Genomic DNA, 57,671 nt, shown 5'->3' with positions numbered 1-57,671 from the left:
CAGGAAACGTTGATATCTGGCTCGATCGTAATACTGACGCTCGAATCGAAGGTGGAGACGAATTAGTTCTTAATGATCATGTTTTGGCGGTTGGGGTTTCACAACGTACTTCAAGCCGTGCAATCCAAGCCTTGGCTGAAGAACTATTTACTAATGAAGATAGTAACTTCGATACAATCGTGGCAGTTGAGATTCCGCATAACCACGCCATGATGCATTTGGATACTGTGTTCACGATGGTTAACTATGATCAATTTACAGTCTTCCCAGGAATCATGGATGATGATGGCAAGATGAATATTAACGTTTTGCACGCTGGTGACCAAGGTCAGGTGGTCATGGAACACCGGACTAACTTGAAGGATACTTTGAAGGAAGTCTTGAAGTTAGATGATTTGGACTTAATTGAGACCGGAGACGGTGATCCAATTATTGCCCCACGTGAACAATGGAATGATGGATCAAATAATTTGACCATTGCACCTGGTGAAGTTGTGACCTATGACCGAAATTATGTATCTATTAAGTTGATGCAAGAGCACGGAATTAAGGTTAACGAGATTAAGTCAAGTGAATTGGCTCGTGGTCGTGGTGGTGGTCGTTGCATGTCACAACCAATCTGGCGTGATAATCTTTAAAATACTTTATTAATATTAATAATCGAAGTAATGAATGAAAAATTAAAGGGGATTCCAAGTATGACAAATTATGATGTATTGCGCGGCATGAACGGACGTTCTTTCTTAAAGGAAATCGACTTTACTCCCGCCGAATTACAAGAATTGATTAACTTAAGTATTGATTTACGTGATGAGCTTGAAACTCAAAAATCAGGTGGAGCTACAGTCACAAAATATCTACATGATAAGAATGTTATCTTGTTGTTCTCAAAAACTTCAACACGAACACGTCTATCATTTGAATTCGGAGCTGATGAATTAGGAGCTAATACCGTTTATATCGATCCAAATTCAAGTCAATTTGGAAAGAAAGAATCAGTAGCTGATTCAGCTCGGGTCTTTGCAGGAATGGCTGATGGAATTGAGTATCGTGGATTTGCTCAATCAGACATGGAAGCGATGGCTGAGAATGCTGTAGACACAAAAGGTCGTCATAAGCCAGTTTGGAATGGTTTGACTGATGAATGGCATCCAACACAAATGATTGCTGACTTTATGACTGTGCAAGAAGAATTTGGTCATCTTGGTAACGACATTACTTTGACTTTCGTTGGTGACGGTCGCAATAACGTGGCTCATTCATTGCTTGTTGCGGGAACAATGTTGGGTGTAAACGTGCATATCGTCGCACCAAAGGAATTACAACCAGCAAGTGATGTTGTCGCAATTGCTGAAAAGTATGCTAAAGAAACTGGTGCTAAGCCAATGATCACTAGTGATGTTGACGAAGGCGTTAAGGGATCAAACGTATTGTATGCTGATGTTTGGGTATCAATGGGTGAAGATAACTGGGAAGAGCGCTTGAACTTGCTTGGTGATTATCAAATCAATGCTGATTTGATGGCTAAGACTGGTCATGAAGATACAATCTTGATGCACTGCTTACCAGCCTATCACGATATGAATACAAAGATGGCAAACGATGCTCACGAAAACTTCCCTGGAATGGTTGGAGAAGACGGAATTGAAGTAACTAATGAAGTCTTTGAAGGTTCACAAGGACGTCAATTCGAAGAAGCGGAAAACCGTAAGCACTCAATTAAGGCGATTATGGTTGCTACTTTGGGCGACATGTCAATGTATCCAGAATCTTAATAAAATAAGAATACGCAGGACTTGCGTTTGCATAAGGAAAGGCGATTCTTAATTGAAGGCTTTTCCTTTTTACTGTGAATTGGAGTAAGGAAAATGGATGATAAAGGTGGAGCAAAAAAAATTGGTCTAATTGCCCTCATTAGTGGTGTTGTGACTAGTTGTTTAGGTTCAGGAATATTTAACGTATCAACAACCCTAGCACAGGGTAGTACCATTGGCGTGACAATTATTGCTTGGATTTTCGTTATGATTGGAATCGGAGCATTGTCTTGGGTCTTTACGAGTTTATCTCGTACCCAACCTGAATTAAATGGTGTAACAGACTACGCTTATGCTGGTAGTGGTAAGTTAGCGGCAGCTAGTTCAGGGATATCATATTTCGTAAGTGGTTTTTCTGGGAATCTGGCGTTCTTAATTATGTTGGCCCAAGCGATTAGTATCTTTTCACGTTATGTACCATTCTTGGCGACATTTCAAGAAGGAAATAGTCCGGTCACATTAATTTTCATCTCGCTATTCTCTTGGCTCCTAACATGGGGCGTTATCAAATATGGGGCAGAAAAAGTTTCTAAATTTAATACGATTGTTACGATCTTTAAAGTTAGTGCTTTGTTTGTCTTCATTATTTTTGGAATTATCTTCTTCAAGTCTGGAATTTTTTCAGCTCACTTCTGGCAAAATGTGACTAACAATATGGGGCATTTAACATTTAGTAAAATTACCTTTGGTGGGTTCATGAATCAATTCGGTGCAGGATTACTTTCAATGATTTTCTTGTTTGTGGGAATTGAATCAGCTTCAATGCTGGGTGATCGTGCCGAAAAAAAGTCTGATATTGGAAAAGCAACTATGATTGGAACTGTCGTGTTGTTCTTCTTGTATTTCGTGATTTCAGTACTTCCATTTGGAATGTTGAGTCAAGCAAAGTTAGCGACGATCAGTCAACCAGGCTTAGTATATGTCACTGAAAATACGGTTGGTCCATTAGGATCGGCCTTCATGAGTATTGCTTTGATTATTACTTTGGTTGGAGCATTATTGAGCTGGTTCTTGTTGCCGGTTGAACCATTACAACGTTTATCAGAACAAAATATTTTCCCAAAGTGGATGGGAAAAACTAATGACGTTGGTGCACCGGTCGGAAGCTTAGTATTTACACAAGTTCTGTTACAAGCTTTGATTTTGACATTGATTTTCACCGACTCTGCTTATCAATTTGCTTTGAGTTTGTGTACGGTGGCGATCGTTATTAGTTACTTCTTTGTCGGAACTTATCAATTGAAGTTAGGTTTGCAACAACATGCAGCGAAGGTTTGGTTACCTGGTTTGATTGTTGTAGTCTTTGAAATCATTGCGGTTGCGGTTTCAGGATTGGAATACTTAGCATTATCAACTTTGGTTTTGGTTTTGGGATTTGGTTTCTATATTTATACGGTTGGATCAAATAAAATTAATAAAATTGAATGGTTGATGATGGTGATTGTAACCGTTGTTGCAATTGGAACAGTGATTGGATTGATGACCGGCGCGATTGCAATTTAAAATTATAAAATAAAGGTGGATAGAATAATGACAAAACGTGTAATCTTCGCACTTGGTGGTAACGCCATTTTAACTAAAGATGCATCAGCAAAAGCACAACAAGCGGCCTTAAAAGATACGGCGCAAAAATTGGCTGGGTACGTTAAAGCTAATCCAGATGCTCAATTGGTAGTGACTCATGGAAATGGCCCTCAAGTAGGGAATCTCTTATTGCAAGGTGCGTTAGGTGCGACAGAAAATAATCCAGCGATGCCATTAGATACAGTAGGTGCGATGACTCAAGGAGAAATTGGGTTCTGGATGGCTAATGCGTTAGATGAGCAATTAGAGGACAGCCAGGTCGTGACGGTTGTGACCAGGACAGTTGTTGATGGGAAAGATCAAGCTTTCCAAAATCCAACAAAGCCAATTGGAATGTTCTATCAAGAAGCAGAATTAGACGAACTTAAGGCTGCGCACCCTGATTGGGTCTTTAAAGAAGATGCAGGTCGTGGATTCCGCCGGGTGGTTCCATCTCCAAAACCGATCAATATTGTAGAATCAAGGTCAATTGAGAATTTGGCTAATTCTGGTGCTGTATTGATTGCTGGTGGTGGGGGCGGAATCCCTGTAGTGAAGACTGAACATGGTTACGATGGAGTCGAAGCCGTAATTGATAAAGACTTTACAGCTGCGAAGCTAGCAGAAGTTGTGGACGCGGATGAGTTAGTTATTTTGACAGCCGTTGACATGGCCTATATCAAATTTGGAACACCGGATGAGAAGCCATTACGCGAAATTTCAATCTCAGAAGCACGTAAGTATGTGGACGATGGAGAATTTGCAGAGGGTTCAATGAAGCCAAAGATTCTAGCTTTGATTTCGTTTGTTGAGCGGACTGGTAAGCGAGCCGTAATGACTAGTTTGGAAAATATTGCTGAATATGGTGAAAATGGTCGAGCTACTGTGATCGTGCCAGATTAATTGAAAAAGTAAAGTTTTGGCTAATACATTATGGATTAGTGAGTAGGCTCTGTTGGTTAAAAATTAATATGCATTCAAAAGAATCATCAATATTGATGATTCTTTTTTGCTCTGGAATGTAAAAATAAAGGCCGACTGAAGGACCTTAATCAAGCGGCTTAAAATACTCTATTTACGTGGGTATACACGCTTTTGAAAAAGAATGGATCATTTTGGAATTTAGTGGCGTTATTAGAGATATCCATGGAAATTCAAAGTAAACGCAGCAGTTGTTGGCAATATAGGAAAAGAGGACGATAAATGATTCCACAAAGTTTCAAAAAAATTAAAATGGTCGGCTTGACTCAAAAAGATGAAAGAATCATCCGCTATTGGGCAGTTCGTTCAAATGTGTCAGAACATCAGATTCGCGAACTAGCTAAAATTTTTTTAGAGCTTGGTTTAGAAGAATCAATCTCTGAAATTAAGACCATTGATACTGTGACGTTGAGCTTAATTTAAAATAAAGGAGCGAATAATGGTAAATCAAGAAAAAATAAAGCAAACAGATTTACAGCTTGAATTAGTGTATCAACTTGTTGATGGGCATGAATTTATATTAAAAGTGAATAATGTCATCGATAGTCTCACTAAAGAACAGGTAAAAAACATCATGGAACGTTTAATGCATTTTGAATGGATCACCGATTTAAAGGGGAAAACACGTTTCCCCGCAGGAATGAAGCCTAAATCAGCACGTTATACACATCGTAATTATCAAATGATTTGGCAACAAAGTGATAAAAATAATAGTTGGATGAATTAAGCCAAAAGGGTCGGGTTTTACCCGACCTTTTTGAATGTGAAATTTGAAAGTGTTTTTTTGGAAAAATAATCGGTTAACTCATGAATAAAAAGGGCATACCAATTATGGAAGGTCAAGGATGAGCTAGATGATAATCCAATAGGGAATTGGCTAGCTCTAATGAAACTTCAAGTGCAATGGTCATTTATTTCCAAAGGACCATGTAGGTAAGGATACGACGTTTAAAGTTAAGGAGATTTTGATTTGATGATTTACTTAGTGCATCAAGCCGGAAATTTAAAGTGTTCCGACGGATATGAAGGCTATCAGCCGCTGCTTTGATTTTCCCATTATGTTGAATTAATTCATTTATGTTACTCATAATTAGCGGCGGTCTCCACCATATAAATCTAGGATAATTATCTAATTCATGATGGTATAAATTTTGGTTCAGTAGCGCTTATGTTGATTTTTAGTGCCGTCCGTTTAAATATTAACCAATTTTCGATTTTAAGGCTTAGAATCGGTTTATATATCAATAATTGCGTAAATCTATAAATATGATTGTTAGAATAAACTTACTTTTAAATAGTATAAATGCTTTATTACAGTTGATATGAGAATAAATTGCCCTTTTGAAATACAACATTATTTTGTTATGAAATAACTTACGGCGGAGCCGTCATATTTTACGAACGGACTTTCGAATTGAAACCAAAAAAAGTTAATTTAAGGAGTATATCATGGATGATACAAAATCAAATAACGGCATATCGCTGTTTGCACTGATTGTAATGGTTATTGTCAGAACAATTGAAGCCTTTTATTTGGAACTATCTCAATTTAGTTTAGGTAAGATAAAAAAAAGTAACTGAAGATAATTTATGACTATTTTTAAAGTTTATCAATTTAGAATCATCTGCTATAAATTAATCAGCTATTTTAACTAGATGCATGTTAATGTAAGTATAAATAAAATAATGTAATATTTAGTTTATTAAATTAATGAATAACTAACCCATCAAAAATGGGAGTAAGGGTGCAAGATGCGTATTTTTAAAAAAATAAATTGGGTTGAATATTGGACATCTCATATTTTTTCATTTGGACAAAAGGACGGTCTCCCATATACGGAAACTTTATATTTTAGAACTGATGGTCGGATTCATTTTGGTCAAAAAACTAGTTCAAATGAAACTTATTGGCGATTAACTTCCACGCAGTTGGAGATTTTAAATGAAAATATGGAAGTTACGACAACCTTTGAACTGGATAAAACATTACAAAAACAGTGGATTGGCACATTTAAATTAGATGAAAATATTCATCATGTTTTGAATGAGGTTTCAGAAATCCAAGCGATTGATACATTAATAAATGATGCAAGTTTGAATTTAAATAAAAAAATTGAACAAGCGCAATTACAACAATTCAATCAGCTCCATGCATGGTTAAAGCCCTCAAATACACAATTAGTTAAAATAGCATTTGTGGTTAATGCAGTAGAAACTTTAGATGCACTTATTCCGTTGATGCTTGCAATTAAAGAAAATGAACAATTTGAATTAAAAATATTAACATTTAATCGTTTTTTTCGAGGCGATGAGCAACTAAATTCAAAAACATTAGTTGAGCAAAAACTAAGTGAATATGATTTGACGCCGGTCTTAAATTCGAATACACCTACATTAGATTTGGAACGTTTAAGTAATTGGTCCCCAGATTATTTGGTTCGACAATCAGAATGGGATGCCGATTTCCCTGCTGCTTTTGCGGTGAAAAACTTGTGGTGGACTAAACTGATTCATATTGCTTATACCGTCTTGGAAGATTTTATTGAAAATCCAAACTCTAAATTACCATTTTATACACAAGAATATTATGAAAATATTTGGCGAACCTTTATTCCAGAACAACTAGATGATGAGGCGATCAACGTTTTAGATAAAACATTTATTCCACGTGAAACTTATCAAGCCGTGGGTTCTATTAAAGCGCTTCAAATAAAAAAAACAGAACCGGTATGGCCAAACAATAATAATGCTCTATCACGAGTAATATGGATGCCACACCATTCAGTTGAACCAGGTTGGTTTCAAATGGGGACATTTATTGATTATGCAGAGACTATCTATAATTGGGCGGTGGACCATCCGAATATATCAATTTTATTAAATCCCCATCCATCATTAGACATAGTTATTAAACAAAATGATTTATCGATGTCAATTGAAGCATATAATAGTTTTATAGACCGTTGGGAAAAACTACCGAATACTGAATATCTAGTAAAGCAAAATAGTTATCCGGCGGTAGCAGCATCTGATGTTATTTTGACCGATGGTATTAGTATTTTATATGAAGGTCAGATTTTAGAAAAACCCATTGTTTACTTGGAGCGCTCAGATCATGTTAAATTTACACCGGCTGGTGAAAAAATGATGCGAGGGGTTCATCGTGAGAATAAGGTAGAAAAAGCACTACAAAAAGTTGAATATTTACTGCATCAAGCTGATGAATTAAGAGATCAACAAATTGAAAATGTAAAACCATGGGTCTCAGATGCACACCCAGAACAAAAAATTATCAATGCAATATTAACCGATTTTAATAATGGAAATTAAAGAGCAGGTCGTGTTTACTAAAATAAACATGGCCCGCTTTTAATTTAAAGCTGTTATTAAAAACGAAAAAATAGATTTTAAATCGACATTAATAGTATTTAGTTTAACGGATCTTTTTAATATAATTTCTATGAAAATCATTAAGGTCCTTTTATATTGTGGAATTCAGACGGATTATTAGATAGAATAGAGTTTGGTAGATTAAAAATAGTATATAAGTGAAAGTAAGGATTAATTAAATGGATAAATTAGCAGTGTTAATTCCAGCCTATAATGAAGAACAAACAATTGAAAAAGTAGTTAAGGACGTCTTAGAAGTTACGCAACAAATTCCAGAAACTAAAATTTATGTATATGACAATAATTCTAAGGATAAGACTGTAGAATTAGCTATTAAAGCAGGTGCCGTGGTCCGACATGAATTTGCACAAGGTAAGGGTGCGGTGATTAGGCGCATGTTTCGTGAGGTAGAAGCCGAAGCATACATCATGATTGATGCAGATGATACATATCCAGTTGAAGCAATTCCAGAAATGTATGCCAAAATTGTTGATCGTGGTGTTGACATGGTTGTGGGTGATCGGTTGTCGTCGACATATTTTGAAGAGAATAAACGTCCGTTCCACAATGTTGGGAATAGTTTGGTACGTTGGTTGATTAATTTCTTATTTAAGACGGATATCCGTGATATTTTGACAGGTTACCGTGGATTTAGTTTCCGGTTTGTTAAAACTTTCCCAGTACTTTCACGTGGATTTGAAATAGAAACTGAAATGTCAATTCATGCAACTGAGAAAAAAATGCTGGTTGAAAACCAAATTGTGACTTATCGTGACCGTCCAGAAGGTTCTGAATCAAAGTTAAGTACGGTTGGTGATGGTTTAAAGGTCTTAAAGACGGTTATCAATTTATATCGTGGATATCATCCATTTGCTTTTTATGCGATTTTTTCAGTTCTTTCATGGCTTATTTCATTTACACTGTTCATTACAAGAGTATGGGTACCATATGCTGAAACAAAATTAGTGGATAACATGCCAAGCTTAATTGTCTCAATGATTTTGTTGGTATTAGGAGTGATTGCGTTCTTCTCAGGTTCAATTTTGAATGCGATTCAAACTAATGATAAGCGGTCATTTGAATTATCATTAATTTCAGCTGATGAACGATTCCGGGATACGAGTAAGTAATTAAAATGGATTTAAAATTAAATAGTAGATTAATTTTGAAGACGGTAATTTTAAGCATTTTATTTTTATTAGCTGGAATTATCGCAACTAGTCTTCCAATCACAAAAATTAACCAAATAAATAATAATAATATTAGTGATTTTTTTCAAATGCATTGGCTATTGATTCTAATTGTTATTCTAGTAGTAATATGTAGTAATTTCGAACAAAGTGGATATATAGAATTAGTCACTGGTATTTTTTTTGGTTTTTTAAAAGTGAGTGCAGTTTTTGCCCATTCATATACAAATTTAAAATTACCACAATTTTCAGAGTTTCAAATTTTAATAGTTACTTTGCTAATAGTGAGTTATGGTATTTTTTATTGGCGTATTATTTTATGTTTAAATGTGCTCATTGTGAAATTAAGGAGAATAATTAAACAAAATAATGCTAAATTGAATCTTAAGTGGTGGTATATTGTGTTCATACTGCTTTTGATGTGGTTACCAGTAATGCTTGTATTGGCACCTGGGACCACAACATTTGATGGTCAGAGACAAATGGATGAATTCTTTCATACAAGTGTTACTAGTTTGAATTTTAGGTATATGGCCACCAATCATCATCCTTGGTTTGCTACGCTTTGGGAAGGTTCATTACTTAAGTATGGAATGCAATTATTTGGCGGTGGAATTAATCAAGGATTATTGGTACATTCCTTAGTTTTGATAATTATCAGTTTGGCAGCATATACTTATTTGATTATGAGTATTAAAAAATATTTTGGACCGATCCAAGCAATTCTAACAACTATTTTTATTGGCATTTTCCCACATTTTATTAACTATGCTGTCCTCTTTGAGAAGACGGGTTGGTATCAGGCTTTTTTTATTGTTTTTTTTGTCAGTGTATTTCGTTTAAGTAAAGCGGATGATCAAAAAATTAATTTAATTCTATTGGTCTCTAGTGGGATTTTGACTAGTTTATTTCGTAGTAATGGATTTATGGTAGTATGTGCAACTATGTTGTTTGTACTACTTTTCCTAGGGCGTAGGCTTCGTAATACTTTTCTATGGGTTGGGATTATAATTCCAGTTTTAATTTGGAGTAATATCTTCATTCCTATGATGCATGTTATGCCATCTTCGCCAGCAGAAAAGATGAATGTGCAATTTCAGCAGGTTGCTCGAATCTATTCGCTACATAATTCGAATATTAGTAATTCTGATAAAATGTCAATTAACGCAGTATTACCAATAGATAATATTAAAGAATATTATCAAGATGACAATGGAGATAATTTGAAACAAATTTATCCAATTAGTAGTTTTTTAATTACGGATCACGATATTCTCAAAATGAGAGGGAATTGGGATTGGTATAATAAACAGAGTTATAAATACAACATTAAGGCCTTCAGTATCGTATGGAAAAAATTAATATTACAATATCCTGAAGATGCGATAATGGCTACTATTCGAAATAAGTCGATTGATTTGAGTCCGGGATTAGATCGCGGTAATGATATTTCCTTATTTACAGGTGGGTTGACCGATTATTTCGTATTGGCTAATAAGTGGACTCCACAGTATTACAAACTATTTGGTAATTCAAAATGGGTAAATACTCTTCAAAATTATTACAATGCTTGGGCTCAGAACCCGATACTATCTATTTTTGTTAATACTGGGCTGTATACATGGATTATCATAGCGCTTGTTTTCATGTGGTTTAGAAAAAAAGAATGGCAGAATATTCCGTTTATATTAGGGATAACTTTTTCTGCAATGATCAATTTTGCAGGAGCTAGGAATGGCGATTTTAGGTACTGTGTTCCTATTGTAGCTCTCTTACCTTTGATAATCTTGATTTATTCTGAAATGATGGAATATAAAATGAATAGAGAGACAGTGTAGACTATTAATAAAATTGAAAGACGGAAAGTATGGAGAAAATAAATAAGTATGTTTTGAGTAAATTGTTCATTGTAATCTTGGTAGCGTTAGGGACTAATCTTTTTTATACACGTGGAATTAACGTAGAACAGCTAAATGATTTTTCGGGTACTTCGATTATCCCTATTTTAGCGATGGTTATCTCTATTTTGTTACCAATTACCAATAATATTAGATTATTTATGAAACAATTCCTAATTGGATTGGTAATTACAGGAGTATTTTTTTATCTGGGTTATCATAATGTGGGACCGAATTACAGTGTTGTTGAAGCTCGATATATTTGGAATGGATTGGGAATTATTGGTTCATCCTTGTTCTTTGCACAGTTAATAAACGAGTGCAAAAATATAAGAATGATTAATTGGCAAACAGGCTTAGTTTTAGCTAGTGCTTTTGGCATGGGGGTATTAATTGATAAGCCGCAAGTTTATATGTTAGCCCCAATTGATTATATTTTTACTTTGAAATTAAACTTAATTGATGGGTTAATATGGCTTATATTTATGTATTTAATATTGGTAAAAATTAAGCCTCAGCCAATTAAGATTATCCAAAAGATCGTATTAGTTATTTTTACAATTTTAGTTACTAGTGTGTACGTAATTGGAATATCAATTGATGTTTCAGGAGATTTAATCTTTTTGCAAACGCATAAAAAATTTTACGTTATCGCAACAATTTTAATGTTGATTGTTTTATATACATTAATTGAAAGGTTACTAATTTTTTTAAGTCATAATAAATCAGTTGATCATGATTTTAAATTTAGTAAGCTCACTTATAAAAAAATACTAATTATTAATTTTCTTTTGTGGATCCCATATATTTTATCTTATTTTCCTGGTACGGTTGGCTTTGATGGAATGAATCAGTTAGCTGAATTCTTTATAATTCATGCACAAGATGGAACACAATACTATCCAACTAATCATCAACCATGGTTCACAACATTGGTAATGGGTGGGGTAGTTAAATTTGGTAAGCATATTTTTGGTACTTTTGCCGCAGGTATTGGAACTTATTCAGTATTGGTAATAGTTTTTGCAATGTTCACTAATCTAGCAATTGTTAAATTAGTCATATCAAAGAAGAATGATTTATGGGGCTGGGCAACATTTATATTTATTACAATTTTTCCGATTTTTCCGTATTGGTATATGACTTTTGATAAGACTGGATTATTTATATTAATTTTTGCATGGTTTATGATTAGTAGCGTACCTATGTTTGAGGATGATAAGTTAAATACTGTTCAAATCATTAAAATCATTTTCTGGGGTAGTTTGTTGGTATTGTTTAGGAATGATATGATTTATGTTGTTTTCATGTCATCTATTATTGGATTTATATTCAATAAAAATACTAGAAAACACTTATTTTGGATTCTATTAATGATTAGTTTTATTTATCTTGGATGGAATAAAGTGTTAATAAAATCTATGGATTTGGTTCCATCACCGCAAGCTGAAATGTTGTCAATTCCAATTCAGCAGGTCATACGATCATATCGCGAAACACCTGAGGTGTTTTCAAAGAATGAAATTAAAAAAGTTAATACGGCTATGTCAGCTTTAGATTTAAATTTAAATCAAATTTCAAAAGAATATAATTACGGATTAGCTGATAATACTAAATCACAGTTAACTGGTAGTGAGTGGGTTTGGCAATATAGTTTACCTAAAAATGATAGAAAACGGCAGGTGACTTTACAAACACAACTAAAGAAGGAAAACAAACATGTCAACCTTTTGATGTCTGTTTGGAAAAATAATTTAACACAAAGCCCGCTGAGTTATTTTACAGCTACATTTTCTAATGTATACCACTATATGTATATATTTGGTATTAATCATGGAAATGGTTATCGATTAACATGGAATGGTAACGTAGTTAATAGTAAACATTTTAAATCTAATTTGGTTCATAGTTATGATTATGAACTTATAAATGAAAAACAATCTGGTCTGACAAGTTTCGCAACGACTATGCGTAAAAATATGGGTGAATTAATTCATGCACCAATCATTGGCTTTTTCATGGTTGCTGGATCCTGGGGATTAATTATATTATTTATTTTACTAGATTCAGTTTTTTGGTGGAAAAAACAAAATGCGTTCATAGTAATTCTAGTAACACTCGTTTTTTTGGTTAATTTTGCTGGTCCTGTTGATGGGGGACTTCGTTATATTTTCCCTTTGATGTTAACGATGCCAATTATATTAAGTACTTTGAAACGAAATAACAAAAAATATATTTAACATTGCATACATTATGTTTATAAAAAAGCATAAGTAATTAAATTGTAATTTGGGTAATTAGCCGTCGACATTTAATCGTGGCTGATTACCCATTTTTTGTATTTTATATATAAACTATGTATTATTTGTTTTTAATTAAAATTTCTGTTATAAAAAAGAAAGTTAGGTCGTTAAACACTAACTTTCATGGGAAATATACATAATATTACTTTCTTTTAATTCTACGGGCGATATAAATTGGTCTCTTTTTCACTTCAAGATAAATATTTGCAATATAGCGGCCGATGATACCAAGACTTAATAATTGAATACCAGCTAACATTAGAATAATTACTACCATTGATGTCCAACCGTTAATTGCTGCTCCAGGATCAATAAAATGGCGAATGAATAGCACAATTGTAAAAATAATTGAAACACTAAACGATAAAATCCCAAGCACGAAAGAGATAATTAAGGGGAATTGTGAAAAACTAACAATACCTTCAAAGGAATATTTAATTAACTCCCAAAAAGACCAGGATGATTTTCCGGCAATGCGATTAACATCTTGAAATTCAATATACTTTTGTTTAAACCCAACCCAGGCAAAAATTCCTTTTGAGAAACGATTATATTCTTGCATTGATAAAATGACATCTACCATTTGACGAGTCATAATTCTATAATCACGGGCACCCTCCACAATATGGGTATCCGATATCTTATTAATAATTTTGTAGAATAAAATGGAGAAAAAACTACGGATAATCGGCTCGTTTTTGCGATTAACACGACGTGTACCAATTGTATCCCAGGAACCAGAAACAACACCCGCCAACATTTCAGGTAATAGTTCAGGCGGGTCCTGTAAATCAACGTCCATAATTGCGATATATTCTCCAGTGGCCTGCTCTAGGCCAGCAAACATCGCGGACTCTTTTCCAAAATTTCTAGATAATTCAATGAAATTGACAGCTTGCGATTTTGTTTGTAATTCTTCAAGGATTTGGATCGTGTGGTCACTTGATCCATCATCGATGAACCAGTATTCAAAATCATATTCACTTAAATTTGTATGAATCAACTCCAAGGCATCGAAGAAATACGGAATTGCTTCTTGTTCATTATAAACAGGAACAATAATGGATAATTTGGCCATTAATAATCCTTCTTTCACTTTTAAGGTTTTGTTTATTTTAGCATATTTAAATTTTCTTGGAAATCAGACTGATGGCTGATTATATCGTAAAACCATTAAAAATAAATAAATTACTTTCAAAACATTGATAGATGGCTTAAAATTTAGTTGAGTGAGCAATTTTTTAGTTAAATTGTTTGGCAGATATCATAAAATCATTAATCTTAAATAAAATAGAAGCTTACCCAATTAATATTTAAAAACACGAGGAATATATTTAATGACCGAGAATAAAAAACTAGCAATCGTTTTGCCAGCATATAATGAGGAGTTGGTAATTGAAAAAACAACACATATATTACTAGATATCATGGACCGGATGATTAATGATCACTTAATTAGCTCTAAAAGTGTAATTACATATGTTGATGATGGAAGTAAAGATCAAACGTGGTCATTCATGCAAGGGTTGCATGAACAAGATTCTCGTATTCAAGGGATTCATTTTAGCCGAAATTTTGGTCATCAAAATGCTTTAATTGCGGGATTAACGGAATATACCGATACTGATTTTGACTATGTTGTAACATTAGATGCAGATTTACAAGATGATCCACTGGCAATTATTGAGATGGTGAAACTTGCAAATTCTGGTAAAAATATTGTTTATGGAGTTCGAAATGATCGAACAACCGATTCCTGGTTCAAGCGATTTTCCGCGCAGAGTTTTTATAAAGTTATGAATATTTTGGGAGTTCAGACGATTCCTAATCATGCTGATTTTCGGCTAGTGGATCAAAAAGTTTTAGCAGCCTTTGGAGAATATAATGAACGGGATATGTTCCTTAGAGGCATTTTTCCATCAATTGGCTTTAACTCAGCGCAGGTGTTTTATGCAAGAAAAATTCGTGAAGCCGGTGAAACTAAATATCCTTTGAAGAAAATGATAACATTCGCCCTAGATGGGATTACCTCATTTTCAGTACGACCAATTATATTGGTTCGAAATTTGGGATTAATTATGGTGACAGTTAGTGGACTATTTTTATTGTACACACTCTGGTCATATTTTTGGGGTAATGCAGAAGATGGTTGGCCGATGCTAATGGTTTCAATTTGGGCAATTGGTGGTTTGCAACTATTGGCAATTGGAATTGTTGGTGAATATATTGGTAAGATTTTCATGGAAGTGAAGCATCGGCCACGATATATTATAGAAAAGTATTTAAAGTAGGTGGAATATGCTAAAAAAAATATTGGTTGGGTTTACTAGCTTATTAGTAATAGTTGGGATAGCTTCTGGGTCCTACTATTTAGGAAATAGTCGTAAAGAGGATGCTTCTAAGAAAGTAAGTAGCGCGCAAACGAGTGAAAAAAAAGATCGATCAAAAAAAAGTTCATATTCAGTAGGTTCAAAATTTAAACCATCTGGTGAAATGGGACAAGCGGTAGCAGATCAATCATCCTTAATGACATCAAAGACAGGTGTGCCAATTACGGAAGATAATATTAAAGATGCTCGTGAACAATTACAACAACAAGGAATTGATGATGGGGCATTTTCAGATTTGGATATAGCTAAGGTTATTGATAAAGCTAATAGCGATAGTCTTGATTTAAAATCAGCAGTCAAAGCGATTTATCCTCATTACTTTGATTAAATTGTTTAAATACGTGGAGAAGAGAAATGAAATTAACAAAATTCGTTGGTGTTGCTGGTATTACCTTAGGGATTGGGATTGTTTCTAATAATCAGCTAATTAGTGCCAACACAGTAAATGACTATATTTTAGGTCAAAAATTCCCAAAATTAAAACGACAAAACAATATTAATCAGTGGCTTAATAATCCTAACTGGGAAGGTGTTAACATGCATTACCGGAAAGGTAAGCCAGAGGGTGTGGTTGTACACGAAACCGCTAACGCCAGCGATAAATATAATAAAAATGCAATTTGGGATGAAATTAATTACATGTTAAATAATGCTGGCTCAGCTTTTGTTCATTCCTTTGTGGATGCTAATAATGCGGTTGAAATTGCTAATCCTAGTTACATGGCTTGGGGTTCGGGAGCCGAAGGGAATCGCCGATTTATTCAAACTGAATCCACGGAAGTTGGTAATAAGAAAGATTTTGCACGTGAAATTTGGAATATGGCAAATCTACAGGCGGATTATTTACATCAATTTGGACTCAAGCCTTCACTTGGTGGAACGGTATGGAGCCATGCCATGGTTTCAAGTAATCTAGGTGGGACAGATCATACAGATCCTAATGGATATTGGGCAAGTAGCGCGGGTCAGTTTTTTAATTCAACATATACTATGAATGATTATGAGTATTTATTGGAACGCGTGTATCAATCAAAAAATGCCAAATATAAGGTGGGTCAGAAGGTTCAAGTAGCAGCTTTTGCGACCAACGAAGCGAATGGTTATGATCTTAGAAATCATCAAAATTGGGTTGGAACGATTAAATCAGTTGAAAATTCGACGACATCTAATTCAAATCATGCTTATTATATTGATTATGGAGATGGTAATGTCAATATGCATGTTTTGGAACAGGATTTGAAGACTGCTCCGGCAGCTAAGTTTAAAGCCGGGCAAAAGGTTCAAGTTTCATATAATGCAGGTTCAGAAACTAACGGTTTCTCCTTGAAAGATAAACAAGGTTTAGTTGGAACAATTAAGTCGCTTAAAATTAAAAATCACAGTTATTCACACTACGAATATTGGATAACTTACAGTAATGGAACACGTAGTGAACACGTAGCTGAGCAAGACCTTTCGAGTCAAATTATAAACGCTAAGCCTAAGTATAACGTGGGACAGAAGATTCAAATTAGTAGTAATGCGACCAATGAAGCAAACGGATATGATTTAAGAAATCATCAAAATTGGATCGGAACGATTAAGTCTCGAGAAGCTAAAAAAGCCTCTGTATCTAATTTTGCGTATAGTGTTGATTACGGTGACGGTTCTCATAATGATCACGTCTTAGAACAAGATTTAAAGACTGCTCCGGCAGCTAAATTTAAGACGGGTCAAAAAGTTCAAATTACAATGAATGCTGGGTCGGAAACCAACGGCTTTTCCTTAGTAGATAAACAGGGATTAGTAGGAACGATTAAGTCGGTTAAAATTAAAAATCATAGCTATTCGCATTACGAATATTGGATAACATATAGTGACGGAACTCGTAGTGAACATGTGGCTGAGCAAGATCTTTCAAGCAAAATCATTAATTTGAAGGCTAAATATAGAGTTGGTCAGAGAGTTCAAGTCGGATTGAATGCCGAAAGTGAAACCAATGGTTTCTCATTATTTGATAAACGTGGCCTAGTCGGGACCGTTAAGTCTGTTAAAACTAAAAATCATAGCTATTCGCATTTTGAGTATTGGATTACGTATAGTGATGGAACACGTAGTGAACATGTGGCTGAACAAGACCTTTCAAATAATATTGTCCCTATTAATCCGAAATATAAAGTAGGTCAAAAAGTTAAAATTGCCAATAACGCTGTAAATGAAACCAATGGCTTTAATTTGATGAATCATCGTGGTCAAATCGGAACTGTGAAATCATCTAAAATGAAAAATTATAGCTATTCGCGCTATGAATACTGGATTGTATATAGTGATGGAACACGTAGTGAACATGTAGCTGAACAAGATTTAACAAACAATCTTTCTAAAAGCAGCCTAGCTATAACTGAAACCATTTCTAGTCAACAAACAACTAGTTCTAGTTCCTCTAATACTAATTCAGTGAAGAGCGAGAGCTCTAGTTTTATTTCGGAAATCAAACCTGATTTCAAAAAAAATTCAGAATCTGAAAATTCATTAAGCGATACATCAAAATCAAATAGCGATAATAATAAATAATTTATCTTATATAATCTAACAACAGAATTAAAAATTTAATAGCATAAATGGACGTAAGAATTTCGGTGTTAACCTAGAATTTATACGTCTTTTTTTTATACGCCTATTTTTGTTTTAAAAACAATATTTTAGTTCATAAAATATATTCCGTATATTATTTTATATATATATTATTTTTTAGTGGTACTAAAACAATATCGTTACGTTAGATATTTCTAATTATTTAACTCCAAACCTAAAAAAACCCCATGGGTCAGATTTAATCTAACTTATGGAGTTTAGTTACAAAATATTAAATTAACTAATTTGACTGAATCTATTCACCATTTGTAGCTATAATGTTAGATTTTTTTGTCACATCAGATGATAAGTTTGAATTGGTCGTTGTGGAAGCTATAGTTTCATCTTTAACTTTGGGTTTATCTGAAACACTAGAGCTCTCGCTCTTCACTGAATTAGTATTAGAGGAACTAGAACTAGTTGTTTGTTGACTAGAAATGGTTTCAGTTATAGCTAGGCTGCTTTTAGAAAGATTGTTTGTTAAATCTTGTTCAGCTACATGTTCACTACGTGTTCCATCACTATATACAATCCAGTATTCATAGCGCGAATAGCTATAATTTTTCATTTTAGATGATTTCACAGTTCCGATTTGACCACGATGATTCATCAAATTAAAGCCATTGGTTTCATTTACAGCGTTATTGGCAATTTTAACTTTTTGACCTACTTTATATTTCGGATTAATAGGGACAATATTATTTGAAAGGTCTTGTTCAGCCACATGTTCACTACGTGTTCCATCACTATACGTAATCCAATACTCAAAATGCGAATAGCTATGATTTTTAGTTTTAACAGACTTAACGGTCCCGACTAGGCCACGTTTATCAAATAATGAGAAACCATTGGTTTCACTTTCGGCATTCAATCCGACTTGAACTCTCTGACCAACTCTATATTTAGCCTTCAAATTAATGATTTTGCTTGAAAGATCTTGCTCAGCCACATGTTCACTACGAGTTCCGTCACTATATGTTATCCAATATTCGTAATGCGAATAGCTATGATTTTTAATTTTAACCGACTTAATCGTTCCTACTAATCCCTGTTTATCTACTAAGGAAAAGCCGTTGGTTTCCGACCCAGCATTCATTGTAATTTGAACTTTTTGACCCGTCTTAAATTTAGCTGCCGGAGCAGTCTTTAAATCTTGTTCTAAGACGTGATCATTATGAGAACCGTCACCGTAATCAACACTATACGCAAAATTAGATACAGAGGCTTTTTTAGCTTCTCGAGACTTAATCGTTCCGATCCAATTTTGATGATTTCTTAAATCATATCCGTTTGCTTCATTGGTCGCATTACTACTAATTTGAATCTTCTGTCCCACGTTATACTTAGGCTTAGCGTTTATAATTTGACTCGAAAGGTCTTGCTCAGCTACGTGTTCACTACGTGTTCCATTACTGTAAGTTATCCAATATTCGTAGTGTGAATAACTGTGATTTTTAATTTTAAGCGACTTAATTGTTCCAACTAAACCTTGTTTATCTTTCAAGGAGAAACCGTTAGTTTCTGAACCTGCATTATATGAAACTTGAACCTTTTGCCCGGCTTTAAACTTAGCTGCCGGAGCAGTCTTCAAATCCTGTTCCAAAACATGCATATTGACATTACCATCTCCATAATCAATATAATAAGCATGATTTGAATTAGATGTCGTCGAATTTTCAACTGATTTAATCGTTCCAACCCAATTTTGATGATTTCTAAGATCATAACCATTCGCTTCGTTGGTCGCATTACTATTAATTTGGACTTTTTGCCCGACTTTATATTTGGCGGGTGCAACATCGTCTACAAATTTATCAAATTTATTATATTGAATGAGGCTGATTAATTTTGAACCATAATTGGGATCAGTTGCGTATTTACCAGTCAAAGCGTTGGCTGCAGCTTGATATGATTTCGCATTTTCTTTCCAAGCACCTGAATAAAAAGCGTGATTCCATGAGGTTCCATTACGAATAACATTTCCGTTATCATTCATTGATTCGGTGGGGGAAGGATATTTTCTGAATTGGGCATCTACGTAATAGATATTACCGTTCTCATCATATTCCGCGGTACGCATTGTTACGGATTGACCATTATAGGTTCCCTTAATACCAAAATAGTTATTAGCTTGGGTGGAGAGAGTTGATTGCCCCCATGCTGATTCTAAGGCTGCTTGAGCCATCATGACTGAGCCCCAAGTGTTATAACTCTTTGAAGCCGATTTAACTCCAGGCGTTACTCGATTGATAAAGTTTTGGACATTGTCAGCCGAAACGGTTTGTTGTTGATTGATAGCACTAAAGGTTCCAAGTGTTGTCACTGTGACCCCTAATGATTGTAATAGAATCTTTCTCGTTGAATCTTCCATAGGATAACCTTTCTTAAAGAAATCTTAATATTATTAAATCATATCTATTTTTAAGAGTTGTTGTCAAGATAAATCACACCAAAATAGTAATAAATTTATCTGGAACAATTTAAAATTAAATTGATATTCTAAAACTTACCTTATTTATTTGGAAAGAAAATAGGATTGATAAATTGTAATCTTATTAAAAGTGGGTTGAATTGTTTTTAAATAATTATAAATGATTCAAATGGGTTGATTGTGAAAATTATGTGAACACCGCGATAAGTGCATAAAAAAAACCATTTCATTTTGAGAAATGGCTTTTATATAGTGGACAGCCAGGGGTTCGAACCCTGGACCTACGGATTAAGAGTCCGTTGCTCTACCAACTGAGCTAGCTGTCCATTCTGTTCATTGAGGTAACTCAACAACAGATATAATCATACCAAAAAATTAAAAACAATGCAAGAACTAATTTAAAAACAAATTATACCCAGTCGCCATTTTTAAAAATTGGAATTAGTGAACCATCCGCTTTGACGCCCAATACATTCATATCAGCCGAACCCATCATGAAGTCAACGTGGATGATTGAGAGATTTTCACCCTTTTGTTGACGTTGTTCATCTGACATTTGCGTCCCATTGTTAATGTTAAATGGATAAGCTGCGCCTAAAGCAAGATGGTTTGATGCATTTTCATCAATTAATGTATTGTAGAAAATGATTCCAGATTGTGAGATGGGGGAAGGGTTAGGAACTAATGATACCTCACCAAGCGAGCGAGCTCCTTCATCGGCACGAATTAATTTTTGCAACACATCTGAACCCGAGCTAGCTGTTGCTTTTGTGACTTGACCATCAGCAAAGGTTAATTCAATGTCATTAATTAATACGCCACCATAGGAGAGTGGTTTTGTCGCTTTAACGGTTCCTGTAATATTACGATAATCAGGCGCAGTAAATACTTCCTCAGTTGGTAGGTTAGCCGTAAAGTAGTTTCCTGATTTATCAAAGGAATCAGCCCCTTCCCATACATGATCTTGAGCCAAACCAACTAATAAATCTGTTTGATTCGAAGTGAAGTGAAGTGCTTTGAAATTTTCTTGGTTCAACCAAGCTGCCTTGTCTGACAATTTTTTAATATGGTGTTGCCACGCAATGATAGGGTCATTATCGAGAGTGATACGGTTAAAGTCAAAAATTTGCTGCCATAACTGATCTAACGCCATTGCAACTTCTAAGTCTGGGAAAATTTTGTGAGCCCAATTGGCGCTCGCAGCTGCTACAACTACCCATGATAAATCATTATTCATTGTGGCATCCATCACTGGCTTTTTAGCGTATGCTAATGCTTTTGAGTATTCAGCAACACTATCTTGGTTAAGATCGCCTAGTGCATCTGGATCTTCAGAAATAATGCTAATTCGTGATGTATGGTGATCAGCAATTTCTTTTGCTCGAATGGTAGTTGACGTTGGGATAATTGCTAGTTGTTCAACTGAACTATGTTTAATGAGTTCATGAGTCAGATATTGGTCATTCCATTCAATTTGAACTTTAGCCGCTCCACGTCGATAGGCAGCATCTAAGATGAAATGCGCTAGTTTTTGTTGATCAATTGCTGCATAAATGATTACTTCTTGCCCGGATTGAACGTTGATTCCAATCGAAGTGATGAGTTCAGCATATTTTTTAAGATATCGTTCTAAAGTTAATGTATCCATATTTGCTCCGATCTAATATGATTTTTAATAATAATTTAAGATAGAGTGAGTTTAAAATGACCTTCTGGCAAAAATATTATTGGCAATATTTTCAGCATCCTGCAAAATTTTGTCATGAACATCGGGTCGGGGGAGAAAGTTGTGAACCATGACCAACCTTCAGTTGGGACCCCCCACAAGCGTAAACCGTGGACGTCATGCTGTTCAGAGTCGACCAGATTCATTGTTACGCGGTTAATGACGGCTCCACCGACTTCAAAAAAAGTTCCGTTCGCTTCTTGATACTTTTTAGTGCTAATTAATTTATCTGCAACTAAATTTTGAATGAGTGGATTGGTGCTCGTGTTCATGTTAATACCATGCAAACGAGCCTCAACCAGTTGCTTAGCAGGGTATCGCTTGCCAAAAATATCATTCGCGATAAATTGCTGGTCCGTAGCTTCGATTTTGATTTGTGGTCCTGTAATCGTTAGGATTCCAGCCCGCATTAAAGCCTGCATCTGTTCAACTCTTAATACAGGTGGCCCCACGGAAATAATGTTATTAAAGGGGTTAAATTCACGTAAAAAATTGGGGTATTCTTGTTCATTTAAATAATTTGCTAGAACATAATGACGAATAACACTTCGGATGTCTCTTAAAATGTCGAAGGCACCCGCATACGGCGCATCAACATTACCCTGGCGGGCATCACTGATATCCCATTTTAAGTATGAGATAAAAGTCTCTTGATAGTTACTTGCGCTGGCTTTTGCAAATGGATTTAAAATCAGATCCCAATTCATAATTAAATCATCAGGTAGCCCCCATTGGCGGGCGGTTACATCAATTTCATCAGAATCACTTAGTGCATCTAAAAATGCTTTAGCATTAAATGGCCATGTTACAGCTAGATCACTAATCACATTGAGATAATGTTTAAAGCTAATCTCTTTTTTGATGAGGTTCATGAAGAAATCAAAAGTAACTTCACCTTGATGTGTTTCCGCAAAGTGATCTAAAGCTGCTGGAATGAAGAAGCGAGGGCGGTATCCATCTTTGCTAACTTTTTGGTTGGTTCCGCGAGCATGTAATGGAATTCCATGTCTTGATCCAGCAATTAGTTGAGGTTCCTGTCCTGATGGTTGATAGACTAACTCAGCATTTTGGTTTCGGCTAAATTTACCACCTCGACCTATGGTAAGTTTAGCAATGTAATCAAAGAAACTAAGCCCCAGACCCCTTAAAATCACAGGTTCGTTTGCTTTAATTTGTTGAAGATCTGCTTCAGCAGGATGTCCAGCCGGAACGTAGGTTAAAAGGTTTTGCTGCGCATAGGTGTTAAGATTTTCTTCTTCTGGTGAAAGTGATTGATCAACATGTCCCAGCGCCATCACTACTTCATCTGTATTAAAAATTAGATTATTTTGGAGGGTGATACTAAATTGCTTTGAAGCTAGTTGATGAATTTCAGTAGCTGTTTGTTGGGTTAATTTAATTTGAATGTTTTGCGGTAGATCAATTAATAATTGATCAAAGAACCACTTAGAGTAAACTCCAAATAGAGCCCGAGAACTAAAACGATTAGGATTTATTTTGGCAATTTCATCCAAAAAAGCGTTGGCATTCACAAAATCATTTTTTTGAATGTAGGCAATTCCATATTGTTTAGCCCATTGGTAAAAATTGGGTCCAGTGATGATTGGGGCGTATGTCTGGATGGAATCATCAGTAAAAAGGGTGAGCTGAGAAGTAACAGTATTCATGAGAAAGTTGGGATCTTGTTCAACGCGCCACACTCGGCCACCAATCCCCAGAGGATCAATGATGTGGATCTTGGTCAATTGGTTAGTTTGATTTGCATGAGCAATTAGCCGAGGAAGGAGGGCCAAATTACGCGGCCCGGCTCCGATTAAAGTAATATGCATAGTTATTATTCCTCGATTTCAGGATTAAATTGGTGTAGTTCGGCTGGTGAATAAATCCCAATGTCTTTAACAAAAATTGAGCCAGAGCGCTTGATACCTTCTCCTTGGAGCAAACCAGTTTTGGGATAGGCAAAAGTCACCGTAGCAGCGGCCCGAATTGCTGATCCCATGATTTCGCCAGTTGTCGCGTTCAATCCTGAAGGAACATCGATTGAAATGACTGGAATATTGGCAGCGTTAACACGTTTAATCATTTCACCTAACTTGACTGGGACAGGTTTTGACAGACCGATTCCAAACAAGGCATCTACAATCACAGTATATTGGCGGAAATCTTTGACTCGATTAACAGGGGTTAATCCATATTTTTTAGCAATCTTCAATTGGATGGTATTATTGTGAGCGGCTCGATTTTCGTCACCAACAAAAAGAAGATCTACTGATACGCCTTTTTGCATTAGTAGGCGTGCCATCGCGACTCCGTCACCACCATTATTACCTAAACCGGCAATGACTAAAACCTGTGATAAGTCAAATTGTCCAGCTCCGAGAACCTCAATTCCAGCCAGAGCGGCCCGTTCCATTAAAACGAGGGAAGGTACACCAATCTCATTAATAGTATATTGATCATATTGTTGCATTTCATGCGCTGTAACTGCATCTGTCATGTTGATCTCCTTTTAGATTTAAGATATTAAGTATCATTATACATTAGAATTTTGTTAAAATTAGTAATGATATGAGTTTAATCAAGGGATTTTGATTTAATAATGTTATATTTATTTATATTGAAAGAGGGTATGAGATGGATAATATTAATAAAATTCCAGAAACAATGGAAGAAGTTCAAACTCAAGTAATGATGATGCAGCAGACTGGGTTTCAAGTTGATGAAGAAGATGTGATTAAAGAATCCATTAAGAATGGTTTTCAATCGTTATTAGATGAAAGAATGTCAGGCCATTATTATACAGTGCATTGGAATCCAGATTATACTGGATTGGATGTCATTGGATTTGGGGAGGAACAGATTGGTTTGATTCAACCAGCGGAAAAGCAATTGAGTTGGGTTGCTCAATTTAAAGCTAATGCAGATGCCATGTGGTTTAATTTAGATGAGGCGGCAGGAAAATTAATTGGAAGATAAAAATAATAAATTTTATTTTGATAAATTAAATTTATATAAAGTTCGATGTTCCAAGTTAAATTTAAGGTGTATGCTATAATATGTTTTTCAATGGCTATTATATTTTGATTTTTATTAATTAAAGGAGAATTTTTTATGCGTAAATATATTGCAGAATTCGTTGGAACAATGATTCTGGTTGTTTTTGGTACAGGTAGTGTTATCTTTGGGGGAACTTCATTTGGACCAATGCCAATTGCCTTAGCATTTGGTTTTGCCGTAATCGTTGGTGCTTATGCCTTTGGAGCCATTTCAGGGGCGCACTTTAATCCTGCAATTTCTTTGGGGATGGCAATTAATAAGCGAATTACTTGGCGTGATTTTCTTGGTTACATTGTAGCGCAAATTCTAGGAGCTTTCGTTGGTTCAGGGATCGTCGTTTCATTGATGTCAGCTTTGAGTGCCACTAAGAGTCAAATGGTTATGACAGGTTTGGGTGCTACTAATTTCCAATCACCAATTACCATTTTTGGTGCAACTTGGATCGAATTTATTTTGACATTTATCTTTGTTTTGGCAATTATGGCTATCACTGCACCTAAGAATGAATTGGGACAACAATTTGCGCCTATCGCAATTGGATTGACTTTGACTGGTTTGATTGTATTGGGTGTTGGCTTGACCGGAGCAGGATTAAACCCAGCCCGTTCATTGGCACCTGCTGTGGTTTTGGCCTTCATGGGAAGCGCTTCAGCCTTGACTAACATGGCAGCTTATATCATTGGCCCATTGGCTGGTGGAGCATTGGCTGCTGTGGTTGCTAAGTACTTGTTAAAGACTGAAAACTAATTAAACGATAAAAAATTAAGATCCGAGATATTATTTATCTCGGATCCTTTTTTGTATAATGCAATGATTATAATTTCAGGATGCTAATGTGATGGATGTTTTAGTTTGATCTAATTATAATTAATTCTAGCTAATTATCGAAGTAATTCAATCGTGGAAGCATTAGTGTTTAATTTTGGTTCAATGGTAAAATAGATGTACTGAATGATTTTATTAAATTAAAATGAAGGACTGAAAATTAAAAGAACTAAGGAGCTGGAAAGATGAATTTAGTTGAGAATGATACCTATCAAGTAGTGCTTGGCTTATTTAAGACACATGGTGTGACCTTGCACGATATTGCAGAGTTAGTGCAGGCAGGTCAAATTGACTATATGCCAAATTTATCAATGGATGAAGCCTTGGATAGTGTGCAACATGTTTTACATAAGACGGAAGTCCAAGATGCAGTAATGACGGGGATTGCCTTGGATGACTTAGCTGAGGCTGATGCTTTACCAGAACCATTGGCCACCAGAATTAAAACTGATCACCAAACTTATGGAACAGATGAAAATATGGTGATGGCGATTTTAGGGGTCTATGGTACGATTTCATGGACTAATTTTGGCTTTTTGGATCGCACCAAACCCGGTGTGATTGGTAAATTGAATGATATTCAAAAAAAGGGTGGTCGGGTCAATACGTTTATTGATGATTTGGTAGCGGCAGTGGCTGCAGCAGCGGAGGCAAGAATAGCACATGAATAAAAAATATTTGGTAATTACAACAGGTGGTACGATTGCTTCAGCGGCCACAGAAAAAGGCTTGGCCCCCAACATGGCGGCTGATGAGTTAATTGCCTTTTTCCAACCCGGACCGGAGGTTGAATTGGCCGTTTTAGATTTAATGGCAAAGGATTCAACGAATATGCAGCCAGAAGATTGGTTATTAATAGCCCAGTCCATTCAAGAGCAAGCTGAAAAATATGATGGCTTTATTATTACACATGGGACGGATACAATGGCCTATACAGCATCTGCGCTATCTTATTTATTGTATGGTTTTAATAAGCCAGTGGTATTAACTGGTTCGCAAATTCCGTTAGGAATGCAATATACGGATGCTGAATCAAATTTGCAAGATGCGTTATTATTTATCAACGATACTAAGTTAAAAGGGGTCTTTATTGTCTTTAATGGGTTAGCAATGGTGGGAACTCGGGCGGTTAAGACTAAGACACAAAGCTATGATGCTTTTGAATCGATCAATTATCCTTATGTTGCTCGGATGATGCATGGCAAAGTTAATCAATTATACCAACCGGAACCAGAGACGTTGCCTTTACAAACTGGAACACTAGCTTTAGATACTAATATATTTATGTTAAAAGCATTTCCGGGGATGACGGTTGATATTTTTGATTACCTAAAAACCCATGCACATGGGGTGATTATTGAAAGTTTTGGGAATGGTGGCCTACCTTTTGAACGTCGTAATCTGTTACCAGGAATCCAAAGTTTGACGGACGCGGGGATTCCTGTGGTGATTACAACACAAATTTTAGAAGAGGGACAAGACATTTCATTATATGAGGTTGGTCAGCGTGTCGTGGAAGCTGGTGGAATCACTGCTGGTGATATGAATACCGAGGCAATTGTAGCCAAGTTGATGTGGGTTTTAGCCTATACCGATGATATTGATGAAATTACGAAATTACTACAAACATCTGTTGCACATGATATGGGCTTTGTATAATTTGTTTGGCTTAATGAGGCATGAAAACTGAAAAGTGGTTATTAATTGAAAGTAGGATAATACAAATGGCAGAACGTGGTAAATTAAAATTTGAGATTATTGAAAAATTTGGAATTCTTTCAACGAGTAAATCTGGTTGGAACTTAGAGTTGAATTTAGTGCAGTGGGGTGATAACCAACCTAAATTTGATCTCCGTTCTTGGAGTGTCGATCATACCAAAATGGGGAAAGGCGTTGGGTTGACACATGATGAATTAACCCAGTTACAGCAAATTTCGCAAAAGATTTTGGGTGCTGAGAATCAAAATATAACTACTCATTTTGCTCAACTACCAGAAGATGATGGTTTTGGACCCGATGCTGATTTTGAAAATGATCGCCCCAAAGTAACCAGGTTAAGTGACTAAGCTTGTTTTTTAAATTGGAAGTTAATGACAAATTTAAGGTTTACTTTGTAATATAATAAAAAAACAAATTAGGAGCACGATAATGGGGACTAAATCAGTAAAAATTTTAATTATCGAAGATGATAAAGCTTTAAGTGAAACGATTAAAACAACGGTGGAGACAATTGGTGAAACGACGCAAATTTATGACGGACAAGAAGGTCTATTTGAAATTTTAGCTGGAATTTATGATTTGGTGATTTTAGATGTCATGTTGCCTGAAATGGATGGATTTACCGTCTTAAAGCGGGCACGGGAAGAATTACCGAAGCTACCAATTTTGATGTTAACGGCTAAAGATAATTTAGAAGATAAAATGCATGGATTTAATTTAGGGGCTGATGAATATATTACTAAGCCTTTCTATAAAGAAGAACTGTTAATTCGAGCTAAAACATTATTAAGACACGTCGGCTTAATCGGGGATGAAGGCGCCTTGCAAGTTGGAAACGTAGAGATTAGTATCGATAAGCATCAAGTGATGGTAAATGACGAACTGGTAAATGTTCAAGGTCGAGAATTCGGATTGTTAGTATACTTAATCCAACATCAGGACCAGATTGTGACTAAAGATCAAATTTTTGATCGGCTATGGGGATTTGATTCTGAAACCTCTCTTACGGTTGTTGAAGTCTACATGTCGAATTTACGTAAAAATTTACGGGTAGCTGGGGCCAATTTACAGATCAAAACTTTACGGAATGTTGGCTACACATTAAATGTGATCAATGAGGACACTTTATGATCGACAAAATTACCAATAACGGCTTCTTTAATCGAATTCATCAAGTACGAAAAGCGATGTCAACGCAAATGAAGGTCACTATTTTAATGGCTGTTGGGTTTACGATTGTATTTGGTGCGGTCGGAACTTTTATTGATCGACAATTTAGAGAGGTTGTTTATAGTAATCCAATTATGCGTGTAAAACAGCCATTTGATACGAATCAAGCTAACTTACTAAATAATGGTGAGAATGTCGTTAGCAATACTTATTTGAAAAGTGAAAAATTGTTTATCCCAAAGGAAGATCGAGTTTATATTAAATATTTTAATCAAGGTTGGTACATGTTTTATAAACATGGAACGATGGTATCCTATCAAAATATAAGTATTGAACATGATATGGTTGAACGTTTTTCAAGTCGTCTCCTGCTAATAATGGGGACCTCTGAAGTATTGTTATTATTGATGGCCTTTATTTTAGCTCGTGCTAATATGATCCCAATTACGCGAGCTTTACGACAACAACGCAGATTTGTAGCTGATGCGGCGCATGAGTTTAAAACGCCGATGACAGTTATTCAAAATAAACTTGAAACAATGTTAGAACATCCGAATGATTCGGTTATGGATCAAGTCGAAAATGTTGCAAACTCTCTAACGGAAGTTCGACATTTGAACAAATTAACAGCTGATATGTTGAAGCTAGCACAGGCGGATGCTGAAGTTGTAATGTTTGATTTCCAACCGACAGATTTAGTGAAAATTAGTAAGGAAGTCAGTGAAATATTAGAAGTTCAATTTAATGAAAAACAACAAATATTAAATCTTGAGATGCCTGACGAACTAATTATTGAGGGAGATGCTCAACGGTTACGACAATTAATTTTAAATTTAGTTGATAATGCGCATAAATATACGGATTCAAAAACGGTTATTACCGTCCAACTAAGGAAATTACGCAATATTGCGCGTATTAAGATTATTGACAATGGCGAAGGAATTTCCACGGAAGATAAAAAACATCTATTTGATCGATTTTATCGAGTAGATAAATCGCGTTCTCGAGCCAGTGGTGGTCATGGATTAGGACTGTCAATTGTGCAATGGATTGTGGAGGGGCATGGTGGTAAAATTAGTGTCGAAGATACAGTTCCACATGGAACAACTTTTGATATTGTTTTACCATTAAGACATCGAAAACAACCGGATAAGTAAAAGCAATAGACAAATATTTTGATTATAGTATACTAGGGACACTTAAATTAGAAAATTTAAGTTAAAAATAAAAGATCATTAATCATTGGGACCTTTAGATATTACTTTAGTGCCCAAATAATCAATAATCAAAAAGGAAGGTTACATTTAATGAGTCGATTTTTACAAATAAGCTTATGGATATTACTAATTATTGGATTACTGAGTTTCGGAATGCCTGTTTTTCATATTGCATTCGGCGTAATTGGAGTCGTTTTTAGGATATTAGGCTTTTTAATTTTAATCGGTCTAGTAATTGTGTTCTTAATCTATTGGTTTCTGCGGCGTAAAATCAGACAAACGATGGGAAGTCAAGGTTCTCAAAATTATGCCTATTATGAATTCCATCAACAAAATAAAGCACAAGATATTTCGAATAATGATTTTGGTCATCCAGGAGTTAAGGATGTCACTCCGGATGATAAATAATAAATTTAAAGTCATCTCTATGAATGAGATGACTTTTATTGTATTAGACCAGTAAAGTAGAAGAGAGAGGGATGCAAGTGTACTACATAGTTGCGTTACTAGTAATTGGAGTTGTGGGAACAAATATTATAAAACAATTTTTCCCTAAAATTCCAGAAGCATTTATTTTAATCGTTGTGGGGATTTTACTGTCCTATACTAAAATATTTCAAGGATTCGAACTAGAACCTGAGTTTTTCATGGTTGCGATTATTGCACCGCTTATGTTTGTCGACGGTCAAAAACAGTCAATTAAAAAAATTCGGGAGCGGTTTAGTTTGATTTTTGTTTTATCAGTGGTATTGGCTACTGCGACCGTTTTGATTGTTGGAATTATGACAAATCTGATCGAAGCAAAATGGACTCTGCCATTAGCGATCGCTTTAGCAGCAATTGTTACACCGACAGATGCTGTGGCTGTGAAATCGATGACCAGTGGTAGCGAGATGCCTAAGGGCGTGGGTGAAGCTTTGGAATTGGAATCATTATTCAATGATGCTACTGGTTTGGTGATTTTAGACCTAGCGCTTTCGGTCTTGGGTAACCAAGACCTATCAGTCGTGGGGGGATTGGGCACTTCTTATTTGTGGCAATCGGTGGAATTTTAATTGGACTTATTGGTGGTTGGCTGATTATTTTGTTGCGGGTTAATTTAAATTTTTGGGTCAATCAGCCAGAAGTTTCTATTATTCCGATTAGCCTGTTGACCCCTTTTGTTATTTATTTATTAGCGGAACATTTAGGTACATCAGGAATTTTAGCAGTTGTAGCGACTGGAATTATGCATAACTGGGAAGCCAATCGACTCCGCTTATCATCAACTAGAGTCCAGGTGACCCAAAGTATTATCTGGACCACAATTTCAGAAATGTTAAACAGCGTGGTCTTCTTATTCTTGGGGATTGCTTTACCTGATGTTGCTCGGAAATTTTTCCAACTAGATCAAACGTCAATTCTACTATTATTAGGATTGAGTGGCATGATTTATTTTATGATGTTCTTGATTCGTTATATTTGGGCCCAGTGGGAACATGAAGGATCCGCGCAAATTTTATTTGGTGCTAACAATACCAAGCAACATACTTTCTACTCGAAAATTTTTGCAGTTAGTGGAATTCATGGGACGATGACTTTGGCGATGGCCTTCTCACTGCCCAAACAGATTGGGGGAGTAGCATTCCCCTACCGAGATGAATTGATCATTGTGGCTTCAATTGTCATCTTGTTCAGTATGTTCGTTAGTGCGGTGGTATTACCACTATTATTACCCGTTAAAAAAGAAGATTACACAGTAGATGAATTGAATCATTTTCGTGGTAAAATGGTTGATTTTGCAATTTTACAGATGCGAAGTCAAGTAGAAGATCATTCGGTTCGCGAAGCTCTAACGGCACAGTTACAATCACAAAAGGGTTGGGGCACGATGAAACGCGAAGAAATTACTCAACTTTATCAAAACAAAATGATTGATATGAAGGACTTTGTTAGCGAGTATATTCATAGTTCCGATGTGCGGGATCGGTATAGTCAACATACGATTGTAATATACGAAAAGATGGTTGACCGAATTCGGACCAAGGGCGAGACAGGGCTGAGACGTAGGTTGGGTAAAATTCAACGTAAGCGTTTGAAGCGAAATATTAAACATTTGATGCATGAGATTAAATGGCATGCTCAACAAAATTTAAATGAGCAGTCAGGTCTATCAAAACGGCTAAGTACAGAAAGACAACGCCAGTTCAAGCAAAAAAATGTTAATTATGAATCATTTAAGAATATTTCACGTCAGGAAATGATGGAGCAATGGCAAAAAATGCAAAATGAGCTTTTGGCGTTGAATGAGGAAGTCGCCAATCATACAGACAATCAAATTGATAATTTGATGAAGGAGCGACTGGCCACTGGACATGGGGATAATCAATCGATTGACATGGTCCGTAAAAGTATGGAAGAATTTTTCAATCGTATTCGTCGGGACTATAAGCAAGCAGTTGAAGTAGACAATAATTTATTCTTGCGAGCTTTTCAGTATGAGTTTACTTTTGTACAACAAGGTGTGGAAGCCCAAAAGATCCCGCAAGCATTGGCATCCGAGCTATATACCGAGATTAATGACGCACAAACATTGCAAATTCAACGTGCGAGTGAGTTGGAACAGCAAAATGAGCTGGTGGGAATTAGCATATAACTAACATTTAGTAAGAAAAACTTGACGTAAATGTTCTTTTCCGCCAAAATGGAAATAAGCAAAAAGTTACTTTTTAATGTGATTACACATAATGGAGGTGGTTTAATATGACTGTCGAAGCAATTAATGATCAAGATTTTGTGCAAAAAACTAGCCAAGGTGTAACTTTAGTTGATATGTGGGCAACTTGGTGTGGGCCTTGTAAAATGCAAAGTCCAGTGATCGAAGCTGTTTCAAAACAACATCCGGAGGTGTATTTTGCCAAAATGGATGTTGATGAAAACCCCAAGACATCTGAAGAACTTGGAATTCAAGCAATTCCAACCTTGTTAATTAAAAAAGATGGTGAAATTGTGGAGCGATTAGTTGGGTATCACCCAATTAAACAAGTGAACGAAGTTTTGGCTAAATATATTTAGTATTGAGCAATAAATAAAGACGCTCTGAATTTATTTTCAGAGCTTTTTTTGTGGCGAGGATCACTGGGGTTGTTGGGTAAATATGATAAAATATAAAATATAAACGGGGGTGTGGATATGATTTCATTTTGGCAAGCATTTAAAAATTATTGGCGTCGGGGAGTTGATTTCCGCGGTAAATCAACACGAGCGGAATATTGGTGGATGGTACTATGGGCTGTTCTTTTTTCGGTGATTTTATTAGGCGGATTAGCAATTTCCATGTTTTTGTGGACTTCTAATCATGGTATTGGTCAGATTGAGACGTTAATTTTCAAAAATATTATATATTTTCTGATTTTGACTATTGTTATCAGCGTTATATTGATTATCCCAACGACGGCCTTAACGGTACGACGTTTACGAGATACTGGGTTTAAAACGTGGTTGATTTGGGTTTTAATTTTATTGAATTATGTATTTAATCGGATGGAGCTACAATGGCATAATTGGTGGCAGATATTACTCAGTCTCTTATCATTATTAATTTCTTTGATTATGTTCTTGGGGTTAGTGATGAAATCAGATTCTTTGCGGTTGGGTAGAATTAAAGCTCAACCAGAGCAGGTGAAGGTTGAAACTTTATATCCAATTCAAGTTAAAACCGAAGAGTTGACGATGGACACCCAAGATAATTAATTTAGACCAAAAATAACAATAACCTAATTAAAACAGAGGCTTAAGTTGGACGAGTGGTTGATGCTTAAGCTCTCTTTTACTATTTATATTAGATAAGTATAAAAAAGTCTGACTCAAGCCAGAGGGCATAAGTCAGACTAATGAGCTAAGGTTTAACTCAAGTAAGATTGCTTGTTTAGGTCTTCAATAGATTCTAGACGGAATCCCTTGCGTGATAGTAATTTAATGATTTTAGATAAAATATCTTCATCAACTTGGCGAGGTAGAGTGAAGATGATGCGCTGAGTTAAGGCGTTTTGATCGGGATTCAAAGAAACAGCGCTTGAAATGGTGGAGTAACGTGAAACATACTTAGCAGCGCGTTCGAGACTGCCACGTTCACCATCAGTTAGGAGCGTTAATGTGTAGCGTCCTTGTTCAGTTTGCCAGGATGACGCTAGCATGTTCATCATGGCCGAATGGGTTAGGATCCCGATGAAATTATGATTTTCATCAATAACGGATATGAATGGTAAATCCTGCAATGAAAAAAAAGTTTCAAAAAAAGTGGCATCAATTTGAATGAATTTAGTCATATTACGCATTATTGAAGTTACCGGGAGCGTAAGGTCCCTTTGCTGTGATTGGGCCTGATAAATATGCATTTTGTAAATGACGCCACGAAATAATGTCCCCGTAGTGTCTAAAATTGGAATAGCTCGGAATGAGGTAGTCTCAAAAATACGAAGAGCATCCTCGATGGACGCATCTTCGGAAACTGTAACTAATTCATCTTTAGATTTAATAAGTGATTCCAGCATATTAGCCTCTTTCTCTAATCTTAGTCTAATAATTTTAACATGGAATCGCATAAAGTAAAAGAAATGATCGTAAATTTAGAGAATATTTTTAGCTTTGTCAATGATTTTTTTAAAATAAAAAATTCTGTTAAAAATGTTGAAGGATCCTGATGGTTGCTAAATAGATCATGAAGGCTGATAAAAGTGCTAAATGATTGATTTAAAATAAAAAATTGAGGATCCTAATATGAGGCAATAAATAATTATTTAGCTTACTTGATGTAGTAGGATATAAAAGTTGAACGGGATTGTTTATTAGGTTAAAATTAATTAAATGGGCTTTAATCGCAATTATTCAGACATTTAGAACAAGTCTATAATATATTAAATAAATAAAAGTTAAATAAACGGGAAGATGGAATTAGAGCATAATCCTATGAAATTAAAAAAATATATTAAGATAAATAGTGTTAAAGATAGCTGTTAGATATGGCTGTTGGAAGCACTATTTTTTTGTATTATGTATTTTTTTAATGAAAAGAAAAGGTGAATTTTATGAATAACAAGTCATTGAGTGTATGTTTAAAAAAATGGAGATTATCTCAAAAAATGGGATTTGTTGACGCTTCGAGAAAAATAGGTATTTCTCAATCAACATTATTCAATTATGAAGATCGTTTGACTACACCAAGTTATAGGACAGCGGAAAAACTTGGAAAAGTTTTGAATTTAAGTGCAGTTGAAATAATTGAAATGTCAAAATTTGATATGTCAATGAAAGCTAGTGAATAAATGATTGAATTAATTCAAGGTTATTTAAGAAGTAAAATTGCTAATATTTGATATTTGAAGTTTACGATAACTTAGTAGAAGTTAAATATCAGGTATTAGGATTTGAAAAAATACCTGAATTATTTTACCCAGATGTTTAAATATAAGATCAACAATTACAGGTAACTGTAAAAGGCATATAAAATAGTTTTCAAAATTAATTTTTAAAATATTAAATATGCTTTGGTTGGATTGATTATTTAAATATGTTAGTTAAAATAAAAAACCGGCTGAACAGAAAGTTCAACCGATTTAGTACATTGAAAATAAAATACTTAAAAAAGTAAGTATGTTATAACAACGAATTAGACAATCGATATTATAACATATTCTAAATGGGACAGCGATCCCAGCTTTTTACGGAGTGTACCACAGAGAGAACTGTCTTCTCCGATATCAAGGTGCAGACTACGCTTGAAATGAATGTAGCATTTTTACTATTTGTGATTAAATAGTTGGTTAATGGACTACTATTAGCTAAGTGGACTACTGATAGTTCACTATTTGTAGATTATAAATTCCATTAAAGGAACGTTAGTAAAATAACTGGTTGATAGACTAACTATTGCGGGTGTGAGAGCCTTTAACGCATATTGCCATGACTTATACTAAATGTGTAAAACAACGTATAACGAGCAGGCGAGAGAGCTTTGTAAGTACTAATTTAAAATGATATTTACATTTTGTAGAAGGAATATTTTATTGTGTTTATTTTATTAGTATTTTAGGGAGATTTATAATATGAGTTCAACAGTCGAAACACTAGAAGAATCAATGGTTTTAGTTTCAAAATTAAGATCACTAACAAAAGATATTGATATATCTACTGACGAGAGTTTAGAAGACTTAGTAGAGTTAGAAGGATTAATTAAGAGACAAAATGAATTACTGATTAATCTACGTAGAGATGACTTGGCTTATATTCAAAAGTGTAGACAAAAAGATGATACAATTCATCGTTTAAATGAGCTAACGCTTGCGGATTTGAAGTATCGTACAGTTGACATGGAATCTGAACTCTTGATTATTGATACATTAATTGATGATCTAGATAAGTTAGGTTTTCCAAGTGATGTTGTAATATACAAACAACACCGTGAACATTATGTAAGAGATCGGCAATTGTATCAACGTCTACGTGATCGAGGTTTGATCTAATAAAATATTGTTATTGTTTAATATCAACATTCTTAACAGATGTTGGTATTTTTATTTTGAAAAAATTTAAGGGAGTTATTATGACGATTAATAAGTTTGGAAATTTATCTGTTCAAGGAACAAGTTTAGGTAAATTGCCGTATGTTGGACCGAACAAGGTTGGGAATAACAGTGACGTTAAAGTTGCGGTTGTGAATATGGGGGATTCATTTGAAACAATGAATATCTTGCCACAGCCTGGTTTTGATTATAATAAGCCATTTGGTTTAGCTATGAAGTTGATCAATGGGAAAATTGGTGGTGGCGAAGCTAAAACTAATCGTAGTGGTGGGGCACGTGTGGCAACATTTTCTGGGACTTTGGTTGAAGAGACTTCATCTGAACGTGATTCAATCCCAGAAGTCGAATTTGATTCAACTTTCATTACTGGAAAGAATCATAACGCAGTTGCCCAGATTCGTTCAAAGGACGCATTCGATAAAGAAAATTTGATTCTATTTGGAATTGATAAGAATTTAAAGATGGATTCACGTAATGCGCCAGAGCGTAATGAAGCGGGTGAGCCTATTATCAGTAATTATCAATTAAACTTTGTTCCTGCTGAAAAGGCGACAAAAGGGGAATTGAGTGAAGATGATTATATCCGTGTTTTGCTTGTTCCTGCTATTTATGACAATGTTAAGGACAAGATTAAGCGTGGTGTAAAGATCGTGCCACAAGGCTTGCAGTTTGCCTTTGTTGGGAACGACGCTACCGACTGGACGGTTTATGCCCAAGATTTGACTATTGTTGAAGGTCAAGGAACGACAACGCTGGAAAAGCCAGTGGAATCTAAGCCAACACCGGCGGTGGAAAACAAGCCTGCTAATGAAAGTAAGCCAAAGGCAGATAATGAGAAAGGAGCTAAGAACTAATCTAAGTTAGTTCTTTTTATTTGTAATTAATTATGGAAAATACAGCTAAAAAAGTATTGGCAACTGGTGTTGCTATGGTAGCAGGTGGAGTTGTAGCGACTAGTACAACCCAAGTAGACGTGCATGCCGATCAAGTCAATGATGATACTACTGCAAAGGTAAATACTAAGGGTATGAATGATTTAGTTATTCATTTAGATAGTTCCGCAAATAGTGAAGATATTGATGATGGAACTAGCTTTGAGCCAGTTGATCCCGGAGATGGTGGAGACACAACTAATCCCGGAGACAATGGGGGCAGTGTTACACCAATTGAGCCGGAAACACCAAGTAATGGGGAAAAGCCGGCTATTCCTGATCAGGTTGTAACTAATCCGGGTGTGAACAATGCGGTTACTAAATATAACCAAGCGTTAAGTAGCAACGGTGGCGATTCATCAGCCCAAGATGTAGTTCAAGCAAAGGCAAGCCTAGATGAAGCAATTGAAAAGGCTTTGCCAAGTACAGCCGTTTCTCGTAATGATGATTCGCAAAAAAAGAACGGATTCATTGGGGCTATCTTAATTGGAGCGTCCGCATTAGCTACTGCATTGGGATTGTTGATTAAGAAGCAATTTGGTAAGTAGTTAGGGGGCGCAATGTGCAACAACGTTCCGATCGATTAAAGAAAAAGCCGAAAAAGTCATTGAGTATTTGGAATATAACCAAAAAATTTGGATTTGAACGGCAAAGTAAGGATAAAGCACAAAAAATTCCAAAGGCACATAGTTTGAATTTAAAACAAGCTAAAACGTTGATGATGATATTTTTAGTTGCTTTGTTTGTTTATTTTGGGTATGTATTATTGCTTGCTAATAGTGCGGTTCATAATAATCATGCGTTGAAACATCAAATTACGGTATTGAATACTAAGTTGGAAAAAGCTAGTCAAGGAACGACTAGCTACAATCCAATTGTGGGACAGTATCTAGCAGGCTTTTTAACAACCTACTATACTTTCAATACTTCGGAAAATGACACAAGGACACAAGAATTACAGAAATATTTTGCTAGTAATTTACATGTTTCTAATAGTGTTAGAATGACCGATCAGACTTTTAAAAGCGGTAAATTGCAGGGGATATTTTTAATTGATGGAGTGAAAACAGCTCAATATGACATAGTTGTTAATAGTGATAATAAAGATGTTAATATGACTGTCAACGTTCCTTATTCGCAAAAGAATGCCCAATTAACAGTTGTAGGATTTCCTTATGTAGCTAACCCGATTGATTCACTGGGACATGTTGATAAGGCAAGATTACAACAGAATCAAAAGCAGTTGAATGATGAAGATATAAAGGCACGTGTGACGACATTTACTAATCGCTTTATTAAAAAATACGTATCAAGTTCGACTAAGGATATGTCAATGATGATGAAAGATCCAGTTGGATTAGACGGTACGGTAACTTTGGAAAATGTTGATAATGTAAATGTTTCTGGTTCAACAGAAAAGCCAGTTGTAACTGCTGATATTACGGTAAATGTAAAAGACACCAATATAAAGCAAGTGCAAACTGTGAGACTTGAATTAGAAAAGCAGGCGTCAACGTACTTTGTGATTAAGTTAGTTCAAGCATAAACAGAAAGGAATATTATGGATTTATATAATGCCTTAAAACCAGCGTTGCTATTTTTCGTAGCTTTCGCAACAGCCGGTAGAGCACTTCTTAGTTTTAGTAAAAATGACATGAAGGCAATTTGGATAACTATTATTTTGGGAGTTGCCGTATTTTACTTCGTGAATGATCCACAAGGCTTCTTAGGTTCTGGAAATGGACTTATGAATACGGTTAAGAATTGGATCTCGACATTAGGTGGATAATTACTTATGTACAATTACAGACGAGTATTTACTTCTTCGGCAAAATTTAAAACTATTTATGGGGATTTTATTTCTCCGATTTGGTTAAATACAAGAATTGTTGGTTTATTATTTATCGCAACAGCTTTATCGTCATTTATGACTTATATTTTTCATTTATGGACTTTATCTGGGGCGAGCTCAACATTAATAATAATTGTTGGCTCTAATGTTGCAGTTTATCAATTGGATAAATTGTTAAAATTGGACGATTTACCTTTTGAAGTTACCATTGGATATTTATTTAAATATGTTTTGGAATATCGTATTAAGAAAAGTCAATTGTACAAAGATGAAAACTTAAACGGTAATAATAAGGCATTTAAGATTATTTGATTGAAAAATGAATATGTAGTTGAAGTCATTTGTTATAAAAACGAGTGGCTTTTTAATTTATAGGAGATTAATTAAAAACATGCAAGTTTTAACAAAAAAGCAAGGTCGTAAACTGAAACGCAACTTTACTAAACCTGTGGCAGTGGTTATGTTGGCATTATCAATGGGAACAACCTTTACGCCGATTCTGGTAAGTGCCGACGCAACTGTTCCAACCATTTCAGAATTAAAGACCCGTTCTATTAATAATGATAAGAGCGGATTTGGTGGGCTATTGAATCAAGGTAGTGAGATTTCATATTATGAGATCGCTGATGATCCAGCCGGGCAAAAGGGTAATGGAATTGAAACTCGACATAATGCCATTAGTTATGGAAACGTGATGTTTTCATCTGCTATGTTTTATCAGGGGCAATTCGCTTACTGTCTACAAAACACTAAGGGAGATCCGACATTAACTGGTGGAACTACTTGGGATCCTAATTTGTCGGCTTATGCCAATGAATTAATGTCAGTCGTGTTGATTCTGGGTTATCCAAATGCACCAGTTGTGAATGGCGACTTGTCAGGTATGCGTTCATACTTTGCCACTCAATATGCTCTTTGGGCTGCTGAAAGTGGTGGAAACGTTGAATTGCAAGATCATTCAATGGTTTCATTAGATTCAATTAGAGACGGTGCAGGTGTTGCTGATGGAGCGCGTGCATTGTATGCCAAGGCTCAAAACATCATGAATAATGGTGGTTTAGCTTCCATGACAGCCAACACACATGATCAAAGTAAAGCTGACGCAGAAGCTAAGTTAAAAAATGAAATGACGTCTGCGGTGGACAAACAAACTACTGAATTGACAAATAAAGTGAATTCAGACTTAGCTTCTAAGTCTACGGCAAAGACTAAGGACATGACCAAGTACATGAAAGGTGTTTCTGATACTGCTTTAGGTACGGTCAAAAAGGATATGGACGAAAAAGCTAAGAATGTTTTAGCTGATTTAGTTAAGAAAATCCAAGATGACAAATCAAAGCCATTGGCTACTATGAATAGTTCGCAATTTGAGTATAACGATAAAGTAGATGGAGCGCATGTCTTTACGTTTAAGACGGAAGCACTTATGCCTAAATTAGACTTAGGAAGTACGGATATTCATACGTTGATTAAGGATAAGACAACTAAGTTAAAGACTAAGGTAAATTATTCTGGAACTATGAATACTAGTGCTTCGGGTAAGGTTGTGGCAGTAACAACTGGTGATGGCTTGAATGAAACCGGAGATAAGGTTGATACGTTGTCAATTAAGCTAGATCATGAGTTGCCTGATGGATCGTTCATTATGCAGGACGGACAAAAGATTGAAGCTAAGGATAATCAGACTTATATGATTAAACAAGGTGTCGATTTTGAAGTTCATATCCCTAAGGAAGCTGAATCTGATACAGATAAGTTGAGTTATAAGATTGTTGGGGAAACGGCATTATCATTAGCTGATTTCAAGGCGATTTCTAAGACCAATTTATCTGGTAAGGAACAAGTTAAGTCATCAGCAAGCGGTAATGCTTCGGCTTCGGTAGATTATAACTATCAAGAAGGAGCTCAAATTGATGTAATCGGAGCTGGTGTCTCGCCTGATCCAGCTAACCAAAATGTTGGTGTCTTTATCTTAAAGGCAATGCCGGTTCAAAAGTCGGATAAGGTAAATGATAGCAAGCCAGTTAAGGTTGATAAAACTAAGGACGTTAAGACGCCTTATAGTGATACTCAAACGTTGAAATTAGACGGCAAGAGTGAATCAATCCGAGACGCAGAAGCTAATAGCTCATTCTCATGGGAAAAGGCAAAGGAAGCAGTTGGACAAGCTCAACAATCAGCAGTTAAGTTAGCTGAAACTTCCGCAAAGCACCCTAAGACTGTTGCTGGTGTTGTAGCAGGCTTGGTTGCGTTGATTGGTGGATTAGGATTGTTGGTATTTAACAAACTTCACAAATCTAATTCTAATACACAAAAATAATTAGAATTATTAGTTCTCAATAAGCATAAAGGCTTCGCCGGATTCGTGACCCGGATTGAGAGTTGCTGATTGTAAATTAGCAAAATAAAAACCACTATCACTAGTGGCTATTGTTAGAACATTAAGTTGTAAAAGTGACGAACACACAATAAGAAATAAATCATGCTTAATGAACTAACAATAGTAATTGTACCAGATTTGAAGTTGTTTAGTTTGAAAATAACATGGGTAGTTTTATGGGGCGGTAAATTATGAATAAAAGTAAATTTGAATTGGTGTACGAACATGTAAAAAAAAGACAGCAACATAATTTTACATCTACCAATGATGAGTTTGATAGTATATTTATTAATCGTGAGAGTATTATATTAGAAACTATTGCAAATAAGTTTTCTTCTGATTTTTTAAGTCGTTTTAGGGGCTATGTTGTTTTTAAAAATTTAGAATTTTCGGAATTAATTTATGGTTATCCAAAATATGTTAGTTTTTCAGACATTCGTTATATTAATCGTATATTAAAACCATTAGGTTTAATTTGTAGTTATGTTGATTTAAGGGAAGAAGATGACATGATTTATTATAAAATATGGATCGAAAAAAGAAATAGACTTTATAATTGGTCATTATTACTGTTGGCTGGTATTTGTTTCTTAATGTTAATATTTCATATATTTATCAAGTAACAGTTATTAGCTTTGGCTATGTTAAAATGAAACTAAGAGAAAGCGAGGTATTACATATGATTGAGATTGATTTACCAGCAAACAAGTTGCCGTTAGATACGATAAAGGAACGTGTATCGACAGTATTTAAAAATTATGATGTTGATAAAGCATATATTTATGGATCATATGTAAACGGTGGCTTTGATTTTACAAGTGATTATGATTTATTGATTGATGGATTTAATAACTATACTGATTTTTATGAAAAGGGTAAGACTTTGCGTAAAATGCAACGTGATTTAGAAAGTTTAAATGTTTTAGATCGACAAGTTGATATTAGTTTGGTGTCGACCTTAGAACAACGGAGTATGAATAAATTAGATCAAGCATTCAAAGATAATGTAAATAGGGATAAGGTATTAATTTATGGAAAATAATAATAAAGATATACGTCATTTAATGGCAATGCTTCAATATATAGATGAAATTGAAAACATTGAAAGTAGACAGCCATTAGACAAGACTTTGGGAGATCATGATGTGGAGTTGAGTGCAATCTTAATGAAGTTGTCACAGATTGGAGAGTTAGTTGGTAGATTGAGTTTGAATACTGCTGATGATTACCCAGATGTTCCTTGGCGTAAGATTAAGAATTTGAGAAATGTAATTGCACATGATTATGAATCTATCAAATTAGATATTATTAGAGATGTTTTAACGAAGTTTTTACCAGAATTAAAACAACAATTGCCAATGATTATTGATCGAGAAACTAAACGTACACGATTTGAATATGAAAATTAAAAGTATGGTTACTGATCATGCTTTTTTATTTTGAAAGGGTTATTCATAATGAGTAAATTTTATTTAAATGATTGGTATAAAGATGATGAATCAAAAGAGAAATATATTTTTGATCCAAAAGGGACAACAAACCCAGATATTATTATGAATCCGAAAAATGAATTAATTAAACAAGTTGATGAAATAGAAACTGCTTCTTGTGCTAATGACAAGGACAGAAAAGAAAGAACATTTAATGAACGCTTTAAAAAAGAGATATTTTATGAAAATTGTAGACATATTTTAGTTATAATCATTAGCATTATACTTTTATTATTTATACTTTGTATCGAATTTGTTTTTTGATGAACTATAAACTTAATTAATAATAATGCTATAATATTTTTAGATTAAAATATTGAGAGTGGGTAATTTGGATATGGAAAAGTGGAATAAAATGAGTGCCAAGGTTAAATCTGGTGTAGTGACTGGAATTATTTTAGGAATTGCAATTATTATTGGATTATATGCCGTATCAATGAGCTCAAATAATGACACAACGGATAGTTTTGAAAGTAGCTCATCAGTTTCATCAAGTTCAAGTGAAACCAGCTCTCAATATAAAGAAGGTCGTGACTATACGATTAAGCGTTCTAACAAGGGCGTAATTAGTGATAAGCAGTTGCAAGAAGCCTTAGATAATTTTGGTGATCAATTAGAAACTTCTCAACATAAATTAGATTTGAATATGCCAGATATGGTTGAAATAACATTTTATTATGATTCAACTAATAATAGAATTATTGTTCATAATGTGAATGATAAAGATGATATGTCCTTAGTTACTTATAGTTTTGACACAAAGAAAGAAGATCCGTCTGGTGTAACGGAGTATCCACGAGCGGTTGAAGGAATGCCAGTTGTTTGGAGTTTTAAAAATAACTTATTAAAGACAAATGAATAGTTAAATATCGACACTTACAGATTGATTTGTAGGTGTTTTTATTTTATAGAAAGGGATATGATGAGTAAATTAAAATATATAGGATTGGCAGTTGTTATATTAACGACGGCTTTTTTTGTTTCTATTTCAACTGGTAATATTCACGCTGATGATCGTTTGAATACTAATAATAACGTTCAATTGAAGCCAAAGGATTTAGGTAAAAGTACCGATTTGAATAAAAAGTCAGTTAAAGATACTGATACCGATACTAAGAAGACGTTGAATAAAGATTTACAAAAGTCAGATAGTGGCATTTCAAAAGAAGATATGCAGGCGTTTTTGAAAAATCATTCTATTGATAAAATACAGAGTAATGATTTAATCGGTAATTTTAAGCCATATTACACACAGCCGGGAATGACGGATATTTCAAGTAAAATTGCTCGATCATTAGCTGATATGTTTTCAGCGTTTAATAGAGATATTGTCTATTCAATGTTTGATGTAATGATTGGTAGATTGTTTGATATGACTTCAATTCAGACTTCAGTTGATGGAGTTATGAAGGAATCGAGTGGCTTTACAATTAATATCTGGAATAATAAAGCGTTTATGTCGTTGCTATATACCGCATTTGCCGTGGGTATTGTAATGGCGTTTGTTAGTTCATTAAAAAGTGGTGGTGGTATTCGTTCATTGGCTACCATTTTTATTTTGGTTATTATCGGTGGCGCTTGGATCAATGCTGGTGGTGAAGTTCTATCAAAGGTAAACGATATAACTACTCAAATGGAAGTTATGGCATTTGACGCAACTAAAAATGATGAAAAAGCTTCATCAGTAAATAATTTTCAACAACAAATTCGTTTCCAGTTTTTTGAACAGGCTGTTGAGCGTCCATTCTACTTAGAAAACTTTAATACTATTTCTGATGATGGATTGGATACTAAGAAAATGGGTGACCCATACGACTTTATGATTGGTAAAGATGATATACCGGGTGACAATCCTATTATGTCAAAAGATGGTAAAAAAGCATGGTATCAATCAATGGTGGCATTAGTATCTATCTTTACGTCAATTGCTTATGGGATACCGTTATTAGTGATTGGGTTAATGAATTTAGCCCTACAATTAGCAGCGATATTGCTTTATATGTTAGCACCGGTTGCGTTTATAGCGTCAATGATACCGAAATTTGCAAGTAGTGCGACTAAGGTTATTGGTGGATCAATCTTAATGCTGATAGGAAAAGTATTATTGATTTTCTTAATTGTAATTTTGAATATGATTCAGGCGTTTGTTGATGGATTGATTCCACCAACTAATACCGGGAAAGTCGCTTCAAACGGATTAATTTATATTCTATTGATGTGGTTGTTCTGGAAACGTAAGGGTGATATTTTATCGGCAATTACTGGGTCAAGAATGGCAAGTAGTATGGCAGATAAATTTGGTGTTCAGAAAGGATTTAAAAAAGTTAAAGACTCTGCTGAAAAAAGCGTTCAAAAAGGTAAGAACGGAGTTAATAAGGGTAAAGAATTATATAACAAAGGGAAAGAAACTACGCAAAAGGTTCAACAAAAGCGTAAAGATAACCGTTATCGTAAGGCAGGCGTTGATCCGGAAGAAGTCCGCAAAGATGAAGAAATGCGTAAAAGTGTTCGTCAGGAACAGGAACAAACACAACGTCGAGAACGTGTTAAAAAAGAAATGGCTGGTACTGGTGAAAGTCAGGCTTTCAACCGTTCAAGAAATGCACGTAACCAGAATTTAGGACAAAATAACCAAACTAGACCTAATGTGAATAACAAGGGTGTTCAGAATAAGTATGGTCGCCATAATGCTGATATGAATGTAAATGATCTGGTGGAATTAAGTAAGAAACGTCAACAAGTCCGTTCTGATTCCTTGAATAAGGTAATGGATAATGAAAGGCGTTAATTATGAAAAAATTTATAACTAGACGGCTTACATTAATAATTGCTCCACTATTTTTATTATTAGTAGTAATAATGGCGGTAGTTGGTGGGACTAGTAACAATCAGTGTGAATCTGGAAATAGTGTTGGAACAGTTTTAAGTTCAGCAGACAAAAAGCAGACAGCTCAATCAATTGCCAATAGTTTAAAAGAGATACCTAATATAACACCAGCCGGAATATCTGCTTATTTGGGTAATGCAGAAGTTGAGAGTGGTTTAAATTCAAAAGCAGTTCAGAGTGGGGCTGTTTATGATGAAGCTAAGGCAATGAATCCGGGACTTAGTGGCTATGCGATTGGTTTTAATCAATGGGACGGATCAAGACGTGTTGATTTAATTAATTATGCTAAGTCGCAAGGTAAGTCATGGGAAGATCCAACTTTACAATTAGATTTTGCAATACATCATGACGGTGCTAATTCTGAAATTTTAAAACAGGGATTGGCAATGGATGATGTTGCTGAAGCAACAGAATATTTACGTGCTAAGTGGGAGCGTGGTGGCGTCGGTACTACTGAAAAGCGAACAAATTTTGCTAAGCAGTGGTATCTTGATCTTTCAAATGGTAATAACGATTCACCGGCACTAAGCGTTTCATCTGATAATGTCAAAGATAACAACAATCAGGATAACCAAAACGCACAAGAAGCTGGTTGTTCAACTAATGTTTCACAGGGTATGGGCTCATCTGGTGCACCTGTAACGTCAATTCCCGAACAGTATAAAGATAAGATTTCTGATACTAATTTCACAGCTACGTCACCTACAAACACATACCCGGCTAATCAATGTACTTGGTATGCGTTTAATCGTATGCAGGAATTAGGAACACCAGTAGAAAATTATTTAGGAAATGGGGCTGATTGGGGCGCAAATGCCAAGGCAAAAGGTTATAACACAGACAGTCAACCGCATGTCGGCTGGGTAATTAGTTTTACGCAGGGAGCAGGTGGAGCTGATCCTACCTATGGTCACGTAGCAGTAGTTGAAGCTATGAGTGATGATGGGTCACATTTCTTAGTTAGTGAATGTAACGTTGTTAATGGTGGTTCTGGGACGATTAGTTTTCGTGAATTGTCAGTAGGTGCTGGAATGACTTTTATTGAAGGTAGGAAGTAGTATGAAAAATGGACTAAAAATTTTATTGGCAATTAATGTGATTTTGTTGTTAGGAATAATTTTAAATTTTAATTCCATAAATCAAAATAAGTTAGAAGCAAGTAAGTTACAACGGCATAATGTTTCCAAAACGATTAATAATTCCAATGAAACGGTAGAAAATTCAAGTGTTAAAGAAAGTAGTGAAACGGTTGATGTTGCTAAAAGTAGAGTGAATGAAACTATGGGAATCATCTTAAATAGTGATCCACGTAATTTTAGTAATTCATTAAAAAGTAAGGTATCACGTAGTTTAATCAATCAGTTAAAAACAGATATGACGCCAACGGTTGTTACTGGAAAAGCCCAAACACAAAAGGTTGTTTCGATTGGTGTTAAGGACGATTTAGCCGGGTTAAAAGGCGATCCATTTGTGTTTTTAATCATTGCTAAAAATGATCTACAAAGTAATGCCTATCAAGTAACGTATGAAGATAATCAAATTACGGAATTTAACCGGGCAACTTTAAAGGGGACATACAATGAAATCAATTAAATGGATTGTAGGTGTATTTGGAGTGCTTGCGGTTATTTTAGGGGGAGTCTATATTTATACGTTTCATCTGAATAATATTGAAAAAGCACAGGTTAAGAAATATCGGTCAAAACGTACAGTGAGTAATCCGATTTCGAAAGTTGAATGTAAAAAAGACATGAAACTAGTTGAAGATAGCTCGATTAAAGACGCTAAAATAACGTTAGAAAATATCACAGATGATTATTTCACTTATGATAGTCAAGCAACATATGATAAACGACAAGCTAAAATGAGCGAATCGTTAAGTTTATCTGATGAACAAAATTCAACGTTGTTTAGTGATGGTCGAGATAGTGCCGGTGATTCAAGAATTGATAATTTGGGATTAGAAAGCAAGTACAGTGCTAGTGATATTTACGTTATTAATAATCAAGATGGCTCAATTGAATTATTGAGTGTAGCAACTATTAAGGCGGGCGATCAAGACATGGGTTTAAATAAATCTAACGTCTTGATGACGGCAAAATATGATAAAAATTTGGGAAAGGTAGTTGATTTGAGAATTAATCAAACAGCTTAAAGGTTAGTATGATGAATGATTATTTAGTATTAACAAATGATGAGATGAATAGCCTATTAAAAATTAGCTTTATGGCAACGATGATGACACCCTATGGGCTACTAGATTCCGTACTTTATGGCGATACTAGCCCAATTTTAAAGGAATGGTTTTTAGATAGTTCAAACGGTAAGTCATCAGTGAAACAGATGGCATTCTTACAGTTTATGTATCAGGGTGTGAATATTTTTAAGGTGGTAAATAATGCGAAGAGTTAGTTTATTGAAAAAGGATCGTAAGGGATCGAGTAAATCTAGTAAATCAGGAAGTGGGATTTTTTCTCGATTTAATAATTTGACAGTAGCACTAAATGGAGTAGCTGTGTTGATTGTATTGTTGATTGCTGGATATTTCTTTACTCCATATTTCTCTATGCACTTTATGAATAATCAGGCTGTCCCGGTTAGTTCAAGTAAGGTGCTTTTTTATAACTCTGATTGTGAAGCGTGTGAGCGTGTCTATCCAGTTGTATTTTGGGATAATATTTTACACAAAACAGATGTACAGACAATTAATTTAAAAGTTGCTGATAATAAACATTATGTAGATGATGATGTGATTACGTCTACACCAACTATTATTGATTTTGATAATAATAGACGGATTTCAATAACTGATAAGCAAGAGATTAAAGATTTTATTGATAATTAGTGAAAGGGGAGAGATGTGGCGAATAGAGCAAGTATTAAATATGAAAACCCGGTTATTGAATACAACGAAAATTTAGTATTAACCAGAACTGGGGAAGTGTGGGCGTACTTTAAAATTAAGCCTTTTCAAATTAATGTGGCAAACATTGAAGAGAAGCGGGCATATAAAAGTACGTTGACTGATGTTTTGGAACGTCTACAAAAATATGAAGATGTTGATTTAAAATTATTGCCAGCTGATATGGATTTGGCAGGACGGATTCAAGGAACGCATGAAGATTGGGCGAAAGATTTATCAGATGTTGCAGAGTATTATTTGGGGCAAGAAGAAGTAAATATGCTTCAAGCAGAGTTTAAACCAGCAGTGATTGATGAATTTTATATTGGGGTTAAATTACGAGCGACTGCTATTGGAGATGGAATTAAGGAACAATTTGCCAATGCTAGTGATCTGTTAGTGAAGCGTGTTGCAGATATGATGAAGTTTCAGGTTAAATTTGATGATGACTTTTTCAAAAGATATGAAGTAATGAATACGGACGTATTAGGAATATTACGACCATTAAATGCAACAAAACTAAAAGCCGAAAGTTTAGCTAAATTATTAGGTTATTCATATCATAATGAACATAGTAAGACTTTGGAAGATATGAGAGATACAATTTTTGATCCGGGACAACATGGGATTATTCAACGTGACAATGGGGAAGAAGTTGATTATGTGGCAAATTTGGTAATTAATCTACCAGATAATTTAGAGTTATTGGAATTAATCCCAGAAATTCAATCTTTCAAGTTTCCGGTTGAAGTACATTTTAAAATTAATTATCCAAAACGTGATGGTGTGTTTGGGATTAATACCAGTGCTAAGCAATCCAAAGGGAAATATAAAGATGAGCTGGTAGACGCTGAAATGACTAACGATGATAGCTCAAGTAAAAGTCAGGATAATTTTAGTTTGTCGTCAGATTTGGTTGATGTGCTGGATAGTAAAGACGCATTTATGGCTTGGACTATGATTTTAGTTGTACGAGATTATGACTTAGAAGCATTAAGGCAAAAAATCCGTTTATTAAAGACTCGGATTAATTCGTATGATCGGGGTATTTCGGTTTACCAGCCTAACTTTGAACAAGTAATGTTGTTGTATCAAATTTTACCGGGAACGAAACTTGGTGTATTTAAGCAATGGCAACAATTTACCAAAGTACCAGCTTTTGTTGAATTGATGTTTGGGATTACAAGTCAGATCGGAACACGTACAGGATTTTATGTTGGTCGAGTGCTTGACTTAAAACAATATGATTCTGTTGAAATGGCGGCCGCTGCTTCCAGAGTTTTACTATTGATGAATCCAATTATCTCTAATAAAGGGATTAAGGGGGCGAAAACAGATAGTCCCCATATCGTTATAACTGGGAATACTGGAAATGGTAAGTCATTTGCGACCAAAGATTTGATGTTTCATTTAGCTATGTTTGATATTGATATGGTTTCATTTGATCCAAAACAAGAAATCAGACGTTGGTTTAATCGAGCATTACAAAATGTTCCTAATGAATATTTCCAAAAATTGATTAAGTCATTTCACTTTATAACATTAGACAGTCGTAATTCGGAAAATAATGGGGTGCTTGATCCTTTATTGACGTTGAATGAGAACAGTACAGCTGACGACATACCAGAAATTGTGACATTGATTAAAGAAATGTTGGTTCAAATTCGATCTGTTTCATATTCATTAAAACTTGAAACTAATTTAAATGACGCAATCCGGAGCTTGTGTGAACGTCGATTAATGGGAGAGCAAATTGGAACATTAGCAATTATCGAAAAGTTGCGGGAGATGGGTGATGACGCTAGTGATTTAGCAGATTATTATCAATCAATCATTCCAAACTCAATGTTGCGCTTAGCATTTGGTGACGGTTCAAGTGATGGTTTGACTTTCGACCATCAACGGACAATTTTAGAAGTTACCGGACTTGATTTACCTAAACCAAATCAGGACGCTAGATTGTATACAGAGACAAATAAGCAGTCAATTTCCATTATGTTGGCGCTTGGTAAGTATATGGAAAAATTTGGTCGATCTAAGACTGATCGATTTAGTTTAGAGATATTGGACGAAGCGTGGATCTTTGAATCATCAGAAGCCGGGAAAAAGGTGCTTGATTCGATTAAACGTTTGGGACGATCGGAAAACAATATGTTGATTTCATCTACTCAACGTGTGGCTGATGTGAATAACGCAGACAGTACCGGACAATATGGTCAAATTTTTGCGTTTGATGATCCAGATGACAGACCAAACATTTTAAGACAGTTTGGGTTACCAGTAAATGATGACAATATTAAGATGTTGCAGGACTTGAAAAAGGGTCAATGTTTGTATCGTGATATTTACGGACGTGTTGGTAAAGTTGTAGTCCATGTGTTATTTAACGAGTGGTTAGAAGCCTTTAAGACCGTTGATAGTAACTCAAGTGCGCTTCTAGAAGGGACTTATGAATAATGTTTAAGACAATTAAATATAAAGATCAGGTACTAGCTAGGACGTTATTATTACGTTGTTTATATGTTAGTGCTTTTTTGTTGCTAATGTTATTTAGCTTTGTTTGGTGGAAGTTAAGGCAATCCTTGGTACAAGTAAATAATGTTCAATATGTAATTTCATTTTTAGTTATTTTAGCGATTGTCTTATTGGCAGAAACCATATTTTTAAAGTGGTTATATACCAGTTATTCATTAAGCCATAGGGATCGATTGGCAAATTATTTAAAGTCAATTGAATTTAGGCAAATGTTATCTTTATTGATGGTTACAAAGGGATTATTTGAAACTAAGTCAGATGATGACGGAGAGTTTGTCTCATATTTTCCAAAGGTAAGAGTTAAGTTCAAATTTGATACCGGTCAAATGGTCTTAGAAGAGCCAATTAATGGCGAACAGTTTATGGAACGTTTTGATAAAGGGGAATTTGACGCTGTGGTCGAAACGGCATTTATGGCGGATCGTCAAACTAATGTATATTTAAAAAATAAAATGATTAGTACGTTTGCGTTTGATCCAATTAAATTTAGATTGAAGTTATCAGCATTAAAACCTAAAAAAGGTTCATTAAATATTGTTAAGGGAATTGATTGGAAGTATGACAAATTCTATAACATGTTGGTTAGTGGGAACGTTGGAACAGGTAAGTCATATTTTCTATTTGCGATATTAGGTCAGTTATTAGCTATTACAAAATTTATAGTGGTATTTGATCCTAAACGTTCTGATTTAGGCGCTCTACAATATACGGACATATTAAAAGGAAAGGTATTTAGTACCAACACAGCGATTAATGAACAAATTCATATTGTTTATGAAGCAATGATGGAACGTGCCAAAAAAATGGAAAAGATTAAGGCAGAAGGCAAAATTGGGGCATACATGGAGTTTAATTTTAAACCACATTTTATGTTCTTTGATGAGTTCGGAGCGTGGAAAGAAATGAATGATAAGTTAGCCTTTGGTACGCCTGAACGTAAGGCTTATGATTTAGCGTCAGGAGATTTGAATGAAATAGCTATGATGGGACGTGAACTTGGATTTTATTTGATTGTGGGAATGCAGAGACCGTCTGCTGATTCATTGCCTATGGCTATTCGTAATCAGTTGAATTTTAGAGTGGTTATGGGAAAGCCAACACCAGAAATTCAAAAGATGTTGTTTCCTGATAGCGATAAAGAGTTACGCCCATTGTCAAATGACTTAAAAGGTTGGGGATTCTTTCAAATGGGGGACGGAGCTGTACGTGCATTTTTTGCGCCAGAAGTTGAAAAAGGATTTAATTTACATGAATTTATGGAACATATGGGTAGTCTAAGGGAGGCTGGATAAATTATTATTAGAAAAACCGTTACATTGTGAATAATATATCCTTATTATTTAGCTATATAAAATGCTGTTATTAATTTGTTTTTGCATTTTTTGAACATTTGATATACTAATAAATGTGAAATATTGTATAATTGGTTTTATATCAGGGGAGCAGGAGTATGTTATGGATAAAAAGGCTGAATTTTTAATTAAACATAATTTGATTGACGAAAATAACTATACTGAACAAGATATAAGTAAGTTTGAATTTTTTAAGGCTGATGAGTTAGATAGTTTAGGTAGAGAATTAATCGAAAATGTTGGTGGCATATCTGAATTGCCGTTAAATATGCAAGAAACACCGTTTAATTATGAGTTTTTTGCAAGAGATCATATTGAAGATGGTAGTATATTGCTGATTGATGGCGTATATGTACGTAATAATGAAAAATATATTTAGAAAAGAGCTTTAAAATTTAAAGCTCTTTTTTGTTGCCTAATTTTAAGAATGGAGAAAATAATTATGGATATTACAGGAAGTATTTTTGTAGGGGCAATGTTAGAACCAGCAAAGGGAATGTGGTTTGATTTACCTGTTTCTGGTAAAAAGGTGGTTGAACAATTAAAGCTAATGGGTGCTATTGGTGGAAATAGTGGGAATGAAGAGTATATTGTGACTGATTCAGAATTACCATTTAATAAAATGAATAGTTATAAGAGTATTGATGAGTTAAGTACACGTTTTAAGTATTTACAGACTTTGAATTATGACATTACAAAATTTAAATTATTAATTGACGCAGAATTAATTGATCCAATGAATTTTACGCAGGAGGATTTGGATAGTATTGAAATTTTTAATGCTACTTCTGAAAAAGAATTGGGATTAGAGCTTGTGGAAAATGTGGGCGGAGTATCTGAATTGCCAAGTGATAATTTAGAAACGTATTTTGATTATAATTTCTTTGCACGTGATCATATTAAAGAAGGAAGTGTAGTTGAAGAGAACGGTAAATATATTAGAGATAATCGCAATTAGAAGTTGTATTAATTTATAGCTTTTTTTGTTTGGGTTGGTAAGACAGCCCTAATTGGCATAGTTTGGTGTTAAAAATCAAAAGAAAATATGGGGATATTTAACATGGCTATTGATACAAAGAAGTTGGCTGGAATGGGTGAAGCTGCATTAGTAGAATTAAAGACATTGATGTCTTTGAGTGAATTGCCTGCTATTAATGCCTTTCGTGCAGAGTTAAAAAATATTGATGAATCAGAATTGTTTGCTGTTAGTCCAATGTTGCCAGAATATGTAGAATCAACAACTAAGAATATGAGATTCTTGGTTGGGAATTATAATTCTACTATTACTCATGCTAAAAATCGTAGTGGTGAAGTAGAAGTATTGATGGCTCAACTTACTAATCATTAATAATTAGTATAAATTAAAATAATAAATGCCAAACTATGTCAATTAGAGTTGTTTTACAGAAAAAAGTGTCGTTCAACCACCAATACAAAAACCCACTTATCCTGTTCTTGGGTAAGTGGGTTTTTGTTTGGTGGACAGCAAGCGTTAGCGCGGTAGAAAAAGAAAAGGGTAACTAGAAAAGTTTTAGTAGGTGTGGGTCGAGTGTGGCTTAAAGGCAGGGGAAGTTTGAAATTGCAATATATGTGGTGGCAGAGCCAAAGGCGTGCCAGTGTCACTACCGAACGGCGCCAGCGAAGCGGGAGCGCCTAGGTAGGCAGTTACGGATAGTGTGACCAAAGGGAGCACCCGTGACTGACACCATGCCCATATATTGCAATAAAAAAGTGTTTAACCCCCGTGCACTAACAGGGGGGTTAAAAAACAAAAAGCGCTCTGAGCGCACTAACCAAAAAGGGTGTCAGGTCGGAGTTTAGAAAGGTTTTTAACTACCTAACATCAAAAACGTTAAATGTTAGATTTTGTGTATTTTAGGGGGTTTGAAAATGATAAAGATAAATAATGAATATTTTAACTATGAATGTATCTATTTTGGGACTGTTCAACACGGATTAATGAAAAGTAACACACTGCTTATGCAAATTGGATTATTTCAATTTGATGAGCTTATCAAATCTATGTACGTCAATGTTCATGTAAATGATAATGACGTATTACCAATGATTGGAAATGAATTACAGCTAGAATCAATTAAAGGTTCTGAATTAATGGGTTATACCGGTACTTTAAAAAGTGAACATGTTTATGAATTAGGTTATGAAGTTTTTAAAAAGATTGATGACTTGGAACAACTAAAAAATATTGGAAAATATCAAATTTTGGGAGATACAGAGAAAATGTTAGAAAAAATTGAACATACACCAATAACTGGGAAAACATTTAAGACTATTCGTGAAACGCTAAAATTAACTCAATCAGAGATCGGAAATAATTTAGGTGTATCTCGTCAATTAGTAGCAAGTTTAGAAAAAGATAATAAAGAAATTAAACCAGAATACCTAGATACATTAATCAGTAAATACCCTGCATTAAGGTCTAACATTGATGTGCAGTTTGATTGGATAACGTTTAATTTTCCTGAATTAACAGGCGATGAAGTCATTAGTAAAATATTGAATGTCAAAAAAGGATTATTCTTGGCTCGTAATACGTCACAAAATTTCTATACTCGTGAATTTGTTTATGGTGGAGAGAAAAATATTTATATACAAGACTTTGAGCCAGAAGATGATGAAGTAATTGATGGTGGAATTCAAAAAGATGGTGCAAGTTTATTCATGACTGGAATTGGGGTACGTCAATTTGAAAACATATTAGCTGAACAAGGTTTAACATGGCTTCAATTTTTCAAGAAGATGTATCAATATCGGGGACATTGTACACGTTTAGACGTTGCGATTAATGATAATGCAGAAGTTTTAAATATGGACGACCTTGTTAAAGCTGTACAAGAAAAGCGCTTTTGGAGTAAAGCTAAGTCGTACGCAATTCATGGAAATGCACAACAAGGTTGGACGGTAAATTTTGGAAAGTCGCCATTTGTAATTCGAATATATGACAAGTTTAAAGAACAGGCTGGTAAAGGTAAAACAACTGATATTAATACACGTGTTGAATTAGAGTTACATAGTGATAAGGCAACTCAATTAATTGATGAGTGGTTAGGAAGTGATAATTTAGTTGGTTTTACTTTTGATATTTTGAAATCATCTTTATTGTTCGTTGATGAAAAAGTAGATGAGACCCAATTAAAAGGTCAAAATGATAAAGAAAGATATTATGATAAATTAAAACCTATGCCAGCATGGGATTTACTTACAGCGTTAGGTGGTAAGGCAAAATTTAAGACTGAAAGTAAGCCAGTTACAGTTGAACGAACCAAAAATTGGGTTGAAAATTATGTCGCACCATCATTAAAAATGTTACAACAAACAGGAAATTGGGATTTTGTGTTAGAAATTATTATGAATGCGGAATTGTCGCCGGAACAAGAAGCATTAGTTAAAACAGTAAACACATTTCAAAAGTCAGAGACGTTAGAAAGTCCAAAAACTCTAAAAATAGATCAAGGGGATTTAGAGAATGATAAAATTTAAAAGATATTGTAAGAATATATTGATTGGTCTAGCTATCGCTGGTTTCGTAGTATTAATTAGTTTAAATAATTATGTATTGATGGGAACAGTTTTAATAATTGTTCTCATTTTTTTATCTGTATTTTTATATATGCGGTGGATATTGCCGGAGTTGGAACAAGAAATCGAAATGGATTAATTTTCGTTCGAGTGAAAAAATACACAAGCGTATTAAATTATGGGAAAATGTTATTTGAAGTCAGAAGTCGTACTATCATTTGGAACACGATTCCGTTTAAAAAAATGGCTCTCTTTATAGGATAATAAATCGGTTGAAATATATTGAGCCACTATGAGCTCGTGCGTAGGAAATTGAATATACTGTAAAGAACTTCAAATAATAATTAAGGGAAGTATTTTAAATATGCGTGTAGCACTAGGGATAGATGTAAGTAAGGCAACGTTGAATTATGCGATACTGACTGATTTAGGTGAGATAAAAAAAGAAGGTAAGGTATCAAATGATTTAATTGGTTTAGAAACCATGCTATCTCTACAACAAGAATATAAAGCAGAGACTATCTTTGAAGCAACGGGTGTTTATTCAAGACGTATTCAATATTTCTTGGCGTTGAATGAAATACCATACGTAAAAATGAATCCATTGAAAGCTAAGAAAGAAATGGATACACTACGTGTTACTAAAAATGATCGGATTGATGCGATAGGATTGGCTCGATTACAGTTAGATAAAGATTATCCATATACGGTTACTGAAAAGGAAATTTATATTGAATTACGGTATCGCCATCGTTTTTATCAAGAAATCGTAACAGATAGTATTACAGCTAAGAACAGATTAAAACGAGCATTGCAGGATACATTTTCAGAACTAGAAAATTTGTATGTGGGCGATAATCCAATATTTTATGAAATTGTCAAAGTTTTCCCACACGTTAATATGGTTAAAAATAAGTCAGTTGTTGAAATAGTAGAATTACTAGAAAAAAATAC

58 protein-coding genes, 1 tRNA gene and 1 pseudogene (2 of these 60 cut by a window edge) are annotated in these 57,671 nt (G+C 34.7%); 52 read left to right on the top strand and 8 right to left on the bottom strand.

The features are described from left to right. The 6 genes from arcA to G7084_RS00645 all read left to right on the top strand — a co-directional run. Positions 1-638 carry the 3' portion of an arginine deiminase gene (gene arcA, locus G7084_RS00670; RefSeq protein WP_166009112.1) on the top strand. Its footprint begins 598 nt before the window's first position, so only the last 638 of its 1,236 coding nucleotides appear in the window; the start codon falls outside the window, past its left edge; its stop codon occupies positions 636-638. A 60-nt stretch (positions 639-698) separates the two neighbouring features. Further along, positions 699-1,775 carry an ornithine carbamoyltransferase gene (gene argF / locus G7084_RS00665; protein WP_166009110.1) on the top strand — a complete coding sequence of 359 codons (1,077 nt, stop codon included), beginning with the start codon at positions 699-701 and terminating at the stop codon, positions 1,773-1,775. A 93-nt stretch (positions 1,776-1,868) separates the two neighbouring features. Continuing rightward, a complete protein-coding gene (locus G7084_RS00660) occupies positions 1,869-3,317 on the top strand; it encodes an amino acid permease (RefSeq protein WP_166009108.1) in 1,449 nt (482 codons plus the stop codon). A 27-nt stretch (positions 3,318-3,344) separates the two neighbouring features. Then, positions 3,345-4,280 (top strand): carbamate kinase, encoded by a 936-nt coding sequence (gene arcC, locus G7084_RS00655; RefSeq protein ID WP_166009106.1) that lies wholly within the window; start codon positions 3,345-3,347, stop codon positions 4,278-4,280. Positions 4,281-4,580: 300 nt separating this feature from the next. After that, a complete protein-coding gene (locus tag G7084_RS00650; protein WP_166009104.1) occupies positions 4,581-4,781 on the top strand; it encodes a hypothetical protein in 201 nt (66 codons plus the stop codon). 16 nt (positions 4,782-4,797) lie between these two features. Further along, positions 4,798-5,085, top strand: coding sequence for a DUF2922 family protein (locus G7084_RS00645; RefSeq protein ID WP_166009102.1), 288 nt, complete (start codon positions 4,798-4,800; stop codon positions 5,083-5,085). Positions 5,086-5,269: 184 nt separating this feature from the next. On the opposite strand, the gene G7084_RS08405 is transcribed toward G7084_RS00645, so the two are convergent. Further along, positions 5,270-5,446, bottom strand: coding sequence for a helix-turn-helix domain-containing protein (locus G7084_RS08405; protein ID WP_166009100.1), 177 nt, complete (start codon positions 5,444-5,446; stop codon positions 5,270-5,272). 361 nt (positions 5,447-5,807) lie between these two features. On the opposite strand from G7084_RS08405, the gene G7084_RS08325 reads away from it, so the two are divergent. The 5 genes from G7084_RS08325 (at position 5,808) to G7084_RS00620 (ending at position 13,076) form a co-directional block, all read left to right on the top strand. After that, positions 5,808-5,939, top strand: a complete 132-nt coding sequence (locus G7084_RS08325) for a hypothetical protein (RefSeq protein ID WP_281346934.1) — start codon at positions 5,808-5,810, stop codon at positions 5,937-5,939. Between the two features lie 171 nt (positions 5,940-6,110). Beyond that, entirely contained in the window at positions 6,111-7,688 is a 1,578-nt protein-coding gene (locus tag G7084_RS00635) for a hypothetical protein (protein ID WP_166009098.1), read from the top strand. A gap of 239 nt (positions 7,689-7,927) precedes the next feature. Further along, positions 7,928-8,878 carry a glycosyltransferase family 2 protein gene (locus G7084_RS00630; protein ID WP_166009096.1) on the top strand — a complete coding sequence of 317 codons (951 nt, stop codon included), beginning with the start codon at positions 7,928-7,930 and terminating at the stop codon, positions 8,876-8,878. 5 nt (positions 8,879-8,883) lie between these two features. Continuing rightward, entirely contained in the window at positions 8,884-10,776 is a 1,893-nt protein-coding gene (locus G7084_RS00625) for a DUF6020 family protein (protein WP_166009094.1), read from the top strand. Positions 10,777-10,805: 29 nt separating this feature from the next. Further along, a complete protein-coding gene (locus G7084_RS00620) occupies positions 10,806-13,076 on the top strand; it encodes a DUF6020 family protein (protein WP_166009092.1) in 2,271 nt (756 codons plus the stop codon). A 205-nt stretch (positions 13,077-13,281) separates the two neighbouring features. Here G7084_RS00620 and G7084_RS00615 read toward each other — a convergent pair whose 3' ends face one another. Beyond that, positions 13,282-14,217 carry a glycosyltransferase family 2 protein gene (locus tag G7084_RS00615; RefSeq protein WP_166009090.1) on the bottom strand — a complete coding sequence of 312 codons (936 nt, stop codon included), beginning with the start codon at positions 14,215-14,217 and terminating at the stop codon, positions 13,282-13,284. Positions 14,218-14,476: 259 nt separating this feature from the next. Between G7084_RS00615 and G7084_RS00610 the strand changes: the two genes are divergently transcribed. From G7084_RS00610 to G7084_RS00600, 3 genes are read left to right on the top strand one after another with little or no spacing between them, the layout of a single operon-like run. Next, positions 14,477-15,430, top strand: coding sequence for a glycosyltransferase family 2 protein (locus tag G7084_RS00610; RefSeq protein WP_166009088.1), 954 nt, complete (start codon positions 14,477-14,479; stop codon positions 15,428-15,430). Between the two features lie 7 nt (positions 15,431-15,437). Then, positions 15,438-15,857, top strand: a complete 420-nt coding sequence (locus G7084_RS00605; protein WP_166009086.1) for a hypothetical protein — start codon at positions 15,438-15,440, stop codon at positions 15,855-15,857. Between the two features lie 26 nt (positions 15,858-15,883). Continuing rightward, positions 15,884-18,082: a peptidoglycan recognition protein family protein gene (locus tag G7084_RS00600; protein WP_166009084.1), complete on the top strand. Its 2,199-nt coding sequence runs from the start codon at positions 15,884-15,886 to the stop codon at positions 18,080-18,082. A gap of 316 nt (positions 18,083-18,398) precedes the next feature. On the opposite strand, the gene G7084_RS00595 is transcribed toward G7084_RS00600, so the two are convergent. From G7084_RS00595 to G7084_RS00575, 5 genes are all read right to left on the bottom strand, one after another. Beyond that, positions 18,399-20,513 (bottom strand): glycoside hydrolase family 73 protein, encoded by a 2,115-nt coding sequence (locus G7084_RS00595; RefSeq protein WP_166009082.1) that lies wholly within the window; start codon positions 20,511-20,513, stop codon positions 18,399-18,401. Positions 20,514-20,826: 313 nt separating this feature from the next. Continuing rightward, positions 20,827-20,899: transfer RNA gene (locus G7084_RS00590), tRNA-Lys, on the bottom strand. 83 nt (positions 20,900-20,982) lie between these two features. Beyond that, entirely contained in the window at positions 20,983-22,221 is a 1,239-nt protein-coding gene (locus G7084_RS00585; RefSeq protein WP_166009080.1) for an aminopeptidase, read from the bottom strand. A 35-nt stretch (positions 22,222-22,256) separates the two neighbouring features. Further along, positions 22,257-24,128, bottom strand: a complete 1,872-nt coding sequence (locus G7084_RS00580; protein WP_246163815.1) for an FAD/NAD(P)-binding protein — start codon at positions 24,126-24,128, stop codon at positions 22,257-22,259. Positions 24,129-24,133: 5 nt separating this feature from the next. Next, positions 24,134-24,796, bottom strand: coding sequence for an NAD(P)H-hydrate epimerase (locus tag G7084_RS00575; RefSeq protein ID WP_166009078.1), 663 nt, complete (start codon positions 24,794-24,796; stop codon positions 24,134-24,136). Between the two features lie 137 nt (positions 24,797-24,933). Here G7084_RS00575 and G7084_RS00570 point away from each other — a divergent pair, with 137 nt between their 5' ends. The 11 genes and pseudogenes from G7084_RS00570 to G7084_RS00520 all read left to right on the top strand — a co-directional run bounded on the left by G7084_RS00570 (position 24,934) and on the right by G7084_RS00520 (position 34,019). Next, complete coding sequence (locus G7084_RS00570; protein WP_166009076.1) at positions 24,934-25,275, top strand: hypothetical protein; 342 nt, start codon at positions 24,934-24,936, stop codon at positions 25,273-25,275. Between the two features lie 135 nt (positions 25,276-25,410). Beyond that, a complete protein-coding gene (locus G7084_RS00565) occupies positions 25,411-26,103 on the top strand; it encodes an MIP/aquaporin family protein (protein ID WP_166009074.1) in 693 nt (230 codons plus the stop codon). A 263-nt stretch (positions 26,104-26,366) separates the two neighbouring features. After that, positions 26,367-26,852 carry a phosphatidylglycerophosphatase A family protein gene (locus G7084_RS00560; RefSeq protein WP_166009072.1) on the top strand — a complete coding sequence of 162 codons (486 nt, stop codon included), beginning with the start codon at positions 26,367-26,369 and terminating at the stop codon, positions 26,850-26,852. Next, the gene (locus G7084_RS00555) at positions 26,845-27,840 is read left to right on the top strand and encodes an asparaginase (RefSeq protein ID WP_166009070.1); all 996 of its coding nucleotides are present in this window, start codon (positions 26,845-26,847) and stop codon (positions 27,838-27,840) included. The genes G7084_RS00560 and G7084_RS00555 overlap by 8 nt, the downstream gene beginning before the upstream one ends. Positions 27,841-27,860: 20 nt before the next feature. After that, positions 27,861-28,247, top strand: coding sequence for a YdbC family protein (locus G7084_RS00550; RefSeq protein WP_246163814.1), 387 nt, complete (start codon positions 27,861-27,863; stop codon positions 28,245-28,247). 82 nt (positions 28,248-28,329) lie between these two features. Next, positions 28,330-29,031, top strand: coding sequence for a response regulator transcription factor (locus G7084_RS00545; protein WP_166009066.1), 702 nt, complete (start codon positions 28,330-28,332; stop codon positions 29,029-29,031). Next, positions 29,028-30,227 (top strand): sensor histidine kinase, encoded by a 1,200-nt coding sequence (locus tag G7084_RS00540; RefSeq protein WP_166009064.1) that lies wholly within the window; start codon positions 29,028-29,030, stop codon positions 30,225-30,227. The genes G7084_RS00545 and G7084_RS00540 overlap by 4 nt, the downstream gene beginning before the upstream one ends. Positions 30,228-30,377: 150 nt before the next feature. Next, positions 30,378-30,695, top strand: coding sequence for a hypothetical protein (locus G7084_RS00535; protein ID WP_166009062.1), 318 nt, complete (start codon positions 30,378-30,380; stop codon positions 30,693-30,695). Between the two features lie 71 nt (positions 30,696-30,766). Next, positions 30,767-32,922 (top strand): annotated as a pseudogene (locus tag G7084_RS00530) (cation:proton antiporter). Between the two features lie 107 nt (positions 32,923-33,029). Continuing rightward, positions 33,030-33,341, top strand: coding sequence for a thioredoxin (gene trxA, locus G7084_RS00525; RefSeq protein WP_166009060.1), 312 nt, complete (start codon positions 33,030-33,032; stop codon positions 33,339-33,341). Positions 33,342-33,458: 117 nt separating this feature from the next. Continuing rightward, positions 33,459-34,019: a DUF805 domain-containing protein gene (locus tag G7084_RS00520; RefSeq protein ID WP_166009058.1), complete on the top strand. Its 561-nt coding sequence runs from the start codon at positions 33,459-33,461 to the stop codon at positions 34,017-34,019. 152 nt (positions 34,020-34,171) lie between these two features. Here the strand turns inward: G7084_RS00520 and cbpA are convergent, their stop codons facing one another. After that, positions 34,172-34,819, bottom strand: coding sequence for a cyclic di-AMP binding protein CbpA (gene cbpA, locus G7084_RS00515; protein ID WP_166009056.1), 648 nt, complete (start codon positions 34,817-34,819; stop codon positions 34,172-34,174). Positions 34,820-35,353: 534 nt separating this feature from the next. Between cbpA and G7084_RS00510 the strand changes: the two genes are divergently transcribed. From G7084_RS00510 to G7084_RS00380, 27 genes are all read left to right on the top strand, one after another. Then, the gene (locus tag G7084_RS00510) at positions 35,354-35,590 is read left to right on the top strand and encodes a helix-turn-helix domain-containing protein (RefSeq protein WP_166009054.1); all 237 of its coding nucleotides are present in this window, start codon (positions 35,354-35,356) and stop codon (positions 35,588-35,590) included. Positions 35,591-36,370: 780 nt separating this feature from the next. Next, on the top strand, positions 36,371-36,787 hold the full coding sequence (locus tag G7084_RS00505) for a hypothetical protein (protein WP_166009052.1): 417 nt from the start codon (positions 36,371-36,373) through the stop codon (positions 36,785-36,787). An 80-nt stretch (positions 36,788-36,867) separates the two neighbouring features. Continuing rightward, a complete protein-coding gene (locus tag G7084_RS00500; protein ID WP_166008870.1) occupies positions 36,868-37,701 on the top strand; it encodes a hypothetical protein in 834 nt (277 codons plus the stop codon). 32 nt (positions 37,702-37,733) lie between these two features. After that, the gene (locus G7084_RS00495) at positions 37,734-38,327 is read left to right on the top strand and encodes a hypothetical protein (protein WP_166009050.1); all 594 of its coding nucleotides are present in this window, start codon (positions 37,734-37,736) and stop codon (positions 38,325-38,327) included. 14 nt (positions 38,328-38,341) lie between these two features. Beyond that, positions 38,342-39,325 carry a conjugal transfer protein gene (locus G7084_RS00490; RefSeq protein ID WP_246163812.1) on the top strand — a complete coding sequence of 328 codons (984 nt, stop codon included), beginning with the start codon at positions 38,342-38,344 and terminating at the stop codon, positions 39,323-39,325. A 15-nt stretch (positions 39,326-39,340) separates the two neighbouring features. Then, positions 39,341-39,568, top strand: a complete 228-nt coding sequence (locus G7084_RS00485; protein ID WP_166009048.1) for a TcpD family membrane protein — start codon at positions 39,341-39,343, stop codon at positions 39,566-39,568. A gap of 6 nt (positions 39,569-39,574) precedes the next feature. Beyond that, on the top strand, positions 39,575-39,943 hold the full coding sequence (locus tag G7084_RS00480) for an MFS transporter permease (protein ID WP_166009046.1): 369 nt from the start codon (positions 39,575-39,577) through the stop codon (positions 39,941-39,943). Positions 39,944-40,022: 79 nt separating this feature from the next. Further along, positions 40,023-41,951: a thioester domain-containing protein gene (locus tag G7084_RS00475; protein WP_166009043.1), complete on the top strand. Its 1,929-nt coding sequence runs from the start codon at positions 40,023-40,025 to the stop codon at positions 41,949-41,951. A 251-nt stretch (positions 41,952-42,202) separates the two neighbouring features. Beyond that, positions 42,203-42,634 carry a hypothetical protein gene (locus tag G7084_RS00470; protein ID WP_166009042.1) on the top strand — a complete coding sequence of 144 codons (432 nt, stop codon included), beginning with the start codon at positions 42,203-42,205 and terminating at the stop codon, positions 42,632-42,634. Between the two features lie 56 nt (positions 42,635-42,690). Then, positions 42,691-43,053, top strand: a complete 363-nt coding sequence (locus G7084_RS00465) for a nucleotidyltransferase family protein (RefSeq protein ID WP_166009040.1) — start codon at positions 42,691-42,693, stop codon at positions 43,051-43,053. Next, positions 43,043-43,420 carry a HepT-like ribonuclease domain-containing protein gene (locus G7084_RS00460; RefSeq protein ID WP_166009038.1) on the top strand — a complete coding sequence of 126 codons (378 nt, stop codon included), beginning with the start codon at positions 43,043-43,045 and terminating at the stop codon, positions 43,418-43,420. Before G7084_RS00465 ends, G7084_RS00460 begins: the two co-directional genes overlap by 11 nt. A gap of 48 nt (positions 43,421-43,468) precedes the next feature. Continuing rightward, the gene (locus tag G7084_RS00455) at positions 43,469-43,765 is read left to right on the top strand and encodes a hypothetical protein (RefSeq protein ID WP_166009036.1); all 297 of its coding nucleotides are present in this window, start codon (positions 43,469-43,471) and stop codon (positions 43,763-43,765) included. A gap of 73 nt (positions 43,766-43,838) precedes the next feature. Then, positions 43,839-44,363, top strand: a complete 525-nt coding sequence (locus G7084_RS00450) for a hypothetical protein (RefSeq protein ID WP_166009034.1) — start codon at positions 43,839-43,841, stop codon at positions 44,361-44,363. A gap of 60 nt (positions 44,364-44,423) precedes the next feature. Further along, positions 44,424-46,289 (top strand): CD3337/EF1877 family mobilome membrane protein, encoded by a 1,866-nt coding sequence (locus tag G7084_RS00445; protein ID WP_166009032.1) that lies wholly within the window; start codon positions 44,424-44,426, stop codon positions 46,287-46,289. Between the two features lie 2 nt (positions 46,290-46,291). Then, on the top strand, positions 46,292-47,446 hold the full coding sequence (locus G7084_RS00440; RefSeq protein ID WP_166009030.1) for a phage tail tip lysozyme: 1,155 nt from the start codon (positions 46,292-46,294) through the stop codon (positions 47,444-47,446). Position 47,447: 1 nt separating this feature from the next. Beyond that, on the top strand, positions 47,448-47,981 hold the full coding sequence (locus tag G7084_RS00435; RefSeq protein WP_166009028.1) for a hypothetical protein: 534 nt from the start codon (positions 47,448-47,450) through the stop codon (positions 47,979-47,981). Then, positions 47,968-48,543: a hypothetical protein gene (locus tag G7084_RS00430; protein WP_166009026.1), complete on the top strand. Its 576-nt coding sequence runs from the start codon at positions 47,968-47,970 to the stop codon at positions 48,541-48,543. The genes G7084_RS00435 and G7084_RS00430 overlap by 14 nt, the downstream gene beginning before the upstream one ends. Before the next feature lie 8 nt (positions 48,544-48,551). Continuing rightward, positions 48,552-48,800 carry a hypothetical protein gene (locus tag G7084_RS00425; protein WP_166009025.1) on the top strand — a complete coding sequence of 83 codons (249 nt, stop codon included), beginning with the start codon at positions 48,552-48,554 and terminating at the stop codon, positions 48,798-48,800. Further along, positions 48,787-49,233, top strand: coding sequence for a thiol-disulfide isomerase (locus G7084_RS00420; RefSeq protein WP_166009024.1), 447 nt, complete (start codon positions 48,787-48,789; stop codon positions 49,231-49,233). The genes G7084_RS00425 and G7084_RS00420 overlap by 14 nt, the downstream gene beginning before the upstream one ends. Positions 49,234-49,248: 15 nt before the next feature. Next, entirely contained in the window at positions 49,249-51,747 is a 2,499-nt protein-coding gene (locus G7084_RS00415) for an ATP-binding protein (RefSeq protein ID WP_166009022.1), read from the top strand. Next, a complete protein-coding gene (locus tag G7084_RS00410; RefSeq protein WP_166009020.1) occupies positions 51,747-53,117 on the top strand; it encodes a cell division protein FtsK in 1,371 nt (456 codons plus the stop codon). The genes G7084_RS00415 and G7084_RS00410 overlap by 1 nt, the downstream gene beginning before the upstream one ends. 163 nt (positions 53,118-53,280) lie before the next feature. Beyond that, a complete protein-coding gene (locus G7084_RS00405; protein WP_166009018.1) occupies positions 53,281-53,556 on the top strand; it encodes a hypothetical protein in 276 nt (91 codons plus the stop codon). A 63-nt stretch (positions 53,557-53,619) separates the two neighbouring features. Next, on the top strand, positions 53,620-54,135 hold the full coding sequence (locus G7084_RS00400; RefSeq protein WP_166009016.1) for an antirestriction protein ArdA: 516 nt from the start codon (positions 53,620-53,622) through the stop codon (positions 54,133-54,135). 102 nt (positions 54,136-54,237) lie between these two features. Then, on the top strand, positions 54,238-54,525 hold the full coding sequence (locus G7084_RS00395; RefSeq protein ID WP_166009013.1) for a hypothetical protein: 288 nt from the start codon (positions 54,238-54,240) through the stop codon (positions 54,523-54,525). Between the two features lie 542 nt (positions 54,526-55,067). After that, on the top strand, positions 55,068-56,678 hold the full coding sequence (locus G7084_RS00390; RefSeq protein ID WP_166009011.1) for a replication initiation factor domain-containing protein: 1,611 nt from the start codon (positions 55,068-55,070) through the stop codon (positions 56,676-56,678). Beyond that, positions 56,665-56,856 (top strand): hypothetical protein, encoded by a 192-nt coding sequence (locus G7084_RS00385; protein ID WP_166009009.1) that lies wholly within the window; start codon positions 56,665-56,667, stop codon positions 56,854-56,856. The genes G7084_RS00390 and G7084_RS00385 overlap by 14 nt, the downstream gene beginning before the upstream one ends. Positions 56,857-57,081: 225 nt before the next feature. After that, positions 57,082-57,671: the 5' portion of an IS110 family RNA-guided transposase gene (locus G7084_RS00380; protein ID WP_166009007.1), read on the top strand. It continues 598 nt past the right edge of the window; 590 of the gene's 1,188 nt are visible here — the first part of the coding sequence; its start codon is at positions 57,082-57,084; its stop codon lies off the right edge, out of view.

The organism is Weissella coleopterorum, from assembly GCF_011304355.1.
Classification (GTDB): Bacteria; Bacillota; Bacilli; order Lactobacillales; family Lactobacillaceae; genus Weissella; species Weissella coleopterorum.
Note: the sequence above shows the minus strand (reverse complement) of the source record. Positions and strands in the feature narration are given on the sequence as shown.

Bases quoted from the DNA above. Each gene is read 5' to 3' on its own strand.
- argF (WP_166009110.1), top strand. From the start codon at position 699: ATGACAAATTATGATGTATTGCGCGGCATGAACGGACGTTCTTTCTTA.
- G7084_RS00660 (WP_166009108.1), top strand. From the start codon at position 1,869: ATGGATGATAAAGGTGGAGCAAAAAAAATTGGTCTAATTGCCCTCATT.
- arcC (WP_166009106.1), top strand. From the start codon at position 3,345: ATGACAAAACGTGTAATCTTCGCACTTGGTGGTAACGCCATTTTAACT.
- G7084_RS00650 (WP_166009104.1), top strand. From the start codon at position 4,581: ATGATTCCACAAAGTTTCAAAAAAATTAAAATGGTCGGCTTGACTCAA.
- G7084_RS00645 (WP_166009102.1), top strand. From the start codon at position 4,798: ATGGTAAATCAAGAAAAAATAAAGCAAACAGATTTACAGCTTGAATTA.
- G7084_RS08405 (WP_166009100.1), bottom strand. From the start codon at position 5,446: ATGAGTAACATAAATGAATTAATTCAACATAATGGGAAAATCAAAGCA.
- G7084_RS08325 (WP_281346934.1), top strand. From the start codon at position 5,808: ATGGATGATACAAAATCAAATAACGGCATATCGCTGTTTGCACTGATT.
- G7084_RS00635 (WP_166009098.1), top strand. From the start codon at position 6,111: ATGCGTATTTTTAAAAAAATAAATTGGGTTGAATATTGGACATCTCAT.
- G7084_RS00630 (WP_166009096.1), top strand. From the start codon at position 7,928: ATGGATAAATTAGCAGTGTTAATTCCAGCCTATAATGAAGAACAAACA.
- G7084_RS00625 (WP_166009094.1), top strand. From the start codon at position 8,884: ATGGATTTAAAATTAAATAGTAGATTAATTTTGAAGACGGTAATTTTA.
- G7084_RS00620 (WP_166009092.1), top strand. From the start codon at position 10,806: ATGGAGAAAATAAATAAGTATGTTTTGAGTAAATTGTTCATTGTAATC.
- G7084_RS00615 (WP_166009090.1), bottom strand. From the start codon at position 14,217: ATGGCCAAATTATCCATTATTGTTCCTGTTTATAATGAACAAGAAGCA.
- G7084_RS00610 (WP_166009088.1), top strand. From the start codon at position 14,477: ATGACCGAGAATAAAAAACTAGCAATCGTTTTGCCAGCATATAATGAG.
- G7084_RS00605 (WP_166009086.1), top strand. From the start codon at position 15,438: ATGCTAAAAAAAATATTGGTTGGGTTTACTAGCTTATTAGTAATAGTT.
- G7084_RS00600 (WP_166009084.1), top strand. From the start codon at position 15,884: ATGAAATTAACAAAATTCGTTGGTGTTGCTGGTATTACCTTAGGGATT.
- G7084_RS00595 (WP_166009082.1), bottom strand. From the start codon at position 20,513: ATGGAAGATTCAACGAGAAAGATTCTATTACAATCATTAGGGGTCACA.
- G7084_RS00585 (WP_166009080.1), bottom strand. From the start codon at position 22,221: ATGGATACATTAACTTTAGAACGATATCTTAAAAAATATGCTGAACTC.
- G7084_RS00580 (WP_246163815.1), bottom strand. From the start codon at position 24,128: ATGCATATTACTTTAATCGGAGCCGGGCCGCGTAATTTGGCCCTCCTT.
- G7084_RS00575 (WP_166009078.1), bottom strand. From the start codon at position 24,796: ATGACAGATGCAGTTACAGCGCATGAAATGCAACAATATGATCAATAT.
- G7084_RS00570 (WP_166009076.1), top strand. From the start codon at position 24,934: ATGGATAATATTAATAAAATTCCAGAAACAATGGAAGAAGTTCAAACT.
- G7084_RS00565 (WP_166009074.1), top strand. From the start codon at position 25,411: ATGCGTAAATATATTGCAGAATTCGTTGGAACAATGATTCTGGTTGTT.
- G7084_RS00560 (WP_166009072.1), top strand. From the start codon at position 26,367: ATGAATTTAGTTGAGAATGATACCTATCAAGTAGTGCTTGGCTTATTT.
- G7084_RS00555 (WP_166009070.1), top strand. From the start codon at position 26,845: ATGAATAAAAAATATTTGGTAATTACAACAGGTGGTACGATTGCTTCA.
- G7084_RS00550 (WP_246163814.1), top strand. From the start codon at position 27,861: ATGAAAACTGAAAAGTGGTTATTAATTGAAAGTAGGATAATACAAATG.
- G7084_RS00545 (WP_166009066.1), top strand. From the start codon at position 28,330: ATGGGGACTAAATCAGTAAAAATTTTAATTATCGAAGATGATAAAGCT.
- G7084_RS00540 (WP_166009064.1), top strand. From the start codon at position 29,028: ATGATCGACAAAATTACCAATAACGGCTTCTTTAATCGAATTCATCAA.
- G7084_RS00535 (WP_166009062.1), top strand. From the start codon at position 30,378: ATGAGTCGATTTTTACAAATAAGCTTATGGATATTACTAATTATTGGA.
- trxA (WP_166009060.1), top strand. From the start codon at position 33,030: ATGACTGTCGAAGCAATTAATGATCAAGATTTTGTGCAAAAAACTAGC.
- G7084_RS00520 (WP_166009058.1), top strand. From the start codon at position 33,459: ATGATTTCATTTTGGCAAGCATTTAAAAATTATTGGCGTCGGGGAGTT.
- cbpA (WP_166009056.1), bottom strand. From the start codon at position 34,819: ATGCTGGAATCACTTATTAAATCTAAAGATGAATTAGTTACAGTTTCC.
- G7084_RS00510 (WP_166009054.1), top strand. From the start codon at position 35,354: ATGAATAACAAGTCATTGAGTGTATGTTTAAAAAAATGGAGATTATCT.
- G7084_RS00505 (WP_166009052.1), top strand. From the start codon at position 36,371: ATGAGTTCAACAGTCGAAACACTAGAAGAATCAATGGTTTTAGTTTCA.
- G7084_RS00500 (WP_166008870.1), top strand. From the start codon at position 36,868: ATGACGATTAATAAGTTTGGAAATTTATCTGTTCAAGGAACAAGTTTA.
- G7084_RS00495 (WP_166009050.1), top strand. From the start codon at position 37,734: ATGGAAAATACAGCTAAAAAAGTATTGGCAACTGGTGTTGCTATGGTA.
- G7084_RS00485 (WP_166009048.1), top strand. From the start codon at position 39,341: ATGGATTTATATAATGCCTTAAAACCAGCGTTGCTATTTTTCGTAGCT.
- G7084_RS00480 (WP_166009046.1), top strand. From the start codon at position 39,575: ATGTACAATTACAGACGAGTATTTACTTCTTCGGCAAAATTTAAAACT.
- G7084_RS00475 (WP_166009043.1), top strand. From the start codon at position 40,023: ATGCAAGTTTTAACAAAAAAGCAAGGTCGTAAACTGAAACGCAACTTT.
- G7084_RS00470 (WP_166009042.1), top strand. From the start codon at position 42,203: ATGAATAAAAGTAAATTTGAATTGGTGTACGAACATGTAAAAAAAAGA.
- G7084_RS00465 (WP_166009040.1), top strand. From the start codon at position 42,691: ATGATTGAGATTGATTTACCAGCAAACAAGTTGCCGTTAGATACGATA.
- G7084_RS00460 (WP_166009038.1), top strand. From the start codon at position 43,043: ATGGAAAATAATAATAAAGATATACGTCATTTAATGGCAATGCTTCAA.
- G7084_RS00455 (WP_166009036.1), top strand. From the start codon at position 43,469: ATGAGTAAATTTTATTTAAATGATTGGTATAAAGATGATGAATCAAAA.
- G7084_RS00450 (WP_166009034.1), top strand. From the start codon at position 43,839: ATGGAAAAGTGGAATAAAATGAGTGCCAAGGTTAAATCTGGTGTAGTG.
- G7084_RS00445 (WP_166009032.1), top strand. From the start codon at position 44,424: ATGAGTAAATTAAAATATATAGGATTGGCAGTTGTTATATTAACGACG.
- G7084_RS00440 (WP_166009030.1), top strand. From the start codon at position 46,292: ATGAAAAAATTTATAACTAGACGGCTTACATTAATAATTGCTCCACTA.
- G7084_RS00435 (WP_166009028.1), top strand. From the start codon at position 47,448: ATGAAAAATGGACTAAAAATTTTATTGGCAATTAATGTGATTTTGTTG.
- G7084_RS00430 (WP_166009026.1), top strand. From the start codon at position 47,968: ATGAAATCAATTAAATGGATTGTAGGTGTATTTGGAGTGCTTGCGGTT.
- G7084_RS00425 (WP_166009025.1), top strand. From the start codon at position 48,552: ATGATGAATGATTATTTAGTATTAACAAATGATGAGATGAATAGCCTA.
- G7084_RS00420 (WP_166009024.1), top strand. From the start codon at position 48,787: ATGCGAAGAGTTAGTTTATTGAAAAAGGATCGTAAGGGATCGAGTAAA.
- G7084_RS00410 (WP_166009020.1), top strand. From the start codon at position 51,747: ATGTTTAAGACAATTAAATATAAAGATCAGGTACTAGCTAGGACGTTA.
- G7084_RS00405 (WP_166009018.1), top strand. From the start codon at position 53,281: ATGGATAAAAAGGCTGAATTTTTAATTAAACATAATTTGATTGACGAA.
- G7084_RS00400 (WP_166009016.1), top strand. From the start codon at position 53,620: ATGGATATTACAGGAAGTATTTTTGTAGGGGCAATGTTAGAACCAGCA.
- G7084_RS00395 (WP_166009013.1), top strand. From the start codon at position 54,238: ATGGCTATTGATACAAAGAAGTTGGCTGGAATGGGTGAAGCTGCATTA.
- G7084_RS00390 (WP_166009011.1), top strand. From the start codon at position 55,068: ATGATAAAGATAAATAATGAATATTTTAACTATGAATGTATCTATTTT.
- G7084_RS00385 (WP_166009009.1), top strand. From the start codon at position 56,665: ATGATAAAATTTAAAAGATATTGTAAGAATATATTGATTGGTCTAGCT.